Here is a 56176-nt window from a genome sequence, read left to right as displayed (position 1 = left end):
GGCAACCGCATGGAAGGCGGCGAGCACCAGAACCATCCGTTCTGGACGCCGACACTGCATGCCGCCTGCTGGGGTACGCTCGATGCCGCCAATCTGGCGGTCGAGCATTTGCGAAAGATCGGCAAGGGCAATGCCCGCATCGGCATCGAGCCCGCCTTCCTGCCGTCCGACGCCTATATGCTGATCCGCAACGCGCTGCCGGATGCCAAGCTGATCGATGCGACTGATATGCTGGAGCGCATGCGGGCAATCAAAACCGAGGCGGAGCTGGAAAAGCTGCGCATCGCTTCTGAGCTGATCACCGATTCCATGCTGGCTACCATCGGCTGGGCACGCGAAGGCACGACCAAGAGCGAGATCATCGAACAGCTCAGGCGCGAGGAGACCAATCGCGGCGCGCATTTCGAATATTGCCTGTTGACGCTAGGCTCCAGCCACAACCGCGCCGCCTCGCCGCAGGCGTGGAGGAAGGGCGAGGTGATGTCGATCGATTCCGGCGGCAACTACCACGGCTATATCGGCGATCTTTGCCGCATGGGCGTGCTGGGCGAGCCTGACGCCGAACTCGAGGATCTGCTGGCCGAGATCGAGACCGTGCAGCAGGCGGCCTTCTCCAAGGTCAAGGCGGGCACGCTGGGCGGTGACATGATTTCTCATGCCGAAGGCGTTCTGAAGAAATCCAAGGTTGCGGCCTATACTGATTTCTTCGCGCATGGCATGGGGCTGATCACGCATGAAGCGCCGTTCCTGATGACCAACCATCCGGTGACCTATGAAGGCACCTATGCCGCAAAGCCGCTGGAGAAGAACATGGTGCTTTCGGTCGAGACGACCATGCTCCACCCGACGCGCGGCTTCATCAAGCTGGAGGACACGGTGGCGGTGACCGATGCCGGTTACGTCATGTTCGGCGATCGGGGCAGGGGCTGGAACAGGGGTGGGGCTTAGGCGCCTTCTATCTCACTTCCCGCCCGGCGGCATCAACCTGAAATCCGGCAACTCCCGCAATGCCAGTTCCGGCCCTGCCGGCGAATAGACGACGAAAAGCTGCATCGGCCCGTCGCCGGTATTGAGCGTCGAGTGGAAGCGGCTTTCCGGCACATAGATGGTGCAGCCGGGGCCGACTTTCTCGACGACCGGGTTGCCTTTCTCGTCTTCGACCATCTGCTCGCCATTGCCTGAGATGACAAAGATGATCTCCTCCGCACCCGGATGGTTATGACGCGTATGGCCTTTGCCTGACGGTAGGTCGACGACACCACCGGAAAATCGCTTTGCGCCGTTCACTTCGGGAGCGACCGTCAGCGACAGCCTGCCCCAGTCGAAGCCGAAGGCGCTGACGTCTTTTGGATATACGAATACCTTGCTGTTGTCGGTCATCGTTCCACCCTTCTGTTTGCTGGTCTCTACGCAGCGCCGAACGTGACCGCCTTGAAATCCGCCGTCTGCCTGGCGATTGAGGCTTCCGCCGGCAGCCGCTCCATCGAACTGGCGCCATAGAACCCGTGCAGGCCCTTGCAGCGCTCGAGAATATATCTGGCGTCGTCCGGCATCGAGATCGGCCCGCCATGGCAAAGCAGGATCATATCCTCGCGCGCTGAGCGTGCCGCTTTGGCGATGGCGTCGATCTCGCTCACACAGTCGTCCAGCGATTTAGCCGATGTCGCGCCAATCGAGCCGCCGGTGGTCACCCCCATATGGGCGACGACGATGTCGGCGCCAGCTGTTGTCATGGCGCGCGCCTCGTCTGGGTTGAAGACATAGGGCGTGGTCAACAGGTCGAGTTTGTGAGCCTCGGCGATCATGTCGACCTCGAGCCCGAAGCCCATGCCGGTTTCTTCAAAACTCTGCCGCATCTGGCCGTCGAACAGTCCGATGGTCGGAAAGTTCTGCACACCGGAAAAGCCCATCGTCTTCAACTCGGCCAAAAGCAGCGGCATGATGACGAAAGGATCGGTGCCGTTGACGCCGGCCAGCACAGGCGTCTTCTTCACTACCGGCAGCACTTCGTAGGCCATTTCCTTGACGATCTCGTTGGCGTTGCCATAGGCGAGCAGGCCGGCGGCCGAGCCGCGCCCGGCCATGCGGTAGCGGCCGGAATTGTAGATGATGATCAGGTCGATGCCGCCGGCTTCCTCTGCCTTGGCCGACAGGCCGGTGCCGGCACCGCCGCCGACGATCGGCACGCCGTCCGCGATCATCTTGCGGAATTTCTCCAGGATTTTCTTGCGCGGTATGGCGGCCATGTCTTGGTGTCTCACTGTCTGGCGATGTCGAGGAAGGCCGTCGTGGCAGCCCAGGCGAATTCGGGGTCGTTGATATGAAGCGGCAGGCGCAGCACGCGCCGCGTTTTGGCCGGTTTGATGGTACGCTCGATCGCCCCGAACAAAGCGGCATCGGCTTCAGGGTCGAAGAAGGCGCCGCCTTCAATGTCGAGCGCCGACACGCCTTTCTCCGGAATGAGGAAACGAACCGGACCCTGGCAGAGGCTCAGCCTTGTACCGATCCATTCGCCGATCGTTCTGCTTTCGTCGGCAGTGGTGCGCATCAGTGTGACGTTTGGATTGTGCTCATAGAACAGCCGGCCGCGATAGCGTTCCGGAATTGTCGGCGGCGCCCAGAAATTGACCATGTCGAGCGCGCCGACCGAGCCCACATAAGGCAGCCCGGTGCGGGCGATGGCGCCAAAGCGATCTTCGGTCGCCGGCAGCACGCCGCCAAGCACCAAGTCGCAGACTTCGGTCGTTGTGATGTCGATGACGCCTGACAACAGGCCGCTGTCGGCCAATTTTTCCATGGTGCGGCCGCCGGTGCCGGTGGCATGAAAGACCATGCAGTCATAAGTCGAACGAAGCTCATCGGCGATCGCGGTCACGCATGGCGTGGTGACGCCGAACATGGTGAGGCCGAGCGACGGTTTGCCCTCGGGCGGCGGCGCCGGCTTTGTCGCCATGCCTGATATCGCCTGGGCGGCATTGTGCAGCACGACACGCGAAAGCCGGTTGAGGCCGGCCATGTCGGTCACCGACGGCATCATGACGATGTCGGAGATGTCGACGTAAGGCGCGGTGTCACCCGAGGCCAACGTCGAAACCATGATCTTGGGCAGACCGAGTGGCAGCGTGCGCATGCCTGCGGTGATGATCGAGGTGCCGCCACCGCCGCCAATGCCGATAATCCCGGCAATATCGCTGCGCGACTGGACAAACCGGGCAAAGGCGGCAGCCATCGCCGCCACCGCGGTGCCGCGATCGTCGACGCCGAGCACGGCATTGCGACCCTCGGAATGGTGGCTGGCGACCTCGTCTGCCGAAACATCGACCGGCACGGTCGCGCCGCGTGTTCCGATGTCGACACGGGCAATCGAAGCGCCGGTAGCCGCGACCGCATCGGCCAGAAATGCGAGTTCCTCGCCCTTGGTGTCGGCGGTGCCCACCACATAGATGCGCTTCATCGCGTTTCCCCGGTCTTGGGCGTGCTCGGCGCTGCCGCCCCTTTTTGCCCGGCCGTTCGACGGCGCGAAGGGCCATTGCAATTTTTTGAGACACGCGTATCGTATTGACATGAATGTCTCACGTCAACAAGCGGCAATGGACGACGATGCCAGCCAAGGGCCGAACCCCCAAGTAGAGCGCGGGGCCCGCGCGCGCACCAGGCGTCTCATGCTTGAGACGGCGACAAAGCTGATGCAGGCGGGCGCCACGCCCTCCGTCAGCGAGGTGGCGGAGGCAGCGGAGGTCTCGCGCGCCACCGCCTATCGGTATTTTCCGAGCCAAGCGGCGTTGGTGCAGGCGGTGGTCGATGAGGGGCTTGGGCCGATCCTTACGTGGAAATCGAGCTCTGCCGATCCCGAGCGCCGGGTCGCCGAGCTGTTCGAGACCGCCATGCCGCGCATCGAGGTCTTCGAAGCGACGTTCAAGGCGGCGCTGAAACTGTCGCTCGACCAGTGGGCGCAGCGACAGGCAGGCACGCTTGACGGCGAACCTGCCTTCACGCGCGGCCATCGCGTCGATCTTTTGAAAGATGCGATCGCGCCACTCAAAGGCCGGTTGCCGCCGCGCGAATTCAAGCGGCTCGCGCAGGCGCTGTCATTGATCTTCGGTGTTGAGGTGCTGATCGTTTTAAAGGATATATGGGGATTGGATAGCCGCAGTATGATGTCGGTTGCGCAATGGGCGGCCGGCGCTCTTGTGCGCGCGGCTATGACCGAATCGATGATTGAAGGAGATGGGATCGCGCCGACGACCGTCGTGAGATGACGCCAATCTGGTTCGACCAGATTTTCAACCTGGCTATTCATGCTACTAGCGATGCAGCGGCCCAAGTAAGGCATTCATGTATCAAGGAGTAGGAAAATTCAGGGAAAACAGGCAGATATCGCAGAAGCCAACTTGTCTGCGTGTCCGCCACCGTCCAAGAAAGGGCTTGACGTTCCTCTTAAATTGGTAATACCAGATCAGGACAAATAAAGCGGATCAAAGGTGAAGGCTGAGATCCGTTTCGGTCGAGCGAGGAGGCTCAAAAACCGGAACGGTGCCGTCACGGGAGGACTACCAGGGCCGGCCTCGCCGCCGGCTCGCATGACGCGGTAGAATGCGCACAAGGGAGGAAATCATTATGCGCAAGACAATGACCAGCTTGCTTGCTGGTATCGGCCTAGTGCTCGCCTGCGGAACGTCCGTCTACGCGCAGGAAAAGGAACTTACAATCTTCTGGGCGGAATGGGATCCGGCCAATTACCTGCAGGAACTCGGCAACGAGTACGAGAAGGAGACCGGCGTCAAGATCACGGTGGAAACCACACCGTGGCCCGACTTCCAGACCAAGGCCTTCACCGAGTTCAACGCCCATGGCGACGCCTACGATATGGTCGTCGGCGACTCGCAATGGCTTGGTGCCGGCTCGACCGGTGGCCACTATGTCGACCTGACCGACTTCTTCAACAAGCACAAGGTCGGTGAAGTGATGGCACCGGCCACGGTGAAATACTATGCCGAATATCCGGGCGGCAGCAGCAAGTACTGGGCCATTCCGCTCGAAGGCGACGCCGTCGGCTGGTCCTATCGCAAGGACTGGTTCGAAGACCCCAAGGAAAAGGAAGCCTTCAAGGCCAAGTATGGCTACGATCTCGACGTGCCGAAGGATTTCAAGGCGCTACGCGACATCGCCGAATTCTTCTACCGGCCGGACCAGAAAAAATACGGCATCGCCATCTACACCGACAATTCTTATGACGCGATGGCGATGGGCTTCGAAAACGCGCTGTTCTCCTTTGGCGGCGAGCTGGGTGACTATAAGACCTACAAGGTCGATGGCTTCATCAACTCCGACAAGGCGATCGCGGCGCTCGACGCCTACAAGGAACTCTACAAGTTCACGCCTCCGGGCTGGGCCAAGTCGTTCTTCGTCGAGGACAACCAGGCGATCACTGAAAACCTGGCCGCGATGAGCATGAACTACTTCGCGTTCTTCCCCTCGTTGATCAACGAGGCGTCGAACCCGAACGCCAAGAACACCGGCTTCTTCGCCAATCCAGCCGGACCTGGCGGCGACCAGTTCGCCGCACTCGGCGGTCAGGGCATCTCCATCGTTTCCTACTCGCAGAAGCAGGAAGAGGCGACGAAGTTCCTGGAATGGTTCATCAAGGACGAGACCCAGAAGAAATGGGCAGCGCTTGGCGGCTACACCTGCAGTGCCGCCGTGCTCAAATCGCCCGAATTCCAGAACGCCACGCCCTATAACAAGGCGTTCTACGAGACCATGTTCAAGGTCAAGGACTTCTGGGCGGTTCCGGAATATGCCGAACTGCTGCAGCAGCTCAACCAGCGCATCTATCCCTACATGATCGGCGGCGAAGGCACCGCCAAGGAGACGCTGGACGCACTGGCAGCCGACTGGAACGCGACCTTCAAGAAATATGGCCGCGGCCAATAAGCATGAAGTTTCACGGAGGGGGCGTTCGTGCCTCCTCCGTTTCTTTTTCTGATTTTTGAAATCTTTCTGATTTCTGAACTGGGAGCAGGGTCTTGGCGACCACAATGATCACCACGCTGGACAGGTCCTCGCGGGCCGCCGCTCGCGGTCTAAGCGACATTTCGATCCGCAATCTCTTCATCATCCCGACGATCCTGTTTCTGATCGTCTTCAACATCTTCCCGCTGATCTATTCGCTGGGCTATTCGTTCACCGATTTCCGCGCCTCGACCAGCGCGGCGGCGAATTTCGTCGGGCTGCAAAACTATCGCGACCTGCTCAGCGATCCCTATGTCTGGTCCAACTTCGCCATCACCGCAAAATACGTCATCATCTCGGTCGCCGGCCAGCTGCTCGTCGGCTTCGGGGTGGCCATGCTGCTCAACCGCGACATTCCGCTCAAGGGCCTGCTGACGACGCTCCTGTTGTTGCCGATGATGCTGTCGATGGCCGTCGTTGGCCTGTTCTGGAAGCTGCTCTACGATCCGTCCTTCGGCATCATCAATTATGCGCTGGGCCTCGGTACCTTCGAATGGCTGTCGAATCCGAAAATGGCGCTCTACGCGGTCGCGCTGACCGACATCTGGATGTGGTCGCCCTTCGTCATGCTGTTGTCGCTGGCCGGCCTGTCGGCCGTGCCCAAGCATCTCTACGAGGCAGCCGCGATCGACAGGGCCGGGCCGTTCTACACCTTCTTCCGCATAACGCTGCCGCTGGTTGCGCCGATCCTGATGATCGCGGTCATCTTCCGCACCATGGAGGCGTTCAAGACCTTCGACCTCGCCTACATCCTGACCAGCCAGCCGACGGCCGAGCTGATCTCGATCCGGCTCTACAAGATGGCGTTCCAGGAATGGCAGACCGGGCGTTCCTGCGCGCTCGCCTACATCGTGCTGATCATGGTGCTGGCGATCACCAACATCTATGTCAAATACCTCAACAAGGTGAAGGAGCGCTGAGATGGCCGCAGTCCGCACTTCTTCCGAAATCACCTTCAACCGGATCGCCATCGTCGCTGTCCTGCTGGTGACGATCATCTTCCTGGCGCCGATCTACTGGATCGCCTCGACGGCGTTCAAGCCGCGCAACCTCGCCACCACCATTCCGCCGACGGTGGTTTTCCAGCCGGAGATATCGCCCTTCGTCAAGTTGTTCACCAAGCGTTCGCAGCTGCGCAGCCCGCCGTCGCCGGAGGAGTACGCGGCTGCGCCGTGGTGGGAGCGCGTCGTCTTCAATGGGGGCGAAAAGATCGTGCGCGACGGCAAGGGCCAGGTGCAGTGGTCGGGCTATCCGAGCCGTTTCATGAACTCACTGATCGTTGCCATAACCTCGACCGTCCTGGCCGTCGGCATGGGCACCTTCACCGCCTATGGGTTCTCGCGCTTCAAGGTAAAAGGCGAGGCGGACCTACTGTTCTTCATCCTGTCGACACGCATGCTGCCGCCGGTGGTCGTCGCCATTCCGATGTTCCTGATGTACCGGGCGGTCGGCCTCAACGATTCCCATATCGGCCTGATCATCCTTTACACCGCCTTCAACCTGTCCTTCTCGGTGTGGCTGATGAAAGGCTTCATGGACGAGATCCCCAAGGAGTATGAGGAGGCGGCCCTCGTCGACGGCTATACGCGCATGGAGGCCTTCTTCAAGATCGTGCTGCCCGAGGCCGCCACCGGCATCGCCGCCACCGCCGTGTTCTGCTTTATCACGGCGTGGAACGAATATGCCTTCGCACTGATCATGACCAGCCGCCGTGCCCAGACAGCACCGCCCTTCATCCCCAGCCAGATCGGTTCCGGCCTGCCGGACTGGACGGTGATTGCCGCCGGAACCTTCCTGTTCCTGCTGCCGGTCGCGATCTTCACCTTCCTGCTCCGCAACCACCTGTTGCGCGGCATGTCGTTTGGAGCGATCCGCAAATGAGCTTTCGCGACATCAACCAGAAATATCTCGAACCGGGCAGCCAGGTGCTGATGGTGCTCGGTATCATCGCGCTCTGCCAGCCGTGGAACATGCTGCTGCACAGCTATGGCGTGACCATCATCCTGATCGGCCTGATCGGCTTCAACATCACCTCCAAGATCGCGCCGGAGGAGAAGGCCGGCACCGGGCAAGGGGCAAATCCGGGGGCACAGCATTGACCCAGATCGAGCTTCGAGGCGTCCAGAAATATTTCGGCGCCGTCCAGGTCATCAAAGACCTCAACCTGAAGATCGACGACAACGAGTTCATCGTGCTGCTCGGCCAGTCGGGCTGCGGGAAGACGACGACGCTCAGGGCGATTGCCGGGCTGGAGACGATCGACGGCGGCGACATCCTCATCGACGGCAAGCCGGTCCAGCACCTCAAGGCCGCCGATCGCGATATCGCCATGGTCTTCCAGTCGTTCTCGCTCTATCCGCATATGAGCGTCTATGAGAACATCGCCTTTCCGCTCAGGGCGACGCGCAAGAGCAAGGCCGAGATCGACAGCGAGGTTCGCTCGGTCGCCAAGACGCTGCAGATCAGCGATCTCCTCGCCAATAAACCGTCGGCGCTGTCGGGCGGCGACATGCAGCGCGTGGCGATCGGCCGAGCCTTGGTGCGGCGGCCGAAGGCGATGCTGATGGACGAGCCGATCGGGGCGCTCGATGCCAAGCTGCGCGAGGAGATGCGGGCCGAGATCAAGCGGCTGCACATCAAGCAGGGCTCGACCAGCATCTACGTCACCCACGACCAGATCGAGGCGATGAGCCTCGCCGACCGCATCGTCATCATGCATGAAGGTGTGCTGCAGCAGGTCGGCTCGCCGGACGAGGTCTATTCGCATCCGGCGAATCTTTTCGTCGCGCAATTTGTAGGCAGCCCGGTGATGAACGTCGCCGACACTTCGGTGACCGAGAAAGCCTCATCGGCCTCGGTCACGGTCGGCGATGCGGCCGCCGGTTTCGAATTCCCGCGCGCCTTGCTGTCGAAGCTCAACGGCCATGCCGGCAGCCAACTCGCGCTCGGCATCCGGCCGGAAGGCGTCCTCGTCCGCCGCGAAGCCGCCGAGGGATTCTTGCCGGTGGAGACGCAGATCGTCGAGCCGCTCGGGTCCTTCGACATCGTCGACCTCAAGGTCGGCTCCAAGATGCTGCGTGCGCGCACCAAGAGCGGCTTCATCGGCGGCCCCGGCGAAAGAGTCTTCGTCAGAATCGATCCCAGCCAGGCGCATTTCTTCGACACGGCGAGCGGCAAATCGCTGGGAGTGAGACTCTGATGGCCCACATCCAGCTCAAGAACATCTCGAAGAAATTCGGCAACCACACCGCCTTGACCGGGCTCGATCTCGACATCGCCGATGGCGAGTTCTTCGTCCTGCTTGGCGAGACCGGCGCCGGCAAGACGACGACGCTGCGCATGATTGCCGGCCTGGAAAAACCGAGCGAAGGCCAGGTCTTCATCGACGGCGTCGATGTCGCCGACTGGGGCGCGGCCGAGCGCGACGTGGCGCTGGTGCTGCAGCAATATTCGCTCTATCCGCGCTATACGGTGCGCCAGAACCTCGAATTTCCGCTGAAGCCGAAGATCCGCCGGCTGCCCGATGCCGAGATCAAGGATCGTGTCGACCGCGCGGCCAGGACGCTGCGCATCGAGCATCTGCTCGACCGCAAGACCGACAGGCTTTCAGGCGGCGAGATGCAGCGCGTCTCGATCGGCCGCGCCATCGTGCGCAAGCCGCGGGTATTCCTGATGGACGAGCCGTTGTCGGCGCTCGACGCCAAATTGCGCGAGGCGCTGCGCACCGAATTGAAGAACCTGCAGATGCAGCTTGGCGCCACCTTCCTGTTCGTGACGCACGATCAGATCGAGGCGATGTCGATGGGTGACAAGGTCGGCGTGCTCAACCATGGCCGCATCGTCCAGACCGGCACGCCGTACGAGATCTACAACAATCCGCGCGACACCTACGTGGCAAGCTTCGTCGGCTCGCCGCCGATGAACCTCATCGACGGCAAGCTCGTCAACGGCCGTGCGGTGATGGCGCCGCTCAAATTCGAACCGCCGGTTGCGGGGGGCGCCAAGACTCCGGGGGGGGCCAAGACGGGCGCGGCGACCGACGGTCGCCCGCTCGTCTTCGGTATTCGTCCCGAGGACGTCTATCTCGAGACCGGCGCGCCGGTCGAGGCGCGGGTCCATGACGTCGAGAACCATGGCGTCGAGAAGATCCTGACGCTGCGGGTCGGCGACGCCATGCTGCGCGCCACCGTGCCTGCGAGGACCGACGTCCAGATAGAGCAGCCGGTGCGCTTTGCCTGGAACCCGGACAAGGTGGTGCTGTTCGACAAGGGCAGCGGAATAAGCCTGCGTCACGCCGGCTAAGTACAACCGTCTTTACTGCCCTAGAGCGGGATACGTTCAAAGTGAACCGTGCATGCCGCTCTATCCATGTGTTTTAGCCGCATTTGTGCGACGCCACGTGATTCCGCTTGGCTGCGAAATGCTCGAGTCTTCTCGTCATCCCCCGTACGGGGGATGCGGATGCTCCGATTTGTCGAATAGGCTGATCCTCTGGTCCCAAACGGGCTTTGCAAGCCCAATTTGGAGGCCCAAAACGGAGGGTTGGCTATGGGAAATCTGTTCCGCAGTTTTGCGACGATCCTGCTCGTCGCCGGTATGGGATTGTCGGCGGCGCATCTGGGCGAGGCGCAGGCAGCCAAGAAAGTTGTCGCCGGCGCGAAGGTCGACGCCAAGAAGATCAAGGACCTCAACGGCACGGTCAATCTGTCCACCAGCGACTGCAAACTGTTGTTGAGCGGCACCGTCGTGGAAGTCTCGGATGGCAGGTGCGGGGCCTCCGGCAAATATTGCAAGAGCAGCGCCGGCTCGGCCTGCATCACCGAGCAATAACCCGGCCAACGTTTAGCCGGCCTGGCGGATATCAGCCTGTTCCTCGGCCCGGAAATGGCTGGGCGGCGATCCGATGACCCGTTTGAAGGCGCGGCTGAAGGAGGCGTCGGATTCGTAGCCGAGACGAGCCGCGACGACGGAAATCTTGAGCCGGTCGCGGACCAGCCATTGCCTCGCCTGGTGCATCCGCACCTGCGTGACGTACTTTGCCGGTGTTTCGCCGACAATGGTTGCGAAGCGCTCGGCGAAACCTGATCGTGAGGAGCCCATCATCTTTGCCAGAGCGTCTACCGTCCAGTCGCGGCTCGGTTCCAGATGGATCGCGGCCAGCACTCGGCCGATCTCGCGGTCCCTCACCGCCGCGATCCATCCGGAAGAGTCGCCGCAGCCGCGCTCGACCCATGAGCGGATGACGGTCGCGGCGAGCACATCGGCCAGCCGCGCCAGGATGCCGCCGGAGCCGACGCGCTCCATCGTCACCTCGCGAGCCATCGCCTCCAGCAAATGCGGGATGCCTGGCTCATAGGCTTCCAACTCATGCGCGCGCATCACGTCCGGCATCATGCCGAGCAAGGGGTGCAAGCCATCGAGATTGAAATACATGCTGCCGAAAAACAGCAAGGTCCCCGGACGGCAGCCGGGCACGCCGTCATTCGACATGCAATAGACATTCTTGCAGATTTCCTCGACCTCATAGCCGTGGATCGGCGCCGCCTCGGTGCCCGGCTCACTTGCCAGCGTGTGGGCTGAGCCGCGCGGCAACAATACCGCGTCGCCCGCCTTCAGTTCCACCCATTCGCCGGACGGCTGCAGCAACCAGCAGCCTTTGCGGCCGATGAAATGAAACCGTGCCGCCGCCTGAGCCGGAAAATGGATGCCCCAGGGTTCCTTCATCTCGCAACGGCCGTAATCGACGCCTTCGAGGCGCAATCCGCGCAATATGTCTGTCAGCGGATCACCGGTGACGGGGATTTTGGACGAACGGTCAAGCATAATGGTGTTTCTAGCATGGAAACTCCAGACAGTCACTCCCTATGTTGCACTGCAGCCAGATGCTGCGCTGCAACCAGATCGGAGATCCCTCATGACCGAACCCGCGACAGGCGTCATGGACGCCGTTCTCGACCCATCGGAAACCGGCGAACGATCCGAGCCCGCATGGGGGGCGGTGGTCTCCCTGGCGCTCGGAGTCTTTGGCCTGGTGACCGCGGAATTTCTGCCTGCCAGCCTGCTGACGCCGCTTGCGCAGGATCTCGGCATCACCGAAGGCGCCGCCGGGCAGGCGGTAACGGCCACCGCCGTCATTGGTGCGATTGCGGCGCCGACCATGGCTATTGTCACCAAGCGGCTGGACCGCAGGCTGGTCATGTGGGCGCTGACGGTGCTGCTTGTGCTGTCAAACCTGGTGGCCGCGTTTGCGTCCTCGCTTCCCGTTCTTCTGATTGCCCGCATCATGCTCGGGATCAGTCTTGGCGGCTTCTGGTCGATGTCGGCAGCCATGGCGATGCGGCTCGTTCCGATGCGGCTGATGCCGCGCGCCATGTCGATCATTCTCACCGGCGTTTCGGTGGCGACGGTCTGCGCGGCTCCGGTCGGCGCCTATGTCGGCGACATCTGGGGCTGGCGGACGGCGTTCATGATCGCCGCCGTGGTCGGTGCGCTGGCGCTGCTGGTGCAGGTGGCTACCATTCCGAAGCTGCCGCCTGCAGGTACGGCAGGTTTTCGCACGCTGCTGGAGGTGATGAAGCGGCCGATGATCAGGGTGGCACTGCTGGTGGTGCTGCTGGTCGCCTCGGGACATTTTGCCGGCTTCACCTATGTCCGCCCGTTTCTCGAGAAGGTGCCCGCGCTGGACATCGAGACGATCTCGCTTGTGCTGCTCGCCTACGGCATTGGTGGCTTCTTCGGCAATTTTGCCGGCGGCTTCATTGCCGAACGCAGCCTCAAGGCAGCCGTCAGCCTGGCGCCCCTGCTGATCGCGTTTTCGGCGCTCCTGCTGCTGGTGGTCGGAGTTTCACCCGTCGTGGCTGCAATAGCAGTGGCCAGCTGGGGCTTTGCCTTCGGCGCCGTCCCAGTCGGGCTGCAGACCTGGCTGGTGCGGGCCGCCCCCGATCAGGCGGAAAGCGCCGGTGGGCTCATGGTTATGACGTTCCAGGTCGCGATCGCGTTGGGCGCCGTCTTCGGCGGCCTGCTGGTCGACAATACCGGCGTTGCCACCGCCTTCGCCTATTGCGCGGCGGCGACGTTGCTTGCGGCACTGGCGGCGTTCTTCCTTGGCCCCAAGCCGATCGACGACCCCAAGGCCTAAACGGAACGGCCGTCGAAGTCGAAGACCGGCACGGCGGCGACGTCCAACGCCTCGATGCAATTGATATTGATATAGGCACTTCGCCCGCTCCCTTCGCCGACATCCTCGGCGAAGGGGTGAATGCCGCAGCTGCGGCAGAAGCGGTGGGCGATGACATGGTTGCCGAAGCTGTAGCGACCGAGATCATCGCCCCAGGCAAGCACCCGCATGCTCTCATGCGGAACTGCCCATAGCAGTGCACCCTTGCGCGAGCAGATCGAGCAATTGCACCGAACGGCTCCGGTCAGCTCGCCTTCGACCTCGAACGCGACCTTGCCGCAGTGGCAGCTGCCTTGGTAGAGCATCGGGCCTTCCTCCTTCGGTTCGACAGGTGCAAATCCGACCGTGCCGGGTTATGTCTCCTGCGGCCAGTTTCTGGCTGCTACCTTAAGACGTTGCAAACGCGCGGAGTCCGACACCGAAAAATGCAATCAGCCCGCGATCACCTCGAAGCAATTCTTTCGCCTCTTGCCGCTCGCGTCGACGATGAGAGGGTTTTCGTAAAGCTCTACCCGGAAGCCGCACGGGCGGCAGCGGACGCTACCGATGCGCGGCGAAAAGCCGGCGTCACGCTCGGGCCGCTCGATGGGGCGATCGTCTCGATCAAGGATCTGTTCGATGTCGCCGGCGAGCCGACCACGGCCGGCTCTCTGCTGCTCGCCAACGCAGCGCCGGCGCTGCGGGATGCCATTGTCGTGCAACAGTTGCGCCAGGCCGGTGCAATCATCCTCGGCAAGACCAACATGACCGAGTTCGCCTTTACTGCAATCGGCGTCAATCCACATTATGGCACGCCCGGCAATGCTAGCGATGCCAGCCGTATTCCGGGCGGCTCCTCCTCAGGCGCCGGCGTTTCGGTGGGCGAAGGCACCAGCGAAATCTCCATCGGTTCCGATACCGGTGGTTCGGTGCGCATTCCGGCATCGCTGAATGGCGTCGTCGGTTTCAAGCCGACTGCGCGGCGCGTGCCGCTTGCGGGTGCGTTTCCGCTGTCAGCCACGCTGGACTCGATCGGTCCGCTGGCCCGCACCGTCGCCGAATGTGCGGCGGCCGATGCGGTGATGTCGGGCGAAAACCTGGCGGCACTGTTGCCGCTGCCGCTGGACGGCCTGCGCATCGGTATTGCGCGCGGCGTGCTGTTCGATGATACGCAGCAAGAGGTCGCGACGACGTTCGACCGGTGTCTGCGCAAGATAGAGCTTAGCGGCGCACGGCTTGTGGAGCTGTCGATCGACGACCTGCTTGCCGATCTGCGCGTGACAACCCAACGCGCGTCGATCGCGGCGATGGAAGGGGCGGAGATCCATGCCGACTGGCTGGCGACGGGAGCGACGAGGCCGGTCGACCCGCGGGTAAGCGGGCCATTGTCGCGCGCCGCCGCCATTCCGGCCACGGTCTATATCAGGGCAATGCGCCGCCGCACGGCGCTGGCCGCCGCGATGGATGACCGGCTGGCGTCGGTCGACGTGCTGGCCCTGCCGACCACACCGGTGACGGCGCCGACGATCGTGTCGATGACCAGCGACGAGGCTCTGTGCAACAGGACGGAAGGCCTTCTGCTGCGCAACACGCAGGTCGCCAACCAGTTCGATCTATCAGCCATCTCGCTGCCGATGCCGGGAATGACGCGTCCGGCCGGGCTGATGCTGGTGGCGCGCAATGGCCATGACCACCACCTGCTGCGCATCGCAGCGGGCGTGGAGGGGCTGCTTGCAAATTGATCGGATAGCGCGTGTCAGCGCGACGAGCAGTGGCCGCGTTCGCTGTCCTTGGCGGCGCGTTCGATGCTGGTGGCTACCAGCCAAGGCAGGGTGTACCGCTTGCCGTTGAAGGTCCGGGTGCGGTTCTCGATCGAGCCGACAACAACGACCTTGCCGGCCTAGAGCTTGTCTGAAAGATCGAGCGCCTTGTCTTGCTGCGGCAGGCGATCGATGTCGATTGAAACGCCTTTGATGAGCTTCCCAGCTGCGAGGTCGAGTGCGCTGTTCGATGGACAGGGTGCCGCCACGCAGCGTATGCCGTTGTCGCAGAACACGTAGCTACCCTGTCCGTTGGCGAAGGCTTGCGCCGTCGCCACGCAGAAGCCGGCGGTCAGCAGGAATTTTGTGACGCTTGCCATGCCGGCACCATCGCCGGCGAATTCGGGAAAATTGGGGCGCTTTCAGAAATCGGCAGGGAACCGCCGCCGGTAGTGCTCGACCACTTCGGCGTTGCGCAGATTGACCGGCAATCTGTTGGCCAGCACCAGCAAGGCTTCGCCAGCCGCGCCGACGCCCATGCGCATCATCGACTGCTCGGTAATCCCAGCCATGTGCGGGGTGACGATGACGTTGTCGAAGCCGAAATAAGGATGGTTGGGCGGTAGCGGTTGTGTAGCAAAAACATCGAGCGCAGCGCCGCCGATGCGGCCCTTCTGCAAGGCCTCGATCAGCGCGTTGTCATCGATCACCGGCCCGCGCGAAACATTGATCAGCAGCGCATCCGGCTTCATCCGCTCAATGCGCTCGCGGCTGATCAGCCCCCGTGTTTCGGGCGTCAGCGGGCAGCACAGAACGATGATGTCGCTCTGCTCGATGAGTGCATCGATCGACAGGAAGCCGACCCTGTCCGGCGCTGGCCGCATGCTGCGCGTCGTCGCCACCACATTCAGATCGAACCCATGGGCGGCGATGTGGCCAACCGCCTGACCGATCGCGCCGAGGCCGACAATGCCGATCGTCTTGCCCGCTAGCTCGCTGGCCACCACCGTGTGTTCGCGGCCCGCCAGCCAGCCCTTCGCACGCAAGTCGCGGTCCAACACACGGAAGCGCCTAAGTAGCGCCAGCGCCGCGAACATCACATATTCGGCGACAGATCGCGCGTTCACCCCCGGCACGTTCGCCACCAGCACGCCGGCCGCATTGGCCGCTTCCATCGGTACCATGTCCAGCCCGGCGCCGTGGCGGATCGCGGCCCTGAGCTTCTTCGCGCCTTCGAAAAGCGCCGCAGGCAAGGGAGCGCGAACGATGATGACATCGGCGTTCCTCGCCTCGGCGGCCAGCGTGGCCGCATCGAGGGCGGAAGCAACGACGAGTTCGCCGGCCCCGGTCAGCATGGAAGCGGCACGAGGGTGCAGTCTGTGTGTTGACAGGATCTTGGGCATTTCAGGCCTTTTCGAGCGCAGGGCTTTCCGGTTCCGCCCCACGCCCCTCGATCAGCCCCTTCCAGTAGCTTTCCGCGCCTTGCAGGTGGGCGCTCATCAGCGCCTGGGCGAGATTGCCGTCGCGGCGCAGCAGCGCCTCGTAGATCTGGATATGCTCGGCATGGGAGCGCACGCTGCGTTCGGGATCGTTGAAATAGATCGGCAGGCGCAGCTCACCCATCATGTAGTAGACGCTGCAGATATTGTGGAAGACGCTGTTCTTGGTCGCCCGCACGATCTCGAGGTGGAACTCGCGGTCTTCCCGGGCAAGCCCTTCACCGGCGGCGATGCGATCCTCGGAGGCCTTCAGGATCTCGCGCAGCCGCTCGAAATTCTCCTCGGTGGCGCGTGAACAGGCAAGTTCGGCGGCCTTGATCTCGTGGATCTTGCGCAACTCGACCGTCTCGTAGATCTGGACGGGATCGAGCGGCAGGCCGGCGCGGGCGAACAGCGCCATCGCCTCGACGCTCGCCTGCTTCGTATCGATGTAGATGCCGGATTTCGCCCGTCGCTCGACGATGCGCATGGCCTCGAGAATGGCCAGCGCCTCGCGGATCTGGCCGCGGCTGACGCTGAAATGCTCTGCCAGTTCGCGCTCCGACGGCGTGCGGCCCGTCTCCTTGTCCGAATGGGAGAACAGATAGGCGGCGAGTTCCGCGAGAAGGTTCTTTTCTTTCATGTCAGCCGTGTTGCGCGTGCGCCTCCAGGAACCGCTCCGAAATGGTGAATCCCAGCCCGGGTCTATCAGGGATCGCTACCATACCGTCCTTTGCTTCGACAGTCTCTTCGATCAGATCGTGGATCATCGGGTTGGCGCCGAGCGAATATTCGACGGTGAAGCTCGCCGGTGAAGCAGCGCAGACATGCAACCCGGCAAAGAAGCAGGGCGCGCCGGCCCAAAGATGCGGCGCAAAGCGCAGATTGAAGGCGCTGGCGATGGTGCCGATCTTCATCGCCTCGCTGATGCCACCGCAAAAGGCCGGATCCGGCTGGAATATATCGGCGGATTTGAGCACGGCGAGGTCGCGGAAGGCATAGCGCGTCGCCTCACTTTCGCCGGTGGCGATCGGGATCGAACCGCAGGCGCGCACCTCGGCCATGCCGGGCTTGTCGTCGGCGATCACCGGCTCCTCGAACCAGGCGAGATCGAGGTCGCCGGCGAGATGGATAAAGCGCTTGGCTTCGGCCACCGTGTAGGTGCCGTGCGCGTCGACCATCAGGTCTATATCGGGACCGAGCGCCTGTCTGGCGGCACGGACGCGAGCGGCCGAGATATGTGGGGCGCCGTCCATGGCGCCGACGCGCATCTTCAGCGCCTTGAAACCGCCCTTGGTGATGTAGGACTGCAGCTGGTCGCCGATGGCTTCCGCAGTAGCCCAGCCGCCGGAAGCATAGGCCGGCATGCGGTCCAGCTTGCGGCCGCCGAGCAGCCGCCAGACCGGAACGCCGAGCGATTTGCCAAGAATGTCCCACAATGCGATGTCGACGGCGCTGATAGCGGCGATGCTCATGCCGCGTCGCGCCAATTGCGGCATGGCGTGGCCGGCGCGAGCGGCGCTGTCGTGGCGCGTGCCATTATAGAGCATCTCCCAGATGACGCCGATGTCAGCCGGGTCGCGGCCGACCAGCTGCGGGCCGACCTCGTAGTTCAGCAAATGGACAAGGGCGCCGTAGCTGCCGGCGCTGCCGGCGGCATTCTTGCCCTCGCCCCAGCCGACCAGCCCGTCGTCGGTCTCGATGCGCAGGATGGCGGCGTCGAACGTCGCCACCTGACCGAAGTCGCTGCGGTGCTGCTTCGCGACTTCGATCGGTATGCGGACCCACCAGGCTTGGACCGTTTTGATGCGCATGTTCATCCTCGGCCCGGCCGCGGTGAGGCGGAAGGGCTCTTTCCAAACGGCTCGGCTACTTGATCAGCGGCAGCAGCGTTTCCGCGTTGATGCGCATCTGGTCGGTGTAGAATTTCTCCGTGAGCACGCTGGAGCCGTGGTCCTGAATGAACTTCAACTGCTCCGGCGAGATGTCGACGGGGTTGCGTTCGACCATGTCGGGATAGGGAGCAGCCGGCGTGCGGTCGACCGGAGCGACGAATTCATTGGTCAGCGCGCCGTCATAGCCGATCTCCTTCAGCGTGCCGACGATCTTCGGCCAGTCGATCTGCCCGAGGCCGGCGGCGAAGCGGTTGTTGTCGGCGACATGGAAATCGTACAGGCGCTTGCCGACCTGCCGGATCGCGTCGTAGACGTTAAATTCTTCCATGTGGATGTGGTAGGCGTCGAGGCAGACGCCGCATTCGGGGCTGACCGCATCGGCCAGCGCCAGTGCCTGGGCGCCGCGGTTGAACAGATAAGTCTCGAAGCGGTTGAGCGGCTCAACCGCGATCTTGACGCCGACTTTCTTGGCGTGGGTGAAGCATTCCCGGGTGGCGTCGACCACCCATTTCCATTCCTCTTCCTCGGTGCCGTCCGGCACGACCTTGCCGACGGTGGCGGGAACCAGCGTGATAATCTCGCCGTCGAGCTCGCTGACCATGGTCAGCACGTCCTTGACGTACTGCACCGACCGCTCGCGTTGGCCCTGGTCCTTGGCGGCGAGATTGCGCTCGCCCAGCATCAGCGTCACCGCTCCCCAGCAGCGAATGCCGTACTCGTTCAACAGTGCGCGCGTCTCCTTGGGCTTGTACTGTTCGGGTTCGCCGGAAATCTCGATCGACTCATAGCCGAATTTCTTGATGCGCTTGAGCGTCGTTTCCAGCGGCTCCGCCCGCATCCAATTGTGCGTCGAAAGATGCATGGTCTATCCTTCCCAGAATCGCCTGTACCAGTTTGCCTGCGGCGCACTCTGCCGAAGCCGCCGCATGATTCCTCCCCAAGGCGTCCCAGCATTTTTTTGCAAACTGGTTCGACCAATTGGGCTTGATGGGAGGTCTACAGTAATTTCATCTGGACGGCAAGAAGTGCTGCCATCAAGCGTTGGCTCGTGTCTATGCTATTGATTATACTTAAACATGTGGCTTAACTCGGCATGGTTGCAGGACTGCGGCAGCGCGTCAAATGGCTTGACCAGATTTCGGCATTTGGTAATACCAGAATAGCGGCGCTGAGCGCGCTGTGCAAAGAGACCAAAGACGCTGGCCCTGTTTTCAATCGGCGCTATGCTTGGTCGTGAAACATTAGGGAGATGCCGATGCCGACGACGATGAAGGGACCTGGTCTGTTCCTGGCGCAGTTTGCGGGTGACGCCGCGCCGTTCAATTCGCTGGCCTCGATCACCAAATGGGCGGCCGGTCTGGGCTACAAGGGCGTGCAGATCCCGACATGGGACGCCCGATTGTTCGATCTCGAGAAGGCAGCCTCCTCCAAGGCCTATTGCGACGAGGTGAAGGGCATCTGCGCCGATGCCGGCGTCGAGATCACCGAACTGTCGACGCATCTGCAGGGGCAATTGGTGGCGGTGCATCCCGCCTATGACGCGCAGTTCGACGGCTTCGCGCCGGCTGCGGTGCACAACAATCCAAAAGCCAGGCAACAATGGGCGGTCGAACAGATGAAGTTCGCCGCCAAGGCGTCGAAGAATCTCGGGCTCAAGGCGTCGGTGTCGTTTTGCGGAGCGTTGGCCTTCCCATACCTCTACCCCTGGCCGCAGCGGCCGGCGGGATTGATCGAGGAGGCATTTGCCGAACTTGGCAAACGCTGGACGCCGATCCTCGACGTTTATGACGAAAACGGGGTCGATGTCGGCTACGAAATTCATCCAGGCGAGGACGTGTTCGACGGCGCGACATTCGAGATGTTCCTCGATTCGGTCGGCGGCCACAAGCGCTGCAACATCAACTATGACCCGTCGCACTTCCTGCTGCAACAGCTCGATTATCTCGAATTTATCGACATCTACCACGAGCGGATCAAGGCGTTCCACGTCAAGGATGCCGAGTTCAATCCAACCGGGCGGCAAGGCGTCTATTCCGGTTACCAGAGCTGGACCAACCGTGCCGGGCGTTTCCGCTCGCTCGGTGACGGGCAGGTGGATTTCGGCGGCATCTTCTCCAAGCTCACCCAATACAATTACGATTCATGGGCGGTGCTGGAATGGGAATGCTGCCTCAAGCACCCGGAGGATGGTGCGGCCGAAGGCGCTCCCTTCATCCAGCACCACATCATCAGGGTGACGGAAAAAGCATTCGACGACTTCGCCGGCGGCACGACCGATAAAAAGGTGCTGCGCGGCATGATGGGGATCTAGCACAGATATTCCCTCCCCCTCGAGGGGAGGGTCGATCCGCGCAGCGGATCGGGGTGGGGTCGCTGGGCGTAGGGCTCGGCATGAACCGACCCCACCCGGCCCTGCGGGCCACCTTCCCCTCAAGGGGAGGGGTATTTCAATGACGAGGGAGAAAATCGTGGTTGGCGCATCGAAGACGGAAACGGGAGGCGGTCCGATCCGCTACGGCATGGTTGGCGGCGGACAAGGCGCCTTTATCGGCGCGGTGCACCGCATCGCGGCACGCATGGATAACGAGTTCGTGCTGGTTGCTGGCGCCCTCTCGTCGAATCCGGAGCGCGCCAAGGCCTCGGCGGCCGAGCTTGGGCTCGATCCGGCACGCAGCTACGGCTCCTATGCCGAGATGGCCAAGGCGGAGGCCAAGCGGCCGGATGGCATCGAGGTGGTGGCCATCGTCACGCCGAACAATGTGCACGTGCCGGCCGCCAAAGCTTTTCTCGAGGCCGGCATCCACGTCATCTGCGACAAGCCACTAGCGACGACGCTAGCCGAGGCAAAGAGGCTGGCGGCGCTGGTCGAAAAGACTGGCAAGGTGTTCGTGCTGACGCATAACTACACCGCCTATCCGATGGTGCGGCAGGCACGCGAGATGGTGGCCAAGGGACAGCTCGGCGATATCCGCATCGTGCAGTCGGAATATCCGCAGGACTGGCTGACCGAAGACCTGGCCGCCACCGGCCAGAAGCAGGCTGCGTGGCGCTCTGACCCGAAGCAGGCGGGTGCCGGCGGTGCACTGGGCGATATCGGCACGCATGCCTACAACCTTGCCCGTTTCGTCTCCGGGCTGGAGCTCGATTCGTTGTCGGCCGATCTCGATGCCTTCGTGCCGGGGAGGCTGCTCGACGACAACATCAATGTGCTGCTGCGCTTCAAGCCGGTCGGCGGGTCGCACCCGGCCAAGGGAATGATCTGGGCAAGCCAGGTGGCGCCCGGCCACGAGAACGGGTTGAAATTGCGCATCTACGGCTCGAAGGGCGGCCTCGAATGGGTGCAGGCCGACCCGAACTATCTCTGGTACACGCCGTTCGGCCAGCCGAAGCAGTTGATTACCCGTAATGGCGCCGGCGCGCTCCCCGTCGCCGGGCGCGTCAGCCGCGTTCCGCCAGGGCATCCGGAAGGCTATCTCGAAGGTTTCGCCAACATCTATCAGGAAGCCGCGCGGGCGATTCGTGCAGCGCGCCGGAAGGGCGGGAAGCCGGCTAAGGATGTCGTCTTCCCGACAGTGCAGGACGGCGTCGAGGGCATGGCCTTCATCGAGGCCTGCGTGAAGTCGTCGAAGAAGAATGGGGCATGGACGAAGCTCTGAAGGGTGGTGGTGATAGTCAGGTGAGACCGGTCTGGCAAATGCCAGTTTCCTGCGCTTCCGGTGCTCATGTACCAAAGTACGTTCCGCTCCGGCTCTTGGAACCCACCACTTTCGGATCGGCCTGACCTGAATCTCACCACCCCTCCGGCGATCGGGCGAATGAAGGGAGGGGGCGTCGATGAAAATCGGCATGTGCATGTTGTTGTGGACGACCAGTGTCTCGAAAAAACACGAGCCGTTGCTGAGGGACATCAAGGCGACCGGCTTCGACGGCGTCGAAATACCGGTCTTCTCCGGCACGCCGGACAACTACAGGAAACTCGGCGAACTGCTCGACCGTATCGGGCTGCAACGCACCGCCGTCTCGGCGATGGGCGATCCGGCGATGAACCTGATCTCGCCGGATGCCTCGACGCGCAAAGCCGGTATCGACTACATGAAATCGGCGATCGACTGCGCTCAGGCGCTTGGCGCGAACACGTTGAGCGGCCCGCTCCATTCGACACTCGGGGCCTTCTCCGGCAGCGGGCCGACAGCGGCCGAGAGAAAACGTTCGATCGCTTCGCAACGCGCCATTGGCGACTATGCCGGCAACAAGAGCGTCACCATCGGGTTGGAGGCGCTCAACCGCTTCGAATGCTACCTGCTCAACACGATGGACGATTTATCGGAGCATATCGACGCGATCGACCGGCCGCACATCAAGGCGATGTACGACACCTTCCATGCCAACATCGAAGAAGCCGACCCGATTGGCGCCTATACGCGCAACCGCAACAACATCGTCCATATCCACATTTCGGAGAACGATCGCGGGGTGCCGGGCCGTGGCCATATTCCCTGGAAGGAGACTTTCTCCGCCATCCGCAAGAGCGGCTACGACGATTGGCTGACGATCGAGGCGTTCGGGCGTTCGCTGAAGGACTTGGCCGCGGCCACCAAGGTGTGGCGCGACTTTTCCGAAGGCCCGGAAGCTGTCTACCGCGACGGCTACAGGCATATTAAGGACGGGTGGAGGAAAGTTGCATAACGATCGGCCAGCCCGATGCACCCGTCACCCCTGCTCGGCCTGTATCCTGTTGTAGTCGTGGATCGTCCTGCTCAGCCGGCGGCGCAGGAAATTGGAAATGTTGTCGAAGATGAAAACGACGAGCAGGACCAAGAGCACCATGTAGAAGACATTGGCCCAGTTGGAGTTGGTGCGCATCGCTTCCCAAAGCTTCAGGCCGATGCCACCGGCACCGACGGCGCCGATGATCGTCGCGCCCCTGGTGTTGGATTCCCACTGGTAGAGCGTCTGGCTGATGAAGACCGGGATCACTTCCGGCAGCACGCCATAGCGCTGCACCAGCAAGCCGTTGGCGCCGGTCGACTGGATGCCCTCGCGGGGCTTGTCGTCGATGTTCTCGAGGCCTTCCGAATAGACTTTGCCGAGCGTGCCGATCTCGGTGAAGAAAATCGCGGCGCTGCCGGCCAGCGGGCCCGGGCCGAAGGCGCGGGTGAAGAACAGCGCCCAGATCAGCATGTCGACCGAACGCATGAAATCGAAGAACCGCTTGAGCACCTGGCTGAGGAGGCCGCTCGGGGTGATGTTGCGGGCGGCGAAAAAGGCGAGCGGGAAGGCGACGATGCCGCCGAGCAAGGTGCCGAGAAACGCCATGACGATGGTCTGGAACAGCTTCGTCCAGACGTCGCCATGCTGCCATTGGGCGTTGTTCCAGATATTGTCCGCGGCCAGCGCAATGTTCGATGTGCCAGGCTTGAGCTGGGGTCCGGACATCAGCAACGAGACCACCTCGCCGGGCGACTTGCCGAAGAAGGGCGAGCGTGTGTCGAAGACGAAATTCGCCCAGCCGAGGAAGCGCTTGCGGACCTTGACGCGATCGACGGTTATGCGAACCTCGCCGGCAAAGCCCATCCGGGCGACGATTTCATCGTCATGCGCGGTGATCCAGTCCGGCACCGGGCCGGTTATCACCGGCTTGCCGCTGGTCAACGACACCGGCACCGCCTGGCCATTGGCGACAAGCGTTGCCTCGGCCTTGTCGAAGGTGACGGATTTGGCTCGGCCTTCGATCAGAACGGTGTAGGAGCCGTTGGCATTGGCGATGACCCAGTCCGGATGCGGGTCTTCGCCAAGTGCAGAAAAACGCGGGTATTTGGGGGTGATCTGAGGCTGATCGAGACGGAATTCCGGCTGCAGATCGTAGCTGATCCATTGCGTCAGGAAGAGCGGCAGGCGCTCCCAGTGCGATTGCCTCAGCACTTGCGGCAGGCTGAAGAACCACAAGGCATAGACGAGGTAGAGCAGGATGCCGGCGAACAGCACCAGCGGGCCGAAGCGTTTGTACAAGGGCCGTCGGAACACTTGGGGAGAGCGCTCCTCTATCGCCTGCATCTCATCGGCGGTCATCGCGGTCATGGGCAGTCTTCTTGTTGATTTGCCAAGATCTTTTCCAAAAACCGGAATCCACTTTTTGGCATCATGGTCAGGCGCCCATCATGAAGGCCTGCTCGCCAACGAGCTTGCGACGAAGCCAGGCGGAGAACTGGTCGACGAGGAAGATGGTGGTAAACAACAGCAGCACCAGTGCCAGCGTCTTGGCGCCAAAGCCGCGTGAGATGGAGAGCTTCAGCTCCTCGCCGATGCCGCCTCCACCGACCGCGCCGATGATGGTCGAGATACGGACATTGATCTCGATCCTCAGCAGCGCATAGGACATGAAATTGGGCAGCACCTGCGGCAGGCCGGCGAAGCGCACGCGCTCGAACCAGTTGGCGCCGACCGCGCGCAGGCCTTCGTCGGCGCGCATGTCGATGTTTTCGTTGATCTCGTAGAAGAGCTTGCCGAGGGCGCCGATCGAATGCAGGCCGATGGCGATGATGGCCGCGACCGGGCCAGTCGAGAGGATGGCTGCGAACAGGCCGGCAATGACGATCTCGGGGAAGGCGCGAAGCAGTTCCATGAAGCGTTTGCCGACGAGCCTGAGCACCGGACTGGGTGTCAAATTGCGCGCGGCGATGAACGAGAACGGCACCGCAAAGACGAAGCCGATGAAAGTGGAAACCAGCGCCACGTTGAGCGTGGTGAGCATCAGCTCGAAATATTCGGGTAGGTAAAAACCGCCCCAGAGATAGACGCGGCCAAGCGGGAAGTTGAACTCCTGGCTGCCCTTGTCGTGCGGAGATGCGATGTCGAACAGCGCCCGCCAGACGTCGTTCCAGTCTTTGGGAACAAGCCAGCTAAGGAAATCCAGTATATGCGGCAGCCGATCGAAGAAATGTCCGGCATTGGCCTCGTCGGCGAACCACATGGCTGTGCACATGGCGATAAGCAGCAAACCGATGCCGAGCGCCGTGTAGAACCGGCGCAAGGACGTCTGCCGTCGCCAGCAGTCGACTGTCCGCCGGGTCGCGTCTGAACGGATCGTGGCTGAGATGGTCATGATCGGGCATGCAAAAAGGGCGGCGCTGGTAAGGCCGCCCTTTGCAACTGCATTCAGCCGCCGATCGCGGCTTTGCGGGCTTCGACGATGACGCTGTAGAAGTCCGGCTTCACAGGAACGTAGCCAGTGAAATCGCCGCCTTCGATGGCCTCGAAGCAGGGCTTGTCCTTGGCCGGCAGGCTGGTGAAGAAGTTGGCGAGCTTGGCGCTCATATCGCCACCGAGCGCGGTGCGCACGACCAGCGGGCCGTTCGGGATCAGGCCGGAGCGCCAGACTTCGACGAAATCGTTGGGGTCGACGGCGCCCTTGGCGACTTCCTTGTGGAAGGTGCCGGACGTGTAGCCGTTCTTGAAGTCGCCAATGCCCGAGGAGTCGTCAACCGCAACATCGACCTTGCCGTCGCGAACGGCGAGGAGGTTGTTCTCGTGGCCGCCATTGAACTGGGTCGAGGCGAAGAAGGTTTCGTTCGAGGCGCCGGTGTCCTTCGGAATCTGGGTCAGCGGGATCAGATAGCCGGAGGTCGAATCCGGGTCGGCATAGCCGAGCTTCTTCCCCTTTGCCGACTCGATGTCGGTGATGCCGGACGACTTCAGCGCCAGGCCGATCGAATAATAGCCGGTCGCGCCGTCGGTCTGCTGGGTGGTGAGGATCGGGGTCACGGCGTTCGGATCCTTGAGGTAGACGCTGGCATAGCCTGACGCGCCAAGCTCGGCGAAATCGAGGGTGCCGCCGAGCAGGCCCTGGATTACGCCGTCATAGTCGGCGGCCGGGAACAGCGAGACCTTCTCGAAGCCGAATTCGGACTTCAGGTGATCGGCGAGGCACTGAAAGTTGCGCAGCCGGTCCGCTTCATTTTCACCACCAAGGATGCCGATGCGGAATTCCTTGATATCCTGGGCGTGAGCGGCACTTGTTGCGATGGCGAGCAATGAAACCGCGCCAAAAACCATCTTCCTGAACATTATCTCTCTCCTGTTGGTTCCGGCTTCGCGCCGGAGCGTTCGAACTTTTGACGAGTGCCTTTGACGCGGGCGGGCGATCAGGCCGTTCTCAGTAGCCAGGGAACACGGGCTCGAGCGGTCCGGCGGATGCAGCGATTTTCTGTTTGACGGCGACACTGGTCGAAGTGATGGCCTCGGAGATTTCGCCGCCATTGCTGTCGGCGCCGTAGACCATGCGCACGGCCTCGCGGTTGAGGTCTTCGGGCGGGCCGTCGAAGACAACCTTGCCGGCAGCCATGCCGATGATACGGTTGCAATAGTTGCGGGCCGTATCAAGCGTATGCAGATTTGTGATGACGGTGATGCCTTCGCGCAAATTGATGTCCTGCAGCGAATCCATCACCACCTTGGCGTTGAGCGGATCGAGCGAGGCGATCGGCTCGTCCGCCAACAGCACCTTCGGCTGCTGCATCATGGCACGCGCAATAGCAACGCGCTGCTGCTGGCCGCCGGAAAGCGTGCCGGCGGGCTGCAGTACGGTGCGGGCGATGTCGAGACGCTCAAGGGCCGCAACAGCCTCGGCGCATTCACTGCGCGAGAACATGCCGAAGAGGTTGGACAGCGTCGAGCGGTGGTTGAGCCGGCCGAGCAGCACATTGGTCAGCACGTCCAGGCGCGGCACCAGATTGAACTGCTGGAAGATCATGGCGCAGTCGCGCTGCCATCGCCGGAGCGGCGAGCCGCGCAACCCGGAGACTTCGACGCCGTCGAACAGGATGGATCCCTGGCTGGGATCGACGAGGCGGTTGATCATGCGCAGAAGCGTCGATTTGCCGGCGCCGGAACGGCCGATGATGCCGACCATCTGACCGTGCGGGATCGCGATGTCGACATTGCTGACGGCGGTGTTCTTGCCGAACCGGCGGGTGACGCCGCGGATTTCGAGCGTAGCTGACATGGTGCAGGCTCCAGTCCAATCGCAATTGAAGGTCTGTTAACCCTCGCTAGCGCAGCCGCATGAACCTGCGGTGTCGGAACGATGTCAGTTTTGTTACTGCCCACAGCCTGGAGCGGCGCGGCCAATCCAGCACGAGAGGCTCGAATGGTGAATGGTGACAAGAAAGGCTTTCCTGAGCCTCGAAACCTGTCCGCTGCCCCCCTTCACCATTTCACGACCCTTAGCCGCCATACTTCTCCAGGAAAGCCTCCGCCGACAGTTCCCGAAAATCGTCGAGCGCGGCGCGCAGCCGGGCGTGGTCCCAATCCCACCAGGCGAGCGCCTGGTAGCGCTCCGCGGTGCGGCGGTCGAAGCGCTCGCGGATCGGTTTGGCCGGCACGCCGCCGACGATGGTGTAGGGCGCGACGTCCTTCGACACCACTGCGCCGGCGCCGACTGCCGCTCCATCGCCAACAGTAACACCGGGCAGGATGGTCGAGCCATGGCCGAGCCAGGTGTCGTGGCCGATGGTGACGCGTTTGGCGCGGCGCTGGGCGAAGAATTCGCTCTCGTGCTCGGCGTCGTCCCAATAGTCGGACGCGCGATAGGTGAAATGGTGCAGCGTCGGCCGCCAGGTCGGATGGTTGGTGGCGTTGATGCGCACATTGGCGGCGATGTTGGCGAATTTGCCGATCGTCGCGCACCAGACGCCGCAGTCCTGCATCATGTAGGAATAGTCGCCGAGCGTGCTTTCGGAAACCCGGCAGCGCTCGGCGATCTCGGTCCAGCGGCCAAGCGTCGAGTTCTCAACTTGCGCCGTCTCGTGGATCAGCGGTGCCTCCGACAGTTTCCTCGTCATGCGGCGATTTTTCCGGCGGCGAAGGCGGTCACGTCGATGATACGGTCGGCCACCGCCTCGCGCACGTCGTGGTCGTGGAAGATGCCGAGCAAGGCGACGCCCGAGGCCTTCTTGGCGGCGATCAGGGAAATCACCACGTCGCGGTTCCTTTCGTCGAGCGAGGCGGTCGGCTCGTCTAGCAGCAGGATCGGATGCTCGGTGATGAAGCCGCGCGCGATGTTGACGCGCTGCTGTTCTCCGCCGGAGAACGTCGCCGGCGGCAGCGCCCAGAGTTTTTCCGGCAGGTTCAGCTGCGCCAGCAAGGCACGTGCCTTGCCGCGCGCGACCTCACGCTCCTCGCCGCGCTCGACCAGCGGCTCGGCGACGACATCGAGCGCCGAGACACGCGGTACGGTGCGCAGGAACTGGCTGACATAGCCGATGGTAAGCCGGCGCACGGCAAGCACGGTGCGCGGGCTGGCCGAGGCGAGATCGATGAGCCCGCCCTCGTGCTGGACGATGATCTGGCCTTCGTCGGCGGCATAATTGCCGTAGAGCATCTTCAAGATCGAGCTCTTGCCGGCGCCGGACGGGCCGCCGAGCACGGAGCATTCGCCGGCCCTGATCGCGAACGAGACACCGGCGACCACCGGCAATTTGATGCCGTCGCGCAGATGCATGGTGAAGCTCTTGGCGACATCGGAGACGACGAGGGGGGTTGCCATAGTCACACCTGCAGAATGGAAGAAACGAGAAGCTGGGTGTAGGGCGCGCGCGGATCGTCGAGGACGCGGTCGGTGAGGCCGCTTTCGACGACGCGGCCGTCCTTCATCACCATCATGCGCTGCGACAACAGCCGCGCCACCGCGAGATCGTGGGTGACGACGATGGCCGCCAGGCCGAGGTCGGTGACCAGCCCGCGCAGCAGATCGAGCAGACGTGCCTGCACCGACACGTCGAGACCACCGGTCGGCTCGTCCATGAACACCAGCCGTGGGCCGGTAACGAGGTTGCGGGCGATCTGCAGGCGCTGGCGCATGCCGCCGGAAAAGGCGCGCGGCTCGTCGTCTATGCGGTCTTCGTCGATCTCGACGCGCGACAGCCAGTCGACCGCCGTGGCTCGGATTTTTCCGTAGTGGCGGTCGCCGACCGCCATCAGCCGCTCGCCGACATTGGCGCCGGCCGACACCGTCATGCGCAGACCATCGGCGGGGTTCTGGTGGACAAAGCCCCAGTCGGTGCGCATCAAAAAGCGGCGCTCGGCCTCGCTCATGCGGTAGAGCTCGCGGAATTGGCCATCGCGCATGCGGTAGCTGGCGGTGCCGGAGCTGGGCAGTAGCCTTGTCGACAGGCAGTTGAGCAAAGTCGTCTTGCCGGAACCGGATTCGCCGACGACAGCCAGCACTTCGCCCGGCCACAGATCGAAGGTGACGTTCTCGCAGCCGACGCGCGAGCCGTAGAATTTGGACAGCGCAGAGACGCGCAGCAGCGGTTCGTCGGTCATTGCGCCGGCTCCGTTTTTTCCAGGGCAAGAGGGGTTTCAGGCGCAAGGTGGCCGCGATGGCCTTGCTCGCGCCGCTTCTCGCAATGGTCGGTGTCGGAACAAACGAACATGTGGCCGCCATGGTCGTCGAGGATAACTTCGTCGAGATAGACGTTCTCGGCCGCGCACAGTGCGCAGGGCTGGTCGAAGGTCTGCACCTCGAACGGATGGTCCTCGAAGTCGAGGCTGACCACGTCGGTGAAGGGCGGCAGTGCATAAATGCGCTTTTCGCGGCCAGCGCCGAACAATTGCAAAGCCGGCGAACGGTGCATTTTCGGGTTGTCGAATTTCGGCGTCGGCGACGGGTCCATCACATAGCGGCCCTCGACCTTGACCGGATAGGCATAGGTGGTGGCGATGCGGCCATGTTTGGCGATGTCCTCGTAGAGTTTTACATGCATCAGGCCATATTCCTCCAGCGCATGCATTTTGCGCGTCTCGGTCTCGCGTGGCTCGAGGAAGCGCAGCGGTTCGGGGATCGGCACCTGATAGACCAGCACCTGACCCGCGCTCAGCGGATGCTCGGGGATGCGGTGGCGAGTCTGGATGATGGTCGCCTTCGCCGTCTCAGTGGTGACAGCGACATTGGCGACCTTCTTGAAGAAGGCGCGGATCGAGACGGCATTGGTGGTGTCGTCGGCGCCCTGGTCGATGACCTTGAGCACATCATCCGGGCCGATGATCGAAGCGGTGACCTGGACGCCGCCGGTGCCCCAGCCATAGGGCATCGGCATTTCGCGCGAGGCAAACGGCACCTGGTAGCCAGGGATGGCGATACCCTTGAGGATCGCCCGGCGGATCATCCGCTTGGTCTGCTCGTCGAGATAGGCGAAGTTGTAGGTGGCGATGTCGGTTGGTTGTGCGGTCATTCCGCGGCCTCTCTCTTCTCTTCGGCCTTGCCGGCGTTTTCGCGGGCGTCGTGCTCGGCGCGCATGCGGCGCACGAGGTCGAGCTCGGCCTGGAAATCGACATAATGCGGCAGCTTCAGATGCTCGACGAAGCCGGTCGCCTGGACATTGTCGGAATGCGAGATGACGAACTCCTCGTCCTGGGCGGCGGCGACGACATCCTCACCCAACTCCGAGGCTCGCAGCGCGCGGTCGCATAGCGCCATGGCCATCGCCTTGCGCTCGCTCTGGCCGAAGACAAGGCCGTAGCCGCGGGTGAATTGCGGCGGCGCCTTGGCCGAGCCCTTGAACTGATTGACCATCTGGCATTCGGTGACGCGGATGCTGCCGAGCGGCACGGCAAAGGGCAGTTCCGGCACGTCCAATTCCAGTTCGACCTCGCCGATGCGAACCTCGCCGACGAAGGGATGGTTGCGCGCGTAGCCGCGCTGGGTGGAATAGCCGAGCGCCAGCAGAAACCCCTCGTCGCCGCGCGACAGCGCCTGCAGGCGGATGTCACGCGCCATCGGGAATTCCAGCGGCTCGCGGGTGATGTCGCCTGGGACATGGTCCCCCGGCATGTCGCCGTCGGGCTCTATCAGACCCTCGTGGGCGAGGATGGCCGACACGCGCGGCATGGCTTCCGGCTCGCCTGCACGCTGCTCCGGCTCGGCGACTTCGCCGCCTGCGGCAAGCTCGGGATCGAGCAGCCGGTGGGTGTAGTCGAAAGTCGGGCCGAGCAACTGGCCGCCGGGCAGGTCCTTGTAGGTCGCCGACACCCGCCGCTCGACCAGCATCGTGCCGGTGTCGACCGCCTTGGTGTAGCCGAAACGCGGCAGCGTGGTGCGATAGGCGCGAATGAGGAAGATCGCCTCGATCATGTCGCCGCGCGCCTGGACGATGGCGAGTGCCGCCAATTCCCTGTCGTAGAGCGAACCTTCACTCATCACCCGGTCGACGCCGAGCGCCAGTTGCTCGACGATCTGGTCGAGGCGAAGTGCGGGCACCGAACGATCGCCGCGCCGGCGGTCGGCGAGCAGTTTGTGGGCGTTGCGAATGGCCGCTTCGCCACCCTTTACCGCGACATACATCCTATGCCCCCATCGTCTTGATGCGCGTCGTGCGCGGCAGGCAGGCAATTGCTTCGGACGTGGCGAGGATGATGTCGACGCCACGCGGAAGGCGCTGGTTGTTCTGCTTCCATTGCTCGACGAAATGGCGCGGCATTTGCGCCGGCGCGATCGTCGCCGTCTTCTCGATGCCCGGGCCTTCGAGCAGCAGCGGAGCGCCGGAGACAAGATCGCTGACCTCGAGGATCAGCGTCGTGGAGCGATCGGGATAATCCTGGGTGCCTTGCGAAAACCCGTCGAGCGCCATCATCTCGGCCGGCGTGGCGATCAGCGCGAAATGCGCGTCGGCCGGGGTGTTGGCGAGCGGCGCGCCGGTATGGAAGCCAAGCCAGGATTTCACCGTCGCCGAAGCCTGCAAGGCGGGGTCGAGCCAGAGCGGCGTGTCGTTATCGCACAGCGCCAGCGCAATGGCGCCCGCGGTGGCTGACAGCGGCGTCGGTGGATGGGTAAAGACCGGCAGGGGCTGCAGTGTGCCCGGCCGCGCCATCGCGTCCATCACTGCCCGGAAGACCGTCTGGGCGTCGAACACCGGATCGGCAAAGCCGCCTTCGATCGCTTGGGTTACGATGTCCATCAGTCTTCTCCGCGTACCATGGTGAAGAAATCGACCTTGGTCGCCGCCGTCTCGGCGCGGCGCTGGTCACGGGCCTCGGCCAGTGCCGCCTGCAAGGGCGCGACGAGCCTGGTCTCGACCTCGTTGCGGTGAGCCGGGTCCTGCCACAGCGCGTCGGCGATTGCCGCCAGCCTTGCCTTCTGCTTGTCGCGGCCGAGCGCATAGCAGTGGCCGACCTGTCCGGAGGCGAGCCTGGCGGTGGCGCGGGTGACCGTCGCCTCGCCAACGTTGAACGGCGCGCCGCCGCCACCGATGCGGCCACGCACGGTGACCAGGCCGGTTTCGGGGCCGCGCAGGAGTTCCGCCTCAGAAGGCAGGCCGGCTTCGTTCCACAGACGGACGATATCGTCGCTGGTCGATTGCGCCAGCGTTGCCATAACGGCCTTGCGCCCAGCCTGATCGCGCGCTTCCTGTCCTCGCATGGTTAACACTCCCTTGCATTGAAATTTGTCTATTGATATAGACAATTATACAAATTATATCTATTATCTAATGCGTGTCTATGACGGGTGCATGACAAGGGCGAGAAGAGGGGGCGCAAAGGTTGGGGCAGAAAATGATCGGACAAGCCAACAGCATCGAGCGGCGCAGCGGTGTCGCGCTGTGGCGGCAGATCGCCGATCGGATCCTGCATTCGATTGCCGTCGGCGATTTTCCCGAAAATGCGGCGTTGCCGCCGGAGGTGGCACTTGCCGAGCGCTATGGCGTCAACCGCCACACCGTCCGCAGCGCCATTGCAGCGCTGGTGCAGGAGGGTGTGCTCAGGGCAGAGCAGGGGCGGGGCACCTTCGTGCTGTCGCGCAGGCGGCTGTCATATCCGATCGGCGCCCGCACCCGCTTTTCGGAGGGATTGCAAGGACAGGCGTCCGAGCGGCATATCACCTTGCTTGCGTCATCGGTCGAGCCTGCCAACCGTCGTGTCGCAGAGAGCTTAGGCCTTGCAAAGGGGGTCGACGTGATACGCCTGGAAACGCGCGGCGAAGCCGATGGAATGCCGGTGTCCCGCGCTGCCGGCTGGTTCGATGCCAGGCGCTTTGCCGGGATCGATGCTGCCATGGCGGAAACGGGTTCGATCACCGCATCGCTGGCACGCTTCGGCGTCAGCGACTATCTCCGGCAATCGACGGTGCTGTCGGCGCGCCATGCCGATGCCGCCGACCTTGCGGACCTCGACCTGCAGCCCGGCGCCATCGTGCTGGTGACGGTCGCCGTCAACGTCACGCCCGACGGTCAGCCGATCCAGTTTTCGGAGTCGCGCTTCCCGGCCGAGCGGATCGAGCTCAAACTGTCGGCGCTCTGAGATGCGCCAGCCCCGGCATCATCCGACCTGAATGACAGCCTTGATCAGGCCGGACTTCTCATGCGCCCAGCGGGCGAGGTCATGCGGCGTTTCGCCAAGCGTCGTGCGGTGCGTGACGAGCTTAGCCAACGGCACCGCGCCGTTGCGGATCGAGGCAGCGACATGGTCGAAATCGGCACGCAGCGCGTTGCGGCTGCCGATCAGCATCATCTCGCGCTTGTGGAATTCGGGATCGGAAAAGGCGATGTCGTCCTTGACGACGCTGACCAGCACCAGCGCCCCGCCATGCGCGACATGGGCGAAGGCCGACTGCACCGACTGGGTGTTGCCGGTGGCATCGAAAACCATGTCAAAACCGTCGCCGTCGGTTGCTTGCCGCACCAGGTCCGCAGCAGCGCCCTGCGAGCCGTCGAGGGTCGCGAAGCCGAGTTCGCTTTCGGCGAAACTCAGCCTCCCCGCACTCATGTCGAGCAGCGTCACGTCGAGCCCGGCGATGCGGGCGAACAGCGCCGTGCCGAGCCCGATCGGGCCAGCGCCAATGACCAGCGTGCGCGCACCTGGATCAGCCAGCGAGCGCCGCACGGCATGGGCGCCGATCGCCAGGAATTCCACGGCAGCAGCATCGGCCAGCGACAGGCCGTTTGCCGGATAAAGATTTTGCGCCGGCACCAGGATTTGCTCGCACATGGCGCCGTCGCGGTGGACGCCGAGCACCTCGATCTTGACGCAGCAATTCGGCTTGCCGTGCCGGCAGGCGATGCATTTGCCGCAGGCGAGATAGGGATTGACGACCACCGGTTCGCCGATTGCCAGATCGACGCCCTCACCAACCTCGATCACGGTGCCGGAAACTTCGTGGCCCATAGTGCGGGGATAGGCGAGGAACGGGTGCTTGCCTTCGAAGATGTGATAGTCGGTGCCGCAGATGCCGACATGGCTGACGGCGACCAGCGCCCAGCCGGCGGGCGGCGCGCCAGGCGCCGGGCGATCTTCGAGGACAAGTTCGCCGGGCGAGCGGCAGACGACGGCTTTCATGCTTCAATCCAGTCGGTTCATGGCACCGCCGGCTCTGCTGTCGCGAGGCCGGCGGTTGTGGGGAGGCGGTCTATTTGCCGCGGCGGCGCAGCCCGTCGAAATAGACGATGACGATGATCAGCACACCGGTGATGATGCGCTGCCAGAAGGCGTTGACGTTGAGCAGATTGGCGCCGTTGTTGATGGTGGCAAGGATGAAGGCGCCGAGCAGCGGCCCGTGCACTGAGCCGACAGCGCCGAACAGCGAGGTGCCGCCGATCACCGAGGAGGCGATCGCCTGCAATTCCCAGCCCTCGGCCTGTGTCGGATTGCCGATGCCGATGCGCGAGGCGAGAAGCACGCCGACGAATGCCGCACACAGCCCCGACAGCGTGTAGGCCATGTAGATGGTGCGCTGGACGTTGACGCCTGACAGGCGCGACGCCTCGGCGTTGGAGCCGACCGAGAACAGATAGCGGCCCCAGCGGCTGTGGTGCAGGAAGATGTAGGCCGGGATGCCGACCAGGATCACCATCCAGAACAGATTGGGGACGCCGACGAAGGAACTGCGCGAGAACGTCTGGAAGGCATCGTTGTTGATCGAGATCGAGTTGCCGTTGGTCATCAACAGACCGATGCCGCGCAGCGAGGTCAGCGTCGCCAGGGTGATGATGAAGGGTGGGAGGCCCATCTTGACGATGCCGAAGCCGTGGAACATGCCGATGGCGACGCCGACCAGCAAGGTAATCAGGATGGCCAGGAACACCGGTGTGCCGGCGTTGATCAGCATCGCGACGATGACTGTGGCGAAGCCGACCACGGCGCCGACGGAAAGGTCGATGCCGCCCGTGATGATGACGAAGGTCTGGCCGACCGCCAGGATGGCGATCATCGACCCTTGCCGTAACAGGTTCGAGATGTTGTTGGCCGAGGCGAAGCTCGGCGTCGCCACCGACAGGATGACCCACAAAAGAACCAGCAGCGCCAGCAGTGTCAGCCCGAACAGGGCGTTGTAGTTGCGTTTCGGCCTTTCGGCAGCGATCGCCTCGGTGCTCATATCTTCCCTCCCGGTCTTTCTTGTTTCTCGGCCAGCGCCTGGGTGAGGATCTCCTCGTGATCAGCGGTCCGAAACCCGTGCGTAGCCACCAGTTTGCCGCGCCGGAACACATGCAGCGTGTCGGCGAGTTCATAGACCTCGGGCAGGTAGGACGAGATCAGGATGATGCCGGCTCCTTTGGATAGCAGCGCGCCGAACAGGCGGTAGATCTCGGCCTTGGTGCCGACATCGACGCCAACGGTAGGCTCGTCGAAGATGAACAGCTTGGCGCCGTGGGCGAGCCATTTGCCGATGACGATCTTCTGCTGGTTGCCGCCGGACAGGCTGGAGGCCAGGGCGCTGCGTGTCGGCGTCTTGATGCGCAGGTCAGCGATCTGGCGATCGGCTTGCGCCTTTTCCTGCGCGCGCGAGATCAGCAGATTGCTCGAGATGCGCTTGTAGATCGGCAGATTGAGGTTGAGCCCGACCGGCAGGTTGAGGCAGAGGCCCTGGTCGCGGCGGCTTTCGGGGGCCAGCGCCATGCCGAGCCTGATCGCGTCATGTTCGGAATTGACCTTGACCTCCTTGCCCTCCCAGAGGATCTGCCCGGCCGATTTGCGGTGGCGGCCATAGAGCGTGGTGACGAACTCGCTGCGCCCGGCGCCGATCAGGCCATAGAGACCGACGATCTCGCCGGCGCGGACGGACATCGAGACATTTTCGAAGCCCTTGCCCGACAGGTTCCTGGCTTCGACGATGGTCGCGCCGAACGTGAAATGCTCCTTGTGGTAGACCTGCTCGATCGAGCGGTTGATCATCATCTTGACCAGCTGGGCGTCATTGGTCTCGGCAATGTTCCTGGTGCCAACCAGCGTGCCGTCGCGCAGCACCGAGACGCGGTCGGCGAGCTCGAACACTTCTTCCATGCGATGGCTGATGTAGATGATGGTGACGCCTTCGCCCTTCAGCCGACGGATCAGCGTGAACAGCTGGTCGGCCTCCTTGCGGGTGAGGTAGGCGGTCGGTTCGTCGAAGATCAGGAATTTGGTGCCGCGCACCGTGGCGCGGGCGGCGGCGATCAGCTGCTGCTGGCCGATGGTCAGGTCACCCAGCATGACATGCGCCGGCAGGTCGAAGCCGAGATCGTCGATGATCTTCTGCGCCTGCCTGACCATCGCCCGCTGCTGGAGGATGCCGAAGCGGGAATCCTCCTCGCCGAGGAACATGTTGGCGGCGACGGTGAGATGGCGGCACAGGACGACTTCCTGATGCACGGCATTGATGCCGAGCGCCATCGCCTCATGCGGCGTTGCCAATGCGGCAGGCTTGCCCTCCCAGATGACGTCGCCGGAGGTGCGCGGCATGACGCCGGTCAGAAGCTTGATCAGGGTGGATTTGCCGGCGCCGTTCTCGCCGACGATGGCGTGGATCTCGCCGGCCTTGAAGGCGAGATCGACCGGCTTCAGCGCATGGGTGCCGGGATAGCGCTTTTCCAGCCCGCGGAGTTCGAGGATGGTCCTGCCCGGTTCCAGCGTTGGGGCCGGATGGAGTTCCTGCGCCGTCGACATCATGACAATCCTCCCAGATTGGCCCCCAAAGATTGGCCTCGCGATTGGCACGAGTGGGATGTTTCCGGGGCGAAAAGGCCCCGGAAACAGTTCACTTGCGGCTATGCTCAGTCGAGCTTCGGGTTGAGCAGCGCGTCGATCTTCGGATCCTTCATGTTGGCCTTGGTGACCAAATTGGCGCCGGTATCGACATTGGCCTCGACCTTCTCGCCCTTCGAGGCGGCGAGCGCCGTTTTGATGCCGTCATAGCCCATCCGGTACGGATCCTGAACGACGAGAGCCGAAATGACGCCGTCGTTGAGGAACTTGATCAGCTTCTCGTCGCTGTCGAAACCGACCAGCCCGACCTTGCCGGCAAGACTGTTCTCGGCGATCGCCTGACCGACGCCCTGCGCCATGATCAGGTTGGAGGCGAAGATGCCCTTGAGGTTGGGGTTGGCGGTGATCAGGTCGGTGGCGATGTTGAGGCCGGTGGTGGCCTGGCCGTCGGCGTATTTGTCGGCGACCAGCTTGAGGCCCGGATATTTGGCAGCGAGCTGTTCCTTAAAACCCTGGGCGCGCTGTTCGAGCGAGCCGGCGCCCGGAAGCGCGGTGATCAGGGCGACGTCGCCCTCGACCTTGCCGCCATTGGCTTCGCCGATGGCTGCGGCAAGGCCGTCAGCGGCAACGCGGCCGCCCTGGATGTTGTCGGTGGTCAGGAACGAGGTGAAGGCCTTGGAGTCGGCGCCGGAGTCGATACCGATGATCTTGACCTTGGTGGCGGCCTCGTCGATCGGCTTGCCGAGCGCCTTGGCTTCGGTCGGCGCGATGACGACGGCGGCCGGGTTACCGGCGACGGCATTTTCGAGGATCGAGATCTGGCCGTTGACGTCGGTCTCGGCCTGGGCGCCGAGCTCCGGCACGTTGACGCCGAGATCCTTGCCGGCCTTGCGGGCGCCGGCCAGAACGATCTGCCAGTAGAAGGACGTGGTGTCCTTGACGATGATCGGGATGGTCACGTCGGCCGCGGATGCCGGCGCCGAATGCATCACGCCGGCAAGCATCGAGGCGGCTGCAAGTGCCACGACGGCGCGGCGATTGAGAATGCTGGTCACGAATTTCATTAGGAGTCCTCCCTAAGTCGCCCGGTGAATGTTACGGAAGCTCCATTCGGATGGCGCGGCCCAAACGGAACTTTATCAATAAAAAACATTTACCGCATTTTGATAATGCATCACCTCGGTCGGCGCAAGCGATGTTTGATGGCCGCTCGAATGGCTGGGCGGGAAAGCTTGCTCCCTCGGAACTCCGCTGCCAATCTCCTCCAATATGTCGCATGGAATATTAATTCCATCATCCAGTCAATATGGAATGTTCATTCTTTTTCGGGAGCGTTGGAACTGTGACGCCTGGCGATCACGTCCGGTGTTCGCGACTATTGTGCATGTCCGGCTTAGAGCGTCGCTCCGAGATGCCAAGGCACGAACTCGTTGTCACCGTAGCCGAACTCTTCGCTCTTGGTCTTGCGGCCCGAAGCCGTCTCGACGATCAGTTCGAAGATCTCGCGGCCCATGCCGGCGATGGTCTTTTCGCCCGAGGCGATGACGCCGCAATTCACGTCCATGTCCTCTTCCATCGTGTGATACATGGTCGAGTTGCTGGCGACCTTGATCGACGGCGTCGGCCGGCAGCCGAAGCAGGAGCCGCGGCCGGTAGTGAAGACGATGACGTTGGCGCCGCCCGCCACCTGGCCGGTGGCCGAGACCGGGTCGTAGCCGGGCGTGTCCATGAACACCAGCCCGTGCCCGGTGACCTTCTCGGCATAGCCGAAGACGCCGTTGAGCGGCGTCTGGCCGCCCTTGGCGACCGCGCCGAGCGACTTTTCCAGGATGGTGGTCAGGCCGCCGCGCTTGTTGCCCGGTGAGGGATTGTTGTCGATGGATGCGCCATGCTTGGCGACGTGGTCTTCCCACCATTTCACATAACCGTCGAGCTTGGCGGCGATCTCAGGGGTTGCGGCGCGATAGGCGAGCAGGTGCTCGGCGCCGTAGATCTCCGTCGTTTCGGAGAGGATGCCGATGCCGCCGACGCCGGCCAGGATGTCGACGGCGGCACCCAGCGCCGGATTGGCGGTGATGCCGGACATACCGTCGGAGCCGCCGCATTGCAGGCCGACGACGATCTCGCTGACCGGGATCGGCTCGCGCTGAAGCTTGCCGACCTCTTCGGCGATCTCGGCCAGCACGACCAGCGCCTTCTCGACCGATTTGCGCGAGCCGCCGGCTTCCTGGATGTTGAAATGACGTTTTCCCGCGGCAACGCCCTTCTGGCCATAGAGGGTGAGCTGGTTGACCTCGCAGCCGAGCCCGACCATCAGCACGCCGCCGAAATTCGGATGACGGGCATAGCCGGCCAGCGTGCGATGCAGCACCATCATGCCGTCGCCGGTGGCGCTCATGCCGCAGCCCTGGCCGTGGACGATCGGGACGAAGCCGTCGATGCCGGGATATTGCGGCAGAAGCGTGCGGTTCGCCGCGTCAGCGATGGCGTGGCAGACGGTTGCCGAGCAATTGACGCTGGCCAGAATGCCGACGAAGTTGCGCGTGCCGGCGCGGCCGTCGGCGCGGCGGTAGCCCATGAAGGTGCGGGCGCGGTCGGCCTCGGTCGCATGCACTGCCTCGCTCGGCGGCACCACCGGCAAACGCCCGCTTTCGAAGACCAGATTGTGCGAATGGACATGCTCGCCGGGCGCGATGTCCTGCGTGGCGCGGCCGATCGCCTGGGCGTATTTGACCACGGCTTCGCCAGCCGCAATCGGCTTGATCGCCACTTTGTGGCCCGGCTCGATCAGCGCGGCGGCGACGGCGCCGCCCGGCAGCACGGTGCCGATCTCGATGCGGCCATTGGCGACCGCGACATTGTCGGCGGGAGACAGAAGAATGCTGTTTGCGGCGTTCACGGGAGCTTCCTGGGTGTGTTCCTGGGTGCGCGAGCGGATTGACACGCGGCTCTTAACATATAATGTCTTTTATCGTGAAAAAACATTTTTGCGTCAATTGTTTTTTCGCCAGAGCGCGACGCGTCTTTTGGATGCGAGAAGTAGGCTCTACAACCAAGACTAGCGTTGCGCATGGTATGTTGCGAAGCGATTCCGATTTCATGCGCGCGAAACGCTTCAATCCGGCCGCAATCGCCAATGCGCCACGGGGCAGGGGATGTCGAAGAGCAACAACGTTTACAAGGACGCTTATAATCGCGGTCTGAGGCTGCTCGACGAAACCAGGAGCCTGCCTTCGGAGCCGGAGCTGGGTACGCTGCTCGGCGTCAGCCGCACGACGGTCCGCACTATCCTTGCGCGCATGGAAGAGACCGGGCTGATAGACTGGAACAAGCGCAGCAAGACGGTTCTGCGCGAGCCGCGGCCGGATGATTTCTTCCCCGAGGAAGAAACCGACACGCTGGCCGAGATCATCGAGCGTTCCTTCATGCGGCGGCTGCTTGCCAGCGGTGCCGAAGCCGGAATGCAGATCAACGAGCTCGAGCTGGCGCGAGAGATCGGCGTCGGCACCACCAGCGTGCGCGAATTCCTGATCCGCTTCTCGCGCTTTGGCCTGATCGAGAAGCGCCGCAACAGCCACTGGGTGCTGAAAGGCTTTACCCGCGCCTTCGCGCTGGAGTTGACCGAGATCCGCGAAATGTTCGAACTGCGCTCGGCCGCAGCCTTTGCCGCTCTGCCCGAGGACAGCCCGGTGTGGGCCGACCTCGACCGCCTGGAGGACGAGCATCGCCTGCTGGCGCGCGAGATCGCCGTGCGGTTCAACGAATTCTCCGAGCTCGACGAGCGCTTTCACCGGCTTATCCACCGGGCGTCGCACAACCGCTTCATTGTCGATTTCTACGACGTCATCGCCATGATCTTCCACTACCACTACCAGTGGAACAAGGCGCAGGAGCGCGAGCGCAACGAAGTCGCGGTCCAGGAGCATCTCGCCTATATCGCCGCGCTCAAATCGCGCGATCTCGCCAAGGTCGACGCCGCCTGCCGCAAGCACCTGAAATCGGCCCGCCACACGCTGCTGACGTCCATTCCCGAGGGCAGGCAGCCGCAACGCGCGTGATTGTGTTGCGTTGCCGCAGCAACGTTTTGGCGATTTTCCGGCCGCCGGCTCCGTGCTAGAGAACTGACGTTGCTGCGTGAAGAGGCTGGTTCTTGACCATACGCCGGAGACGATGGAGCATGCCGGTCGCGTTCGCCGCGGCGTGGCTTTTCGTGCTCCAGTCGATGTTCGGCGCGTTTGCTTCAGGCGGCGAGCCGAACGCCTCGCAATTCGATGCTTTCGGCAACACGATCTGCACCCATGACGGTGCGGCGCAACTCCCCGCCGGCGATCCGCATCATCAGCACATGCCGGCTTGCTGCATGCTTGGCTGCAACCTCGTTTCGGCGGTCTACGCGCCGCCCGATGCCGCCGGGAGCCTGGCTCGCAGCCTCTCCGTCGAAACCATCGCCTTTTTCCTGCCGGCCTTCCGGCATCGCGATTTCGCCCGCGCCCGCACTCCGTCCAATCCGCGCGCACCACCGGCGACGGCCTGATCCGTTCTGGTTCGCGCCGCGCAACCCTTTGCCGGCGCGTTTATCGACATCGTTCGCGACCGGCCGTCGGCGCGGTCCCTTAAAGTCCACGGAGCAATCATGTCTCACTCTTTTCGCGCCGCCGCATCCAGCCGCAGGCGCTTCGCACTGGGTCGTTTCGAGCAGCGTCTCGGCATCGCCCTTTGCGTTCTTGCCCTCCTGTTCGCCAGCGCCCAGACGGTGTTGGCACACGAGTTCAAGCTTGGCGATCTCGAGATCGGGCACCCCTGGTCGCGCGCCACGCCAGCCGGCGCCAAGGTAGCCGGCGGCTACTTCACGATCACCAACACCGGCAGTGCGCCGGATCGCCTGCTGTCGATCACCTCCGACATTTCGGCCAAGGCCGAACTGCACGAGATGGGCGTCAGCAATGGCGTCATGACCATGCGGCCGGTCACAGGCGGCCTCGAAATCCCGGCTGGCGGCAAGGTCGCATTGGCGCCTAACGGCTATCATTTGATGTTCATGGATTTGAAGCGGCAGCCCAAGGAGGGCGAAATGTTTTCCGCAACACTGACCTTCGAAAAAGCCGGGCCCGTGCAGATTGAATTCGCCGTGCAAGGCATCGGCAGCGCGGCGCCGCAGGACGACCACTGACTTGGCCGCTTCGAGAGGTACCATCATGAAGAAATCTCTTTTGCCCGGCTGCGTGCTTCTTATCCTCGGGACCGGCGCGGCCTTTGCCCACATCACGCTCGAAACGCCGGAGGCGGCGGTGGGCTCGACCTACAAGGCGGTTCTTCGGGTGCCGCATGGCTGCGAGGGCAAGGCGACGACCGCCGTGCGCGTGCAGATCCCGGAAGGGGTGCTCTCGGTCAAACCGATGCCGAAGCCGGGTTGGACGCTGCAGGTCAAGAACGGCAAATACGAGAAGTCCTACCAGCTCTACGGCCAGGCAGTGACCAGCGGCGTCAAGGAGATCGACTGGAGCGCCGGCAGCCTGCCGGACGAATTCTACGACGAATTCGTCTTTCGCGCGACACTGGCATCCGACCTGCCGGCAGGCCAGATGCTGCATTTTCCGGTGGTACAGGAATGTGACGGCGTTGCCGATCGCTGGATCGAGATTCCGGCGGCCGGGCAGGCTGAGGATGCGCTGGAATTTCCGGCGCCCGGCCTCAAGCTGCTGCCGAAGAAGTGAGCTCCGGCGGCGCGCTTTGGCGGATGGGCGCGCCGCTGCTCTTGGCGGTGATATGAGCGCGCCATCCTTCCTGCGGCAAGCTTGCATGGCCGGCAACTGTTCTGGCCGGCTTGTGGCTGGCCTGCTGGCCGCCATCGTGCTGCTCGCCGTAATCGCCATGCCTGATCCCGCCTTCGCCCATGCAGCGCTGATCAAGGCCGAGCCGGCTGACGGTGCGGTGCTGGCGCAGAGCCCGTCGCAGATGTCGCTGACCTTCAGCGAGCCGGTTTCGCCGCTGGTGCTGACGCTGGTGCGGCCCGACGGCACGTCGATCCCGCTGAGCTCTTTCCGGCTCAGCGGCCAGGCCGTCGAGATCGACAATCCGCAGGCGCTGACATCCGGCACGCATGTGCTGAGCTGGCGGGTAATCTCCGCCGACGGGCATCCGGTCGGCGGCTCGGTGCTGTTCTCGGTCGGCACACCGAGTGCCGCGCCGGCCGCCTCCGATGCCGTTGACCGGGGGCTTCGAACGGCGATCTGGATCGGCAAGGTTTTTCTGTATGTCGGCCTGTTTTTCGGGGTCGGCGGTGCCTTTGCGCAGGCCTGGCTGGCGCAAGGCGGCCGATCAGGCCAGAACATGATCGTCGCTGCGATCCTGTGCGGCCTGGCCGCCGCACCGCTGTCGCTTGGTTTCCAGGGCCTGGATGCGCTTGGCGCGCCGCTTGCCCGGCTGGCGCAGCCGGTCATCTGGCAGACCGGGCTCGGCACCAGCTTCGGCTGGACAGTGCTGATCGCGCTGATGGCGCTCGGCCTTGGCCTGTTGTCGCTGGTCGTGCCGCGCGCCGACGCAAGGCCGCTCGCCCTGGCCGGACTGGTTGGCGTTGGCGCAGCACTTGCCGCCAGCGGGCATGCCAGTGCCGCCGAGCCGCAATGGCTGACCCGGCCGATGGTGTTTCTGCACGCCACTGGTATCGCGATTTGGTCCGGGGCGCTGGCGCCGCTCGGTCTTGCCTTGAAACGGCAGCCGGACAAAGCCGGGCCGTTGCTGCGCCGGTTTTCACGAGCGATCCTGTTCGTCGTGGCGGTGCTTGCGGCAGCCGGCATCGTGCTCGCCGTCATCCAGGTGCAAACGCCGTCGGCGCTGGTCCATACCGCTTACGGCCGGCTGCTGCTGCTCAAGCTGGTGCTGCTCGTCTTTCTGTTCACGCTCGCCGCCGTCAATCGCTTCAAGCTTACGGCCCCGGCTGAGGCGGGCGAAACGGAAGTCCAGCGGCGGCTGGCCCGCTCGATCGCCATCGAGGTGCTGATCGTGCTGGCGATCTTCGGCGTTGCCGCCGGCTGGCGCTTCACGCCGCCGCCGCGCGCGCTGGCGATCGCCGCGGCACAGCCGGCGTCGGTGCATATCCACACGCTGCAAGCGATGGCCGACCTCAGCATTGCGCCCGGCCATGCCGGGCCTGTTGCCGCTTCGATCTTCATCATGACCGGCGATTTCGGCCCGCTCGACGCCAAGCAGGTAACACTGGTGCTGTCAAAGCCCGATTCCGGCATCGAACCCATCAAGCGCCCGGCGACGAGGCTTGGCGACGGCACCTGGCGCGTCGACGATCTCGTCATTCCGGTCGCCGGCCGGTGGACGGCGCGGCTCGATATCCTGGTCTCGGATTTCGAGATGGTGAAGATTGAGGCGCCGATCGACATCAGGCCGTGACGAGAGCGCTGGTCCACGCAAGACAATTCGGCGAGGCGGTTGACGCGGCCGCGAACCCCCGTCAATCATCGCCATCAAGAATGGGCGTCCAACCCAATCGCGGGCTCAAACCAACAAGATCCGAAAGCAGGGAAGAAACGATGGAAAAAGCCGAAATCGGCCTGATCGGCCTTGGCACGATGGGCTCCAACCTGGCGCTCAACATCGCCGAGAAGGGGCACCGCATCGCCGTCTTCAATCGCACCGCGGCGCGCACCGATGCCTTTGTCGAAAATGCCGGCGCGCTTCGGGATAGGGTGGTGCCCTGCTACAGCCTCGAAGAACTGGCCGCCGCGATCCGGCCGCCGCGGCCGATCATCATCATGGTGCTGGCCGGCAAGCCGGTCGACGAGCAGATCGCGGCATTGCGCGGCGTGCTGTCGGCCAACGACATCGTCATCGACGCCGGCAATGCCAATTTCCGCGATACGATGCGTCGCTTCTCCGAGCTTACCGATTCGGGCCTGACCTTCATCGGCATGGGCGTGTCCGGCGGCGAGGAGGGCGCACGCCACGGTCCCTCGATCATGGTCGGCGGTACCGAAGAGTCCTGGAAGCGCGTCGAAAAGGTGCTGACCGCGATCTCGGCCAAGTTCAAGGGCGAGCCTTGCGCGGCGTGGCTTGGCACCGACGGCGCCGGCCATTTCGTCAAGACCATCCACAACGGCATCGAATATGCCGACATGCAGATGATCGCCGAGATCTACGGCATCTTGCGCGACGGGCTCGGCATGGGGCCGAAAGAGATCGCCGAGGTGTTTTCCCAGTGGAACACGGGCAGGCTCAATTCGTACCTGATCGAGATCACCGCCAAGGTGCTGGCCGCCGACGATCCCAAGACCGGCAAACCGGTGGTCGACATCATCCTCGACCGCGCCGGCCAGAAAGGCACCGGCAAATGGTCGGTGATCGAGGCGCAGCAGCTAGGCATCCCGGCCACCGCGATCGAGGCGGCTGTGGCGGCACGCGTACTGTCGTCGATCAAGGACGAGCGGCTTGCCGCCGAAAAGGTCTATGGCGGCGGCGTGAGCAAGATTTCCGGAGACAGGGACGCCCTGCTCGGCGATCTCGAGCTGGCGCTGTTTGCCGGCAAGATCGCCGCCTACGCGCAAGGCTTCGCGGTGATGAGCGGCGCGTCGAAGGAATTCAACTGGAACCTGCCGATGCCGGTCATCGCCAAGATCTGGCGGGCCGGCTGCATCATCCGCTCGCAATTGCTGGATACGATGGCGGAGGCCTTCGGCGGCGGCGGCGCAGCCACCAACCTGTTGATGGCGCCGGCTTTCGTCTCATTGATGCAGGAGGCACATCCGTCGCTTCGCCGTGTCGTCGCAAGGGCGGCCGAAGCCGGCTCGCCGGTGCCGGCCCTGTCATCTGCACTTGCCTATTTCGACAGTTACCGGCAGGGCCGCGGCACTTCGAACCTGATCCAGGCGCAGCGCGATTTCTTCGGCGCGCACGGCTTCGAGCGCATCGATGGGCAGGGCGCTTTCCATGGCCCGTGGGGGAGTGGGGCGGCGGGTTAGCGCCCGGTCTCGGCCGTAGAGATCGGCTTCGCAGTTTCTTGAAAGCGGACCTTGCTGGCGATCACGCTGGAGATCGTGGTTGCGCCATCAACGGACATTGATCGAGGGAACCCACGGGCATTTGCCCTCACAGCCAAAAGACGAGCCTATGTCCTGACGAGAGCAAGCCGGCGATCCAAAGCGATGCGCTCTTTAGTCGGGAAGGCCAGCCTTGCGGTAGCCTTCGACGAAGCGCTGGAGCACTTCCTCGTCGTCGAATGGCTGCGATGTCGCCCAGTGCCTGATGCTGAAATGGGGATTGCTCATCATGAAGAACTCCGCCTCCTGACGGGCTTCATCCAGGCGTCCGAGCTGCGCGAGGGCTGCCGCAAGCATGCGCCGCGACGTGGTGCGGTAGGTTTCCGGCTTGCGTAAAGCCTCGACCGCGGATTGATAGTCGCCGAGCGCATAATAGGCTTGGCCCGCCATCCAATGGTACCACCCCGGAGGGCGCGGATTGAGCCGCAACGCCCGCTTCACGAATTCGACGCCCTTGACCGCATCGCCCCTCAAGGTGATGAGATCCGAGCGCATCGCCCAGGCATCGGCATGATTGGGATCGAGCTTGAAAGTCGCCTCGAACTCTGCATCCGATTCCGCGAAACGCCGTTCGTGACCAAGTATGATGCCCAGCACCCACCGGTTCCCGGCATCGTTAGGGTCGAGCGCCACTGCCTGCTGCGCTTCCGCGAGCGAGCGAGGTTGGTTGGTTTCCTTCGGCTCGTTCCAGAACAGCCAGCCGAGCCAAAGATTGAGGGCCAGCAAGCTATGCGCTTCGGCATAGTCGGGATCGAGTCTGATCGCCTTCTCCAGCAGCATGCGCGCTTCCTGCGCGCCTAACCCGGTCTGAAAACTGACGCCGCGGGCTTGTACACAGAGGTCATAGGCTTCGAGACTCGTCGGCCGTTTGCGCGCCGGCTGTCCGGCCAATCGGCCGACCAGGGCTTCGACGATCTTGGCCGTGACCTCGTCCTGCACTGCAAAGATATCCTCGAGGCTGCTGTCGTAGCGCTCGGCCCAGATATGATCGCCGCCGATCGCGTCGATCAGCTGCGCATTGATGCGCACGCGCCCCGCGGCGCGCCGGGCGCTGCCTTCAACCACATAGCGCACCCCAAGATCACGCGCGGCCAAACGCACATCGACCGACCGCCCTTTGTAAGCAAAGGTCGAGTTGCGTGCGATGACGAAGAGGCCGGCGCAGCGAGATAGGTCGGTGATCAGGTCTTCGGTCAAGCCGTCGACAAAGGTTTCCTGCTCCGGATCGTTGCTCATGTTGGTGAAAGGCAAGACCGCGATCGAGGGCTTGTCGGGCAATTCCAGCGATGCCAGTCGCCCGACCTGAGCGGCTCTCGGAAGCTGCAGGTTGACGCGATAGCAGTATATCGGCTCGGCTATGTTCTTCACCCGCTGCTCGCCCATAGGCTCGAACGCAAACGCCAGCTTCTGCCTGACCTCCTTGGACACCTTCTCCGAAACGCAGATGCCACCGGGCTCGGCGAGTTGTTGGAGGCGCGACGCTACATTCACGCCCTCGCCATAGCGATCGTCCCCTTCGACGATCACTTCCCCAAGGTTGATTCCGATCCGGACTTCGAAGCGCTGGTCTTCGGCGACGCTCGCGTTACGTTCCGTCATGCCGCGCTGAAGCGTGACCGCGCATTCGACCGCATCCACCACGCTACCGAACTCCGCCAGCAGGCCGTCTCCCATAAGCTTGAAGATTCGCCCGTGTCGCGTCGCGATTTCCGGCTCGAACAACTCTTTGCGGCCCCGTTTCAGCCGGTCGAAGGTGCCCGCTTCATCCACCTCCATGAGCGCCGAGTAACCGACAACATCAATGGCAAGGATGGCAGCGAGCTTCCGCTCCATGTTGAGCCTCAGTTCAGATTCGCGACACGCCAGGCGCAGGTCAGAGGCAGGTAGGACCGGCGCCTCCGGCGTGCCCTCACCGGCCTCTATACCACAGATCACGCTTCTTGAGAGTATGACTCGCGCGACGCCTTGGCTCTCCTGCGCAGCGCCACTGACGAGCGAGTCCCATCTATCCCTACCGCTTGTTCGCGGCAGTTGCCTCTCAACCGGACCCGTGACCGCTTCGGGCCAGGTCACGACGATGCCCACGCCGACCTAAATGTCCGCAATTAAAGATCTGCGGCCCGGAGCTGCCAATCCGCTTTCGGCCCGAAGATTGACTGTCAGCAACGGGCCGCCAATTCGACCGTTCGCCTACGAACCCTTGCCACGTGAAGCCGACATCCCTGTTGAGGACGTTAGGCGTTCCGGAACTACGGCAAGAGATCCGTCACAGCGCGCCCACTTCCGTCCATTGCCATAGGGAAGCTGGCATGTTCGTGGATGATTTTCCAAGAACCGCCGATGCGCCTTAGCACGATGGTTCGCCGGCTCCAGGAGTCGACCTCTGTGCCATCCGTCTTAATGCCAGTCATGCGCGACAGCCCGAAGGCCACTGCAAGATCGCCGTCGATCATGAGCTGCGGGTCAGCCATGTGAACGGTGACGCCGTTGCGCCAAGTTGCAAACCAAGCATTTATCCCTTCGATGTCGCGTGCCTGTTCGCCTCTATAGGCGAGCGGCGGCGGCAGATCGAAAACCACGACATCCGGGTCCATGGCATCGACGTTGGCGCGGGCGTCCCCCTTGGCAGTTGCGTCTTCCTGGCCCCGGATGACAGACAAGACTTCCTTTTCAGACATATCGTTGCTCCTTCATTTTCTGGAACGACGAGGCCGGGGCGATCAATCCGACATCGACACTATTCGTAACAAATATGGCCGGTCCAAGCTGCTGTTGCATCGTGGTATTAAGAGTGATGAGCCCCTTAGTCCCGAAACGTGACTGCCGCGTGCTCCTACGGCCGCTCTTTGGTGATCTCGTCCCCATATCGGACGGACAGCATTCGGTCCCAAGGTTGCCGTCGGCAGCGCACATTTTCCAGCCAAGTGGAATCACTTGGCGTCGCAGAAATGCGGCTAAGGCAAATAGATGGAGCCCATTTCAATTTGAACATATCCCGCCCTAGTCGGGGCGGCGATAGGCCTGGACTTCGCCTGGCTCGCTCAGGCTCTGCAGGGTGCCAGGTGCGGCGCCTCCGATCCAGCCCAGCACCGAGCGGGCGAGTTCGGCGCCGGCCAGCCGGAAGTTCTCGTTGACGACCAGCAATTCGCTGCGAAACAGGTGCAGAAGCTCCGACGATTGTTTGGACACCACATCGACATCGCGGCCAAGCTTGAGGCCGGCGTCTTCGATGCCGGCGACGATGGCGAGCGTCGCGGCGGCGGCGCTGCTGATGAAACCGTCCGGCCTGACATCGCGGCGCATCAACTGCGCCGTCCGCATTCTGATCTGCTCGATCGAATGATCGATCGAAACGGTGTTGAACGGGATCTCGCTGGCGCCGACCTCGCTCAGCGCATCGGCAAAGCCGGCGAGCGTGTGGCCGTGATAGGTCAGCTCGACCGGCGGCGCCAACAGAGCCATCCGGCGGCGGCCGAGGCCGGCCAGATGGCGCACCGCCTCGGCTGCGAAAGCGTAATTGTCGAAATCGTGATAGGGATGGATCAGCCCCATGTCTGTGCGGCCATGCGTGGCAAAGGGGATGCCGCGCTCCAGCATATAGCGGGCTCTCGGATCGTTCGGCTGCGTGCGCGAAATGATGACGCCGTCGGCTGAACCGGTTTCCACGAGGTAACGGATCGGGTCGAGCGGATCCTGGGAGCGCGAATAGGGTGTCACGATCAAGTGATAGGGCGTGTCGGCGATGACTTCCGAAACGCCGTAGATGATGTCGGAGACAAAACTCATGATCTCGTGCTCGGTGTTGAGCACCAGGCTGATGACATTGGTCTTGCCGGTGCGCAGGCGGACGCCGGCACGGTTGGGGCGATAGCCGATCTGCTTGGCGACAAGCTGGACGCGCCGCCGGGTCTCGGCGCCGATCTCGGGGGCGTCCTTCAACGCACGCGACACGGTGGTGACGCCCAGCCCGGTCATGAAGGCGAGCGTCTTCAGCGTCGGCCGGCCCTGGCCCGACGCGTCGTCGGCCTTCTCTTTTTGATGCCTGTTCATTCGTCCCGCCCCGTCAGGCGCATAGCAGTTGCCGGACAGCCCGGCAATCGGCCGGCCGCGGGCACGCCGCGGCCTTCACCGAATGAGACCGCTATATACTGAAACGTTACAGATTGTCACGACCATTGCCACACCACTGGTGACAGATGCAGAACGAGCGGCGCTGCAATCGGCGCAAAACAGCGATTGGAACGGGATTTTCCGATTTTTCGGCGCCGCAGCATTCTATTTTGCAGTGCAACCTCTCTGGTTGCGATGCGGTAGGCCAGCGAGCCGCGCGATTTTATTCGCGCTTCGAAAAAACTTGATGCCACCTTCGCCTGAGGGGTTGCGCGCCTCAAGCAATTGCCGTATCGAAAATCTGTAACGTTTCAGATTCTGGGAGGAACGAAATGCGATACCAACTCATGACTGCTGCGCTGGCTGCGACGGTCGCGCTGCAATTCGCCGGCCCGGCGGCCGCGACGGATCTGGAAGTCACCCATTGGTGGACCTCCGGCGGCGAGGCGGCAGCGGTCGCAGAACTCGCCAAGGCTTTCGACGCAACCGGCAATCACTGGGTGGACGGCGCCATCGCCGGTTCCGGCGGCACGGCGCGGCCGATCATGATCAGCCGCATCACCGGCGGCGACCCGATGGGCGCGACCCAGTTCAATCACGGCCGGCAGGCGGAAGAATTGGTGCAGGCCGGGCTGATGCGCGACCTCACCGATCTCGCCACCAAGGAAAAGTGGACGGAAATCGTGCAGCCGAAGAGCCTGCTCGACGGCTGTACCCTCGACGGCAAGATCTATTGCGTGCCGGTCAATATCCACTCCTGGCAATGGCTGTGGCTGTCGAACGCCGCCTTCAAAAAGGCCGGCGTGCCCGTGCCGAAGAACTGGAATGAATACGTCGCTGCGGCGCCCGCGCTGGAAAAGGCAGGCATCCAGCCGCTCGCGGTCGGCGGCCAGCCCTGGCAGGCCTCCGGCGCTTTCGACGTGCTGCTTGCGGCGGTCGGCGGCACCGACGCCTTCCTCAAGGTCTACAAGGACAAGGACGCCGAATTCGCCGCCGGGCCCGAAGTCGCCAAGGTCTTCAAGGCCGCGGACGACGCCCGCAAGATGGCGAAGAACACCAATGTGCAGGACTGGAACCAGGCCACCAATCTGGTCATCACCGGCAAGGCGGGCGGCCAGATCATGGGTGACTGGGCGCAGGGCGAGTTCCAGGTTGCCGGCCAGACCGCCGGCAAGGACTATACTTGCCTTCCGGGCCTCGGTCTCAACGAGGTCATCGCCACCGGCGGCGACGCTTTCTACTTTCCGCTGCTGAAGGATCCCGAAAAATCGAAGGCACAGGAAGTGCTGGCCCACACGCTGCTCGATCCCAAGACGCAGGTCGCCTTCAATCTCAAGAAAGGTTCGCTGCCGGTGCGCGGCGACGTCGACCTCAAGGCGGCGAACGACTGCATGAAGAAGGGGCTCGAAATTCTCGCCAAGGGCAATGTCATGCCCTGGACCGACCAGCTGCTTTCGCAGGATACGCAGAAGCAGAAGGAGGATCTGTTCTCCGAGTTCTTCGCCAAGCAGGACATGACCGTGGAAGATGCGCAGAAGCGCTTCGCCGCCATCGTCGGTTCGGCCGATTGAGCGATCGACCAACCGCCTCACTCCCGCCCCTGCGAACGCAGGGTCGGGAGCTTGGGTCAAGGCCTCTTGACCCTCCGGCCCTTCCCCGATCCAGCGCGGCTGTGCAGATGAGCAAGAGCGAACGCCCGAGCCAACTCTTTCGCAACCTCAATGCGAAAGTCGCTTCGATCCCGATGATTTTCACCGCGCTGGTGATTTTTGTCGGCGGCACCCTCTGGACGGTGTTGTATTCCTTCACAAATTCCAAGCTGCTGCCGCGGCTGCACTTCGTCGGTCTCGACCAGTACTATCGGCTGTGGGCGACGCCGCGCTGGCTGATCTCGATCGAGAACCTGCTGATCTACGGCGTGCTGTCGCTGGTGTTCTCGCTTGTCATCGGCTTCCTGCTTGCTGCCTTGCTCGACCAGAAGATCCGGTTCGAGGACACGTTCCGGACCATTTTCCTCTATCCCTTCGCCCTGTCCTTCATCGTCACCGGTCTGGTCTGGCAGTGGCTGCTCAACCCCGAATTCGGTGTCCAGGCAGTGGTGCGCAGCCTCGGCTGGACGAGCTTCAGCTTCAATCCGCTCTATGATTCCAGCATCGTCATCTACGGCATATTGATCGCCGCTCTCTGGCAAGGCACCGGGCTCATCATGTGCCTGATGCTGGCCGGCCTGCGCGGCATCGACGAGGATATCTGGAAGGCCGCGCGGGTCGACGGGATACCGACCTGGAAGACCTATCTGTTCATCATCATACCGATGATGCGGCCGGTCTTCATCACCACGCTGGTCATCGTCGCCTCCAACATCGTTCGCGTCTACGACCTTGTCGTCGCCCAGACCAGCGGCGGGCCCGGCATCGCCTCCGAAGTCCCGGCCAAATATGTCTATGATTACATGTTCTTCGCCCAGAACCTCGGCCAAGGGTTCGCCGCCTCGACGATGATGCTGCTGTCGGTGATCATCGTCATCGTGCCGTGGGCCTATCTCGAGTTCGGAGGCAAGAAGCGTGTCTGACCATACCGTTTCATTGCCCGCCATTGCCGGCGCCGGCGGGCTCGAAGCCTACGGGCCGAGCGGGCCGAAGCCGCGCCACACATTCTCGCGCCGTAACATCTTCCTCTACGGCACGCTGATCGTGGTGGCGCTCTACTATCTTTTGCCGCTCTACGTGATGGTGGTGACATCGCTCAAAGGCATGCCCGAGATACGCCTCGGCAACATCTTCTCGCCGCCAATGGAGATCACCTTCGAGCCCTGGGTCAAGGCCTGGTCGAGCGCCTGCACCGGGCTCAACTGCGACGGGCTGTCGCGTGGCTTCTGGAATTCGGTGCGCATCACCATCCCGTCGGTGATCCTGTCGATCGCGCTCGCCTCGGTGAACGGTTATGCGCTTGCCAACTGGCGCTTCAAAGGCGCCGACACTTTCTTCATCATCCTGATCGTCGGCGCCTTCATCCCTTATCAGGTGATGATCTATCCGATCGTCATCATCCTGCGCGAAGTCGGCCTCTACGGCAGCCTCAGCGGCCTGGTGATCGTCCATTCCATCTTCGGCATGCCGATCCTCACGCTGTTGTTCCGCAACTACTTTACCTCCATGCCGGAGGAGCTGTTCCGGGCAGCGCGTGTCGACGGCGCCGGCTTCTGGGGCATTTATTTCCGCATCATGCTGCCGATGTCGCTGCCGATCTTCGTCGTCGCCATCATCCTGCAGGTGACCGGCATCTGGAACGACTTCCTGTTCGGCGTCGTCTACACCCGCCCCGACACCTATCCGATGACGGTGCAGCTCAACAACATCGTCAACTCGGTGCAAGGCGTGAAGGAATACAACGTCAACATGGCAGCCACCATCCTGACCGGCCTGGTGCCGCTGATCGTCTATTTCCTGTCCGGAAAATTGTTTGTGCGCGGCATCGCCGCCGGCGCGGTGAAAGGATGATGGCGATGAACGCAAACGGCAGCGTTGCGGCAAACGGCAGCAACGGGGCAAACGGCACCAGCGTCTCGATCCAGAACCTGTCGCTGAATTTCGGCGCGATATCAGTGCTGCAGACGCTCAACCTCGATGTCGCCGAAGGCGAGTTCATCGTGCTGCTCGGCCCGTCCGGCTGCGGCAAGTCGACCTTGCTCAACTGCATTGCCGGGCTGCTCGACGTTTCCGAAGGCCGCATCTTCATCAAGGGCAAGAACGTCACCTGGGAAGAGCCCAAGGATCGCGGCATCGGCATGGTGTTCCAGTCCTACGCGCTTTATCCGCAGATGACGGTGGAGAAGAACCTGTCGTTTGGGCTGCGCGTTGCCGGTCTCGCCAAGGACGAGATCGCCAAGCGCATCGCCCGGGCCGCCGAGATCCTGCAGATCGAACCGCTTTTGCATCGCAAGCCGGCGGCCCTGTCCGGCGGCCAGCGCCAGCGTGTGGCGATCGGGCGCGCACTTGTGCGTGACGTCGATGTCTTTCTGTTCGACGAACCGCTCTCCAACCTCGACGCCAAGCTGCGCGCAGAATTGCGCGTCGAAATCAAGCTGCTGCATCGCAAGCTTGAGAACACCATGATCTACGTCACCCACGACCAGATCGAGGCGATGACGCTGGCCGACCGTATCGCGGTGATGAAGGGCGGGGTCATCCAGCAGCTCGATGCGCCGCAGACCATCTATAACCGGCCGGTCAACCGGTTTGTCGCCGGCTTCCTCGGCTCGCCGGCAATGAACTTCCTCGACGGCAGACTTGACCAAGCGGCAGGCGACTGGCACTTCGTCGCCGAGGATGTGCGGATACCGCTGGCCACCTATGCTTTCGAGAAGGACCCGGTGCCAGGGCCGGCCGTGTTCGGCATCCGCCCCGAGCACGTGGCGTTCAACAGCGGCACGGGATGGCCGTTCGCAGCCACGGCAAATGTCGAGGTCGTCGAGCCCATGGGTTCCGACACGCTGGTCTGGCTGAAGCTCGCCGGCCAGAATTTCACGGTACGGGTGACAGCCGAGCGTACGCCAAACAACGCGGAGGCGGTCGGCATCGGTTTCGACCCGATGCGGGCCTCGCTGTTCGACGCCGCCACAGGTAACCGCCTCTAGAGCCTGATTTTAGCCTCCCAAGACTTTTCCATTTCCCCCCAAGACTAACCATCCCCAAGAAACGGACAGAGACGATGAACTGGTCATTCCAACTTTACAGCGCGCGTAATTTCCAGCCCTGGGAGGGCGTGCTCAAAATGCTGGGCGAGCTTGGTTACAGCCAAGTCGAAGGGTTCGGTGGCGTCTATGACGATCCCAAGGCGTTCCGTGCCGAGCTCGACAAGAACGGCCTTGCCATGCCGACCGGGCATTTCTCGATCGACGCGCTCGAGAAGGATTTCGACGGCGTGCGCAGGACGGCCGATGCGCTCGGCATCACGCTGCTCATCTGCCCCTTCCTGAACGCCGAGTTCAGGCCGGCCGACGCGGCCGGCTGGCGCGGCTTCGGCGAACGCCTGGCCAAGGTCGGCGAGACGGCCAGGAAAGCCGGCTATGGTTTTGCCTGGCACAATCATGATTTCGAATTCAAGGCGCTCGCCGACGGCTCGGTGCCGCAGGACCATATCCTGTCCTCCGCGCCCGACATCGGCTGGGAGATGGATGTCGCCTGGGTGGTGCGGGGCGGCGTCGATCCGCTGCCCTGGATCGAGAAGCACGGCAAGCGCATCGTAGCCGTCCACGTCAAGGACTTGGCCAAGCCGGGCGAGGGCCTCGACGAGGACGGCTGGTCCGACGTCGGCCACGGCACCATCGACTGGCCCGGCCTGATCAAGGCGCTGCGCGCCAAAAGCGCTGCGAAATACTACGTCATGGAACAAGACAATCCCAACGACATCGAGCGCTTCGCCCGCCGCTCCATCGCAGCCGCCAAGACCTATTAGGAGCACATCAGCATGGCAACAAAACTTGGCATCGGCGTGATTGGCTGCGGCAACATCTCGAAGGCGTATTTCTCGCTGGCGCCGCTGTTTCGCGGCATCGAGATGCGCGCCTGCGCCGACATCAACATGGAAGCGGCGAAAGCGCGGGCAAAGGAGTTCAAGCTGCGCGCCGAGACCGTTGAGGGGCTGCTCAAGGCCGACGATATCGACATCATCGTCAACCTGACCATTCCGGCGGTGCATTACGAGGTGTCGAAGCAGATCCTCGACGCCGGCAAGCACGTCTATTCGGAGAAGCCCTTCGTGCTGTCGG

General features: G+C 63.0%; 56 protein-coding genes (2 of these 56 only partly in view). 27 read left to right on the top strand and 29 right to left on the bottom strand.

The window, feature by feature from the left end:
* Positions 1-948, top strand: the 3' portion of a protein-coding gene (locus NKH80_RS20655; RefSeq protein ID WP_352993184.1) for a M24 family metallopeptidase. 240 nt of this gene lie to the left of the window's left edge; only the last 948 of its 1188 coding nucleotides appear in the window; its start codon lies off the left edge, out of view; the stop codon is at positions 946-948.
* Positions 949-960: 12 nt separating this feature from the next.
* On the opposite strand, the gene NKH80_RS20650 is transcribed toward NKH80_RS20655, so the two are convergent.
* From NKH80_RS20650 to NKH80_RS20640, 3 genes are read right to left on the bottom strand one after another with little or no spacing between them, the layout of a single operon-like run.
* A complete protein-coding gene (locus tag NKH80_RS20650; RefSeq protein WP_352448407.1) occupies positions 961-1380 on the bottom strand; it encodes a cupin domain-containing protein in 420 nt (139 codons plus the stop codon).
* A gap of 26 nt (positions 1381-1406) precedes the next feature.
* On the bottom strand, positions 1407-2246 hold the full coding sequence (locus NKH80_RS20645; protein ID WP_352448406.1) for a phosphoenolpyruvate hydrolase family protein: 840 nt from the start codon (positions 2244-2246) through the stop codon (positions 1407-1409).
* Positions 2247-2257: 11 nt separating this feature from the next.
* Positions 2258-3454 carry a Tm-1-like ATP-binding domain-containing protein gene (locus NKH80_RS20640; protein ID WP_352448405.1) on the bottom strand — a complete coding sequence of 399 codons (1197 nt, stop codon included), beginning with the start codon at positions 3452-3454 and terminating at the stop codon, positions 2258-2260.
* A 109-nt stretch (positions 3455-3563) separates the two neighbouring features.
* Here NKH80_RS20640 and NKH80_RS20635 point away from each other — a divergent pair, with 109 nt between their 5' ends.
* From NKH80_RS20635 to NKH80_RS20600, 8 genes are all read left to right on the top strand, one after another.
* Positions 3564-4259, top strand: coding sequence for a TetR/AcrR family transcriptional regulator (locus NKH80_RS20635; RefSeq protein WP_502900978.1), 696 nt, complete (start codon positions 3564-3566; stop codon positions 4257-4259).
* 358 nt (positions 4260-4617) lie between these two features.
* Entirely contained in the window at positions 4618-5934 is a 1317-nt protein-coding gene (locus NKH80_RS20630) for an ABC transporter substrate-binding protein (RefSeq protein WP_352448404.1), read from the top strand.
* Positions 5935-6026: 92 nt separating this feature from the next.
* Positions 6027-6932: a carbohydrate ABC transporter permease gene (locus NKH80_RS20625; protein ID WP_254816733.1), complete on the top strand. Its 906-nt coding sequence runs from the start codon at positions 6027-6029 to the stop codon at positions 6930-6932.
* Between the two features lies 1 nt (position 6933).
* Positions 6934-7893, top strand: a complete 960-nt coding sequence (locus NKH80_RS20620) for a carbohydrate ABC transporter permease (RefSeq protein ID WP_352993182.1) — start codon at positions 6934-6936, stop codon at positions 7891-7893.
* The gene (locus tag NKH80_RS20615) at positions 7890-8111 is read left to right on the top strand and encodes a hypothetical protein (RefSeq protein ID WP_023675179.1); all 222 of its coding nucleotides are present in this window, start codon (positions 7890-7892) and stop codon (positions 8109-8111) included. Before NKH80_RS20620 ends, NKH80_RS20615 begins: the two co-directional genes overlap by 4 nt.
* Positions 8108-9211: an ABC transporter ATP-binding protein gene (locus tag NKH80_RS20610; protein WP_352993180.1), complete on the top strand. Its 1104-nt coding sequence runs from the start codon at positions 8108-8110 to the stop codon at positions 9209-9211. The genes NKH80_RS20615 and NKH80_RS20610 overlap by 4 nt, the downstream gene beginning before the upstream one ends.
* A complete protein-coding gene (locus tag NKH80_RS20605) occupies positions 9211-10314 on the top strand; it encodes an ABC transporter ATP-binding protein (protein WP_352993178.1) in 1104 nt (367 codons plus the stop codon). Before NKH80_RS20610 ends, NKH80_RS20605 begins: the two co-directional genes overlap by 1 nt.
* 246 nt (positions 10315-10560) lie before the next feature.
* Positions 10561-10842 (top strand): hypothetical protein, encoded by a 282-nt coding sequence (locus NKH80_RS20600; RefSeq protein ID WP_352448400.1) that lies wholly within the window; start codon positions 10561-10563, stop codon positions 10840-10842.
* A gap of 12 nt (positions 10843-10854) precedes the next feature.
* On the opposite strand, the gene NKH80_RS20595 is transcribed toward NKH80_RS20600, so the two are convergent.
* Positions 10855-11835 carry an AraC family transcriptional regulator gene (locus NKH80_RS20595; RefSeq protein WP_352737550.1) on the bottom strand — a complete coding sequence of 327 codons (981 nt, stop codon included), beginning with the start codon at positions 11833-11835 and terminating at the stop codon, positions 10855-10857.
* Positions 11836-11926: 91 nt separating this feature from the next.
* Between NKH80_RS20595 and NKH80_RS20590 the strand changes: the two genes are divergently transcribed.
* The gene (locus tag NKH80_RS20590) at positions 11927-13150 is read left to right on the top strand and encodes an MFS transporter (protein WP_352737549.1); all 1224 of its coding nucleotides are present in this window, start codon (positions 11927-11929) and stop codon (positions 13148-13150) included.
* Here NKH80_RS20590 and NKH80_RS20585 read toward each other — a convergent pair.
* Positions 13147-13494, bottom strand: a complete 348-nt coding sequence (locus tag NKH80_RS20585; RefSeq protein ID WP_023675184.1) for a GFA family protein — start codon at positions 13492-13494, stop codon at positions 13147-13149. The genes NKH80_RS20590 and NKH80_RS20585 overlap by 4 nt on opposite strands.
* A gap of 120 nt (positions 13495-13614) precedes the next feature.
* Between NKH80_RS20585 and NKH80_RS20580 the strand changes: the two genes are divergently transcribed.
* Positions 13615-14910 carry an amidase gene (locus NKH80_RS20580; protein ID WP_352993175.1) on the top strand — a complete coding sequence of 432 codons (1296 nt, stop codon included), beginning with the start codon at positions 13615-13617 and terminating at the stop codon, positions 14908-14910.
* A gap of 158 nt (positions 14911-15068) precedes the next feature.
* Here NKH80_RS20580 and NKH80_RS20575 read toward each other — a convergent pair whose 3' ends face one another.
* The 5 genes from NKH80_RS20575 to NKH80_RS20555 are packed head-to-tail and all read right to left on the bottom strand — an operon-like array spanning position 15069 to position 19163.
* Positions 15069-15308: a hypothetical protein gene (locus NKH80_RS20575; protein ID WP_352993173.1), complete on the bottom strand. Its 240-nt coding sequence runs from the start codon at positions 15306-15308 to the stop codon at positions 15069-15071.
* Between the two features lie 42 nt (positions 15309-15350).
* Positions 15351-16331: a hydroxyacid dehydrogenase gene (locus tag NKH80_RS20570; protein WP_352677652.1), complete on the bottom strand. Its 981-nt coding sequence runs from the start codon at positions 16329-16331 to the stop codon at positions 15351-15353.
* Position 16332: 1 nt separating this feature from the next.
* A complete protein-coding gene (locus NKH80_RS20565) occupies positions 16333-17049 on the bottom strand; it encodes a FadR/GntR family transcriptional regulator (protein WP_292661187.1) in 717 nt (238 codons plus the stop codon).
* Between the two features lies 1 nt (position 17050).
* Positions 17051-18220, bottom strand: coding sequence for a mandelate racemase/muconate lactonizing enzyme family protein (locus NKH80_RS20560; protein WP_352737548.1), 1170 nt, complete (start codon positions 18218-18220; stop codon positions 17051-17053).
* Positions 18221-18275: 55 nt separating this feature from the next.
* On the bottom strand, positions 18276-19163 hold the full coding sequence (locus NKH80_RS20555) for a sugar phosphate isomerase/epimerase family protein (RefSeq protein WP_023675190.1): 888 nt from the start codon (positions 19161-19163) through the stop codon (positions 18276-18278).
* Between the two features lie 393 nt (positions 19164-19556).
* Between NKH80_RS20555 and NKH80_RS20550 the strand changes: the two genes are divergently transcribed.
* The 3 genes from NKH80_RS20550 (at position 19557) to NKH80_RS20540 (ending at position 22987) form a co-directional block, all read left to right on the top strand.
* Entirely contained in the window at positions 19557-20612 is a 1056-nt protein-coding gene (locus NKH80_RS20550) for a sugar phosphate isomerase/epimerase family protein (RefSeq protein WP_254816745.1), read from the top strand.
* 139 nt (positions 20613-20751) lie between these two features.
* The gene (locus NKH80_RS20545; RefSeq protein ID WP_352476346.1) at positions 20752-21957 is read left to right on the top strand and encodes a Gfo/Idh/MocA family protein; all 1206 of its coding nucleotides are present in this window, start codon (positions 20752-20754) and stop codon (positions 21955-21957) included.
* Positions 21958-22135: 178 nt separating this feature from the next.
* Positions 22136-22987, top strand: coding sequence for a sugar phosphate isomerase/epimerase family protein (locus tag NKH80_RS20540; RefSeq protein ID WP_352993171.1), 852 nt, complete (start codon positions 22136-22138; stop codon positions 22985-22987).
* A 24-nt stretch (positions 22988-23011) separates the two neighbouring features.
* Here the strand turns inward: NKH80_RS20540 and phnE (NKH80_RS20535) are convergent, their stop codons facing one another.
* The 11 genes from phnE (NKH80_RS20535) to phnG form a co-directional block, all read right to left on the bottom strand.
* Positions 23012-24379: a phosphonate ABC transporter, permease protein PhnE gene (gene phnE / locus NKH80_RS20535; protein WP_352993169.1), complete on the bottom strand. Its 1368-nt coding sequence runs from the start codon at positions 24377-24379 to the stop codon at positions 23012-23014.
* A gap of 67 nt (positions 24380-24446) precedes the next feature.
* Positions 24447-25403, bottom strand: coding sequence for a phosphonate ABC transporter, permease protein PhnE (phnE, locus tag NKH80_RS20530; protein ID WP_352993167.1), 957 nt, complete (start codon positions 25401-25403; stop codon positions 24447-24449).
* A gap of 53 nt (positions 25404-25456) precedes the next feature.
* Complete coding sequence (gene phnD / locus NKH80_RS20525) at positions 25457-26365, bottom strand: phosphonate ABC transporter substrate-binding protein (RefSeq protein ID WP_352878005.1); 909 nt, start codon at positions 26363-26365, stop codon at positions 25457-25459.
* Positions 26366-26453: 88 nt separating this feature from the next.
* On the bottom strand, positions 26454-27302 hold the full coding sequence (phnC, locus tag NKH80_RS20520) for a phosphonate ABC transporter ATP-binding protein (protein ID WP_352993165.1): 849 nt from the start codon (positions 27300-27302) through the stop codon (positions 26454-26456).
* Positions 27303-27522: 220 nt separating this feature from the next.
* Positions 27523-28140 carry a DapH/DapD/GlmU-related protein gene (locus NKH80_RS20515; RefSeq protein WP_352993163.1) on the bottom strand — a complete coding sequence of 206 codons (618 nt, stop codon included), beginning with the start codon at positions 28138-28140 and terminating at the stop codon, positions 27523-27525.
* Positions 28137-28844, bottom strand: a complete 708-nt coding sequence (gene phnL / locus NKH80_RS20510) for a phosphonate C-P lyase system protein PhnL (RefSeq protein ID WP_352993161.1) — start codon at positions 28842-28844, stop codon at positions 28137-28139. Before phnL ends, NKH80_RS20515 begins: the two co-directional genes overlap by 4 nt.
* A 2-nt stretch (positions 28845-28846) precedes the next feature.
* Complete coding sequence (gene phnK / locus NKH80_RS20505; RefSeq protein ID WP_065009749.1) at positions 28847-29623, bottom strand: phosphonate C-P lyase system protein PhnK; 777 nt, start codon at positions 29621-29623, stop codon at positions 28847-28849.
* Positions 29620-30531, bottom strand: coding sequence for an alpha-D-ribose 1-methylphosphonate 5-phosphate C-P-lyase PhnJ (locus tag NKH80_RS20500; protein ID WP_352993159.1), 912 nt, complete (start codon positions 30529-30531; stop codon positions 29620-29622). Before NKH80_RS20500 ends, phnK begins: the two co-directional genes overlap by 4 nt.
* On the bottom strand, positions 30528-31640 hold the full coding sequence (locus NKH80_RS20495) for a carbon-phosphorus lyase complex subunit (RefSeq protein WP_352993157.1): 1113 nt from the start codon (positions 31638-31640) through the stop codon (positions 30528-30530). Before NKH80_RS20495 ends, NKH80_RS20500 begins: the two co-directional genes overlap by 4 nt.
* A gap of 1 nt (position 31641) precedes the next feature.
* Complete coding sequence (phnH, locus tag NKH80_RS20490) at positions 31642-32253, bottom strand: phosphonate C-P lyase system protein PhnH (protein ID WP_352993155.1); 612 nt, start codon at positions 32251-32253, stop codon at positions 31642-31644.
* Positions 32253-32714, bottom strand: coding sequence for a phosphonate C-P lyase system protein PhnG (phnG, locus tag NKH80_RS20485; protein ID WP_352993153.1), 462 nt, complete (start codon positions 32712-32714; stop codon positions 32253-32255). Before phnG ends, phnH begins: the two co-directional genes overlap by 1 nt.
* A 134-nt stretch (positions 32715-32848) precedes the next feature.
* On the opposite strand from phnG, the gene phnF reads away from it, so the two are divergent.
* Positions 32849-33592, top strand: coding sequence for a phosphonate metabolism transcriptional regulator PhnF (gene phnF, locus NKH80_RS20480; RefSeq protein WP_352737535.1), 744 nt, complete (start codon positions 32849-32851; stop codon positions 33590-33592).
* An 18-nt stretch (positions 33593-33610) separates the two neighbouring features.
* On the opposite strand, the gene NKH80_RS20475 is transcribed toward phnF, so the two are convergent.
* The 5 genes from NKH80_RS20475 to NKH80_RS20455 form a co-directional block, all read right to left on the bottom strand.
* The gene (locus NKH80_RS20475) at positions 33611-34627 is read right to left on the bottom strand and encodes a zinc-binding alcohol dehydrogenase family protein (protein WP_352737534.1); all 1017 of its coding nucleotides are present in this window, start codon (positions 34625-34627) and stop codon (positions 33611-33613) included.
* Positions 34628-34697: 70 nt separating this feature from the next.
* On the bottom strand, positions 34698-35663 hold the full coding sequence (locus tag NKH80_RS20470; RefSeq protein WP_352649512.1) for an ABC transporter permease: 966 nt from the start codon (positions 35661-35663) through the stop codon (positions 34698-34700).
* The gene (locus NKH80_RS20465) at positions 35660-37213 is read right to left on the bottom strand and encodes a sugar ABC transporter ATP-binding protein (protein WP_352993151.1); all 1554 of its coding nucleotides are present in this window, start codon (positions 37211-37213) and stop codon (positions 35660-35662) included. Before NKH80_RS20465 ends, NKH80_RS20470 begins: the two co-directional genes overlap by 4 nt.
* A gap of 104 nt (positions 37214-37317) precedes the next feature.
* Positions 37318-38313, bottom strand: a complete 996-nt coding sequence (locus NKH80_RS20460; protein WP_352737532.1) for an ABC transporter substrate-binding protein — start codon at positions 38311-38313, stop codon at positions 37318-37320.
* Between the two features lie 329 nt (positions 38314-38642).
* Positions 38643-40148 (bottom strand): UxaA family hydrolase, encoded by a 1506-nt coding sequence (locus tag NKH80_RS20455; RefSeq protein WP_352737531.1) that lies wholly within the window; start codon positions 40146-40148, stop codon positions 38643-38645.
* Positions 40149-40404: 256 nt separating this feature from the next.
* On the opposite strand from NKH80_RS20455, the gene NKH80_RS20450 reads away from it, so the two are divergent.
* The 6 genes from NKH80_RS20450 to gnd all read left to right on the top strand — a co-directional run bounded on the left by NKH80_RS20450 (position 40405) and on the right by gnd (position 46218).
* On the top strand, positions 40405-41307 hold the full coding sequence (locus NKH80_RS20450; RefSeq protein WP_352476364.1) for a GntR family transcriptional regulator: 903 nt from the start codon (positions 40405-40407) through the stop codon (positions 41305-41307).
* Positions 41308-41426: 119 nt separating this feature from the next.
* Positions 41427-41783, top strand: coding sequence for a DUF2946 family protein (locus NKH80_RS20445; protein ID WP_352691120.1), 357 nt, complete (start codon positions 41427-41429; stop codon positions 41781-41783).
* Between the two features lie 99 nt (positions 41784-41882).
* A complete protein-coding gene (locus tag NKH80_RS20440; protein ID WP_352691119.1) occupies positions 41883-42419 on the top strand; it encodes a copper chaperone PCu(A)C in 537 nt (178 codons plus the stop codon).
* A gap of 25 nt (positions 42420-42444) precedes the next feature.
* Positions 42445-42963, top strand: a complete 519-nt coding sequence (locus NKH80_RS20435; RefSeq protein ID WP_352691117.1) for a YcnI family copper-binding membrane protein — start codon at positions 42445-42447, stop codon at positions 42961-42963.
* A gap of 52 nt (positions 42964-43015) precedes the next feature.
* Positions 43016-44653 carry a copper resistance CopC/CopD family protein gene (locus NKH80_RS20430; protein ID WP_352691115.1) on the top strand — a complete coding sequence of 546 codons (1638 nt, stop codon included), beginning with the start codon at positions 43016-43018 and terminating at the stop codon, positions 44651-44653.
* A gap of 140 nt (positions 44654-44793) precedes the next feature.
* Positions 44794-46218, top strand: coding sequence for an NADP-dependent phosphogluconate dehydrogenase (gnd, locus tag NKH80_RS20425; protein WP_352691114.1), 1425 nt, complete (start codon positions 44794-44796; stop codon positions 46216-46218).
* A gap of 192 nt (positions 46219-46410) precedes the next feature.
* On the opposite strand, the gene NKH80_RS20420 is transcribed toward gnd, so the two are convergent.
* The 3 genes from NKH80_RS20420 to NKH80_RS20410 all read right to left on the bottom strand — a co-directional run bounded on the left by NKH80_RS20420 (position 46411) and on the right by NKH80_RS20410 (position 50346).
* Positions 46411-48129, bottom strand: coding sequence for an adenylate/guanylate cyclase domain-containing protein (locus NKH80_RS20420; RefSeq protein WP_352691141.1), 1719 nt, complete (start codon positions 48127-48129; stop codon positions 46411-46413).
* Between the two features lie 416 nt (positions 48130-48545).
* Positions 48546-48974 (bottom strand): YybH family protein, encoded by a 429-nt coding sequence (locus NKH80_RS20415; protein ID WP_352476371.1) that lies wholly within the window; start codon positions 48972-48974, stop codon positions 48546-48548.
* A 322-nt stretch (positions 48975-49296) separates the two neighbouring features.
* Positions 49297-50346 (bottom strand): LacI family transcriptional regulator, encoded by a 1050-nt coding sequence (locus tag NKH80_RS20410; RefSeq protein WP_352506636.1) that lies wholly within the window; start codon positions 50344-50346, stop codon positions 49297-49299.
* A gap of 392 nt (positions 50347-50738) precedes the next feature.
* Here NKH80_RS20410 and NKH80_RS20405 point away from each other — a divergent pair, with 392 nt between their 5' ends.
* From NKH80_RS20405 to NKH80_RS20380, 6 genes are all read left to right on the top strand, one after another.
* A complete protein-coding gene (locus NKH80_RS20405) occupies positions 50739-51977 on the top strand; it encodes an ABC transporter substrate-binding protein (RefSeq protein ID WP_352506635.1) in 1239 nt (412 codons plus the stop codon).
* A 107-nt stretch (positions 51978-52084) separates the two neighbouring features.
* Positions 52085-52978 (top strand): carbohydrate ABC transporter permease, encoded by an 894-nt coding sequence (locus NKH80_RS20400; protein WP_352476374.1) that lies wholly within the window; start codon positions 52085-52087, stop codon positions 52976-52978.
* Entirely contained in the window at positions 52971-53906 is a 936-nt protein-coding gene (locus NKH80_RS20395; RefSeq protein ID WP_352476375.1) for a carbohydrate ABC transporter permease, read from the top strand. The genes NKH80_RS20400 and NKH80_RS20395 overlap by 8 nt, the downstream gene beginning before the upstream one ends.
* A gap of 5 nt (positions 53907-53911) precedes the next feature.
* Positions 53912-55042 carry an ABC transporter ATP-binding protein gene (locus NKH80_RS20390; RefSeq protein ID WP_352506634.1) on the top strand — a complete coding sequence of 377 codons (1131 nt, stop codon included), beginning with the start codon at positions 53912-53914 and terminating at the stop codon, positions 55040-55042.
* 74 nt (positions 55043-55116) lie between these two features.
* Positions 55117-55863 (top strand): sugar phosphate isomerase/epimerase family protein, encoded by a 747-nt coding sequence (locus NKH80_RS20385; protein WP_352506633.1) that lies wholly within the window; start codon positions 55117-55119, stop codon positions 55861-55863.
* Between the two features lie 12 nt (positions 55864-55875).
* Positions 55876-56176, top strand: the 5' end (the start) of a protein-coding gene (locus NKH80_RS20380) for a Gfo/Idh/MocA family protein (protein ID WP_352506632.1). The gene runs 848 nt beyond the window's last position; 301 of the gene's 1149 nt are visible here — the first part of the coding sequence; it begins with the start codon at positions 55876-55878; its stop codon lies off the right edge, out of view.

This window comes from Mesorhizobium sp. M0904 (genome assembly GCF_040319475.1).
Lineage (GTDB): Bacteria > Pseudomonadota > Alphaproteobacteria > Rhizobiales > Rhizobiaceae > Mesorhizobium.
This window is presented reverse-complemented; position numbering and strand designations above follow the sequence as displayed.

Bases quoted from the DNA above. Each gene is read 5' to 3' on its own strand.
- phnH (WP_352993155.1), bottom strand. From the start codon at position 32,253: ATGGACATCGTAACCCAAGCGATCGAAGGCGGCTTTGCCGATCCGGTG.
- NKH80_RS20620 (WP_352993182.1), top strand. From the start codon at position 6,934: ATGGCCGCAGTCCGCACTTCTTCCGAAATCACCTTCAACCGGATCGCC.
- NKH80_RS20430 (WP_352691115.1), top strand. From the start codon at position 43,016: ATGAGCGCGCCATCCTTCCTGCGGCAAGCTTGCATGGCCGGCAACTGT.
- NKH80_RS20435 (WP_352691117.1), top strand. From the start codon at position 42,445: ATGAAGAAATCTCTTTTGCCCGGCTGCGTGCTTCTTATCCTCGGGACC.
- phnD (WP_352878005.1), bottom strand. From the start codon at position 26,365: ATGTTCAGGAAGATGGTTTTTGGCGCGGTTTCATTGCTCGCCATCGCA.
- gnd (WP_352691114.1), top strand. From the start codon at position 44,794: ATGGAAAAAGCCGAAATCGGCCTGATCGGCCTTGGCACGATGGGCTCC.
- phnK (WP_065009749.1), bottom strand. From the start codon at position 29,623: ATGACCGACGAACCGCTGCTGCGCGTCTCTGCGCTGTCCAAATTCTAC.
- NKH80_RS20590 (WP_352737549.1), top strand. From the start codon at position 11,927: ATGACCGAACCCGCGACAGGCGTCATGGACGCCGTTCTCGACCCATCG.
- NKH80_RS20470 (WP_352649512.1), bottom strand. From the start codon at position 35,663: ATGAGCACCGAGGCGATCGCTGCCGAAAGGCCGAAACGCAACTACAAC.
- NKH80_RS20545 (WP_352476346.1), top strand. From the start codon at position 20,752: ATGACGAGGGAGAAAATCGTGGTTGGCGCATCGAAGACGGAAACGGGA.
- NKH80_RS20600 (WP_352448400.1), top strand. From the start codon at position 10,561: ATGGGAAATCTGTTCCGCAGTTTTGCGACGATCCTGCTCGTCGCCGGT.
- NKH80_RS20400 (WP_352476374.1), top strand. From the start codon at position 52,085: ATGAGCAAGAGCGAACGCCCGAGCCAACTCTTTCGCAACCTCAATGCG.
- NKH80_RS20415 (WP_352476371.1), bottom strand. From the start codon at position 48,974: ATGTCTGAAAAGGAAGTCTTGTCTGTCATCCGGGGCCAGGAAGACGCA.
- phnE (WP_352993169.1), bottom strand. From the start codon at position 24,379: ATGACCGCGATGACCGCCGATGAGATGCAGGCGATAGAGGAGCGCTCT.
- NKH80_RS20495 (WP_352993157.1), bottom strand. From the start codon at position 31,640: ATGTATGTCGCGGTAAAGGGTGGCGAAGCGGCCATTCGCAACGCCCAC.
- phnG (WP_352993153.1), bottom strand. From the start codon at position 32,714: ATGCGAGGACAGGAAGCGCGCGATCAGGCTGGGCGCAAGGCCGTTATG.
- NKH80_RS20645 (WP_352448406.1), bottom strand. From the start codon at position 2,246: ATGGCCGCCATACCGCGCAAGAAAATCCTGGAGAAATTCCGCAAGATG.
- phnF (WP_352737535.1), top strand. From the start codon at position 32,849: ATGATCGGACAAGCCAACAGCATCGAGCGGCGCAGCGGTGTCGCGCTG.
- NKH80_RS20440 (WP_352691119.1), top strand. From the start codon at position 41,883: ATGTCTCACTCTTTTCGCGCCGCCGCATCCAGCCGCAGGCGCTTCGCA.
- NKH80_RS20540 (WP_352993171.1), top strand. From the start codon at position 22,136: ATGAAAATCGGCATGTGCATGTTGTTGTGGACGACCAGTGTCTCGAAA.
- NKH80_RS20575 (WP_352993173.1), bottom strand. From the start codon at position 15,308: ATGGCAAGCGTCACAAAATTCCTGCTGACCGCCGGCTTCTGCGTGGCG.
- NKH80_RS20445 (WP_352691120.1), top strand. From the start codon at position 41,427: ATGCCGGTCGCGTTCGCCGCGGCGTGGCTTTTCGTGCTCCAGTCGATG.
- NKH80_RS20460 (WP_352737532.1), bottom strand. From the start codon at position 38,313: ATGAAATTCGTGACCAGCATTCTCAATCGCCGCGCCGTCGTGGCACTT.
- NKH80_RS20595 (WP_352737550.1), bottom strand. From the start codon at position 11,835: ATGCTTGACCGTTCGTCCAAAATCCCCGTCACCGGTGATCCGCTGACA.
- NKH80_RS20650 (WP_352448407.1), bottom strand. From the start codon at position 1,380: ATGACCGACAACAGCAAGGTATTCGTATATCCAAAAGACGTCAGCGCC.
- phnC (WP_352993165.1), bottom strand. From the start codon at position 27,302: ATGTCAGCTACGCTCGAAATCCGCGGCGTCACCCGCCGGTTCGGCAAG.
- NKH80_RS20405 (WP_352506635.1), top strand. From the start codon at position 50,739: ATGCGATACCAACTCATGACTGCTGCGCTGGCTGCGACGGTCGCGCTG.
- NKH80_RS20385 (WP_352506633.1), top strand. From the start codon at position 55,117: ATGAACTGGTCATTCCAACTTTACAGCGCGCGTAATTTCCAGCCCTGG.
- NKH80_RS20635 (WP_502900978.1), top strand. From the start codon at position 3,564: ATGAATGTCTCACGTCAACAAGCGGCAATGGACGACGATGCCAGCCAA.
- phnL (WP_352993161.1), bottom strand. From the start codon at position 28,844: ATGGCAACCCCCCTCGTCGTCTCCGATGTCGCCAAGAGCTTCACCATG.
- NKH80_RS20580 (WP_352993175.1), top strand. From the start codon at position 13,615: ATGCAATCAGCCCGCGATCACCTCGAAGCAATTCTTTCGCCTCTTGCC.
- NKH80_RS20410 (WP_352506636.1), bottom strand. From the start codon at position 50,346: ATGAACAGGCATCAAAAAGAGAAGGCCGACGACGCGTCGGGCCAGGGC.
- NKH80_RS20555 (WP_023675190.1), bottom strand. From the start codon at position 19,163: ATGCATCTTTCGACGCACAATTGGATGCGGGCGGAGCCGCTGGAAACG.
- NKH80_RS20465 (WP_352993151.1), bottom strand. From the start codon at position 37,213: ATGATGTCGACGGCGCAGGAACTCCATCCGGCCCCAACGCTGGAACCG.
- NKH80_RS20565 (WP_292661187.1), bottom strand. From the start codon at position 17,049: ATGAAAGAAAAGAACCTTCTCGCGGAACTCGCCGCCTATCTGTTCTCC.
- NKH80_RS20570 (WP_352677652.1), bottom strand. From the start codon at position 16,331: ATGCCCAAGATCCTGTCAACACACAGACTGCACCCTCGTGCCGCTTCC.
- phnE (WP_352993167.1), bottom strand. From the start codon at position 25,403: ATGACCATCTCAGCCACGATCCGTTCAGACGCGACCCGGCGGACAGTC.
- NKH80_RS20550 (WP_254816745.1), top strand. From the start codon at position 19,557: ATGCCGACGACGATGAAGGGACCTGGTCTGTTCCTGGCGCAGTTTGCG.
- NKH80_RS20605 (WP_352993178.1), top strand. From the start codon at position 9,211: ATGGCCCACATCCAGCTCAAGAACATCTCGAAGAAATTCGGCAACCAC.
- NKH80_RS20500 (WP_352993159.1), bottom strand. From the start codon at position 30,531: ATGACCGCACAACCAACCGACATCGCCACCTACAACTTCGCCTATCTC.
- NKH80_RS20390 (WP_352506634.1), top strand. From the start codon at position 53,912: ATGAACGCAAACGGCAGCGTTGCGGCAAACGGCAGCAACGGGGCAAAC.
- NKH80_RS20560 (WP_352737548.1), bottom strand. From the start codon at position 18,220: ATGCGCATCAAAACGGTCCAAGCCTGGTGGGTCCGCATACCGATCGAA.
- NKH80_RS20615 (WP_023675179.1), top strand. From the start codon at position 7,890: ATGAGCTTTCGCGACATCAACCAGAAATATCTCGAACCGGGCAGCCAG.
- NKH80_RS20630 (WP_352448404.1), top strand. From the start codon at position 4,618: ATGCGCAAGACAATGACCAGCTTGCTTGCTGGTATCGGCCTAGTGCTC.
- NKH80_RS20515 (WP_352993163.1), bottom strand. From the start codon at position 28,140: ATGACGAGGAAACTGTCGGAGGCACCGCTGATCCACGAGACGGCGCAA.
- NKH80_RS20420 (WP_352691141.1), bottom strand. From the start codon at position 48,129: ATGGAGCGGAAGCTCGCTGCCATCCTTGCCATTGATGTTGTCGGTTAC.
- NKH80_RS20450 (WP_352476364.1), top strand. From the start codon at position 40,405: ATGTCGAAGAGCAACAACGTTTACAAGGACGCTTATAATCGCGGTCTG.
- NKH80_RS20640 (WP_352448405.1), bottom strand. From the start codon at position 3,454: ATGAAGCGCATCTATGTGGTGGGCACCGCCGACACCAAGGGCGAGGAA.
- NKH80_RS20585 (WP_023675184.1), bottom strand. From the start codon at position 13,494: ATGCTCTACCAAGGCAGCTGCCACTGCGGCAAGGTCGCGTTCGAGGTC.
- NKH80_RS20475 (WP_352737534.1), bottom strand. From the start codon at position 34,627: ATGAAAGCCGTCGTCTGCCGCTCGCCCGGCGAACTTGTCCTCGAAGAT.